52 protein-coding genes (2 of these 52 only partly in view) are annotated in these 57510 nt (G+C 53.2%); 30 read left to right on the top strand and 22 right to left on the bottom strand.

The annotated features are described in order from the left end of the window. The 3 genes from ABXG94_RS12705 to ABXG94_RS12695 all read left to right on the top strand — a co-directional run. Positions 1–1214, top strand: partial view of a GcvT family protein gene (locus tag ABXG94_RS12705; protein WP_353534692.1) — the end only. The gene continues 1231 nt to the left of window position 1, outside the view; 1214 of the gene's 2445 nt are visible here — the last part of the coding sequence; its start codon lies beyond the left edge, outside the window; the stop codon is at positions 1212–1214. Further along, positions 1211–2170 carry a GlxA family transcriptional regulator gene (locus tag ABXG94_RS12700; RefSeq protein ID WP_353534691.1) on the top strand — a complete coding sequence of 320 codons (960 nt, stop codon included), beginning with the start codon at positions 1211–1213 and terminating at the stop codon, positions 2168–2170. The genes ABXG94_RS12705 and ABXG94_RS12700 overlap by 4 nt, the downstream gene beginning before the upstream one ends. Before the next feature lie 121 nt (positions 2171–2291). Further along, positions 2292–4742 (top strand): GcvT family protein, encoded by a 2451-nt coding sequence (locus ABXG94_RS12695; RefSeq protein WP_353534690.1) that lies wholly within the window; start codon positions 2292–2294, stop codon positions 4740–4742. A 5-nt stretch (positions 4743–4747) separates the two neighbouring features. On the opposite strand, the gene ABXG94_RS12690 is transcribed toward ABXG94_RS12695, so the two are convergent. Then, the gene (locus tag ABXG94_RS12690; protein WP_353534688.1) at positions 4748–5065 is read right to left on the bottom strand and encodes a hypothetical protein; all 318 of its coding nucleotides are present in this window, start codon (positions 5063–5065) and stop codon (positions 4748–4750) included. Between the two features lie 135 nt (positions 5066–5200). Here ABXG94_RS12690 and rarD point away from each other — a divergent pair, with 135 nt between their 5' ends. From rarD to ABXG94_RS12675, 3 genes are all read left to right on the top strand, one after another. After that, on the top strand, positions 5201–6103 hold the full coding sequence (gene rarD / locus ABXG94_RS12685) for an EamA family transporter RarD (protein ID WP_353534687.1): 903 nt from the start codon (positions 5201–5203) through the stop codon (positions 6101–6103). A 36-nt stretch (positions 6104–6139) separates the two neighbouring features. Next, a complete protein-coding gene (locus tag ABXG94_RS12680; protein WP_353534685.1) occupies positions 6140–6793 on the top strand; it encodes an RluA family pseudouridine synthase in 654 nt (217 codons plus the stop codon). Between the two features lie 96 nt (positions 6794–6889). Next, positions 6890–7540 carry a peroxiredoxin gene (locus tag ABXG94_RS12675; RefSeq protein ID WP_353534684.1) on the top strand — a complete coding sequence of 217 codons (651 nt, stop codon included), beginning with the start codon at positions 6890–6892 and terminating at the stop codon, positions 7538–7540. A gap of 55 nt (positions 7541–7595) precedes the next feature. Here ABXG94_RS12675 and pnp read toward each other — a convergent pair whose 3' ends face one another. Continuing rightward, positions 7596–9737: a polyribonucleotide nucleotidyltransferase gene (pnp, locus tag ABXG94_RS12670; protein ID WP_353534682.1), complete on the bottom strand. Its 2142-nt coding sequence runs from the start codon at positions 9735–9737 to the stop codon at positions 7596–7598. A 330-nt stretch (positions 9738–10067) separates the two neighbouring features. Between pnp and ABXG94_RS12665 the strand changes: the two genes are divergently transcribed. Beyond that, a complete protein-coding gene (locus ABXG94_RS12665) occupies positions 10068–11669 on the top strand; it encodes a BCCT family transporter (protein ID WP_353534680.1) in 1602 nt (533 codons plus the stop codon). A 139-nt stretch (positions 11670–11808) separates the two neighbouring features. On the opposite strand, the gene rpsO is transcribed toward ABXG94_RS12665, so the two are convergent. From rpsO to rbfA, 7 genes are all read right to left on the bottom strand, one after another. Next, positions 11809–12078 (bottom strand): 30S ribosomal protein S15, encoded by a 270-nt coding sequence (gene rpsO / locus ABXG94_RS12660; protein ID WP_353534679.1) that lies wholly within the window; start codon positions 12076–12078, stop codon positions 11809–11811. A gap of 132 nt (positions 12079–12210) precedes the next feature. Then, complete coding sequence (locus ABXG94_RS12655) at positions 12211–13089, bottom strand: calcium-binding protein (RefSeq protein WP_353534678.1); 879 nt, start codon at positions 13087–13089, stop codon at positions 12211–12213. Positions 13090–13172: 83 nt separating this feature from the next. Next, a complete protein-coding gene (locus tag ABXG94_RS12650) occupies positions 13173–13439 on the bottom strand; it encodes a DUF5665 domain-containing protein (RefSeq protein WP_353534677.1) in 267 nt (88 codons plus the stop codon). After that, complete coding sequence (locus tag ABXG94_RS12645; protein WP_353534676.1) at positions 13436–13969, bottom strand: DUF1643 domain-containing protein; 534 nt, start codon at positions 13967–13969, stop codon at positions 13436–13438. The genes ABXG94_RS12650 and ABXG94_RS12645 overlap by 4 nt, the downstream gene beginning before the upstream one ends. A 153-nt stretch (positions 13970–14122) precedes the next feature. Then, positions 14123–15037 (bottom strand): tRNA pseudouridine(55) synthase TruB, encoded by a 915-nt coding sequence (gene truB / locus ABXG94_RS12640; RefSeq protein WP_353534675.1) that lies wholly within the window; start codon positions 15035–15037, stop codon positions 14123–14125. A 124-nt stretch (positions 15038–15161) separates the two neighbouring features. After that, complete coding sequence (locus ABXG94_RS12635) at positions 15162–15890, bottom strand: phosphodiester glycosidase family protein (protein ID WP_353534673.1); 729 nt, start codon at positions 15888–15890, stop codon at positions 15162–15164. Continuing rightward, a complete protein-coding gene (gene rbfA / locus ABXG94_RS12630; RefSeq protein ID WP_353534672.1) occupies positions 15887–16312 on the bottom strand; it encodes a 30S ribosome-binding factor RbfA in 426 nt (141 codons plus the stop codon). The genes ABXG94_RS12635 and rbfA overlap by 4 nt, the downstream gene beginning before the upstream one ends. A gap of 118 nt (positions 16313–16430) precedes the next feature. Between rbfA and dapB the strand changes: the two genes are divergently transcribed. Beyond that, positions 16431–17240, top strand: coding sequence for a 4-hydroxy-tetrahydrodipicolinate reductase (dapB, locus tag ABXG94_RS12625; RefSeq protein ID WP_353534671.1), 810 nt, complete (start codon positions 16431–16433; stop codon positions 17238–17240). Between the two features lie 82 nt (positions 17241–17322). Here the strand turns inward: dapB and ABXG94_RS12620 are convergent, their stop codons facing one another. Next, positions 17323–17715 carry a DUF983 domain-containing protein gene (locus tag ABXG94_RS12620; RefSeq protein ID WP_353534669.1) on the bottom strand — a complete coding sequence of 131 codons (393 nt, stop codon included), beginning with the start codon at positions 17713–17715 and terminating at the stop codon, positions 17323–17325. A gap of 387 nt (positions 17716–18102) precedes the next feature. Between ABXG94_RS12620 and ABXG94_RS12615 the strand changes: the two genes are divergently transcribed. The 3 genes from ABXG94_RS12615 to ABXG94_RS12605 are packed head-to-tail and all read left to right on the top strand — an operon-like array spanning position 18103 to position 22142. After that, on the top strand, positions 18103–19062 hold the full coding sequence (locus ABXG94_RS12615; protein WP_353534667.1) for an ABC transporter substrate-binding protein: 960 nt from the start codon (positions 18103–18105) through the stop codon (positions 19060–19062). A gap of 9 nt (positions 19063–19071) precedes the next feature. Beyond that, a complete protein-coding gene (locus ABXG94_RS12610; protein WP_353534666.1) occupies positions 19072–20124 on the top strand; it encodes a quaternary amine ABC transporter ATP-binding protein in 1053 nt (350 codons plus the stop codon). Further along, positions 20121–22142 (top strand): ABC transporter permease, encoded by a 2022-nt coding sequence (locus ABXG94_RS12605; protein ID WP_353534665.1) that lies wholly within the window; start codon positions 20121–20123, stop codon positions 22140–22142. Before ABXG94_RS12610 ends, ABXG94_RS12605 begins: the two co-directional genes overlap by 4 nt. Positions 22143–22214: 72 nt before the next feature. On the opposite strand, the gene ABXG94_RS12600 is transcribed toward ABXG94_RS12605, so the two are convergent. Beyond that, positions 22215–22391 carry a DUF1674 domain-containing protein gene (locus ABXG94_RS12600; RefSeq protein WP_353534663.1) on the bottom strand — a complete coding sequence of 59 codons (177 nt, stop codon included), beginning with the start codon at positions 22389–22391 and terminating at the stop codon, positions 22215–22217. Between the two features lie 77 nt (positions 22392–22468). Here ABXG94_RS12600 and ABXG94_RS12595 point away from each other — a divergent pair, with 77 nt between their 5' ends. From ABXG94_RS12595 to ABXG94_RS12560, 8 genes are all read left to right on the top strand, one after another. Beyond that, positions 22469–23737, top strand: a complete 1269-nt coding sequence (locus ABXG94_RS12595) for an RsmB/NOP family class I SAM-dependent RNA methyltransferase (protein ID WP_353534661.1) — start codon at positions 22469–22471, stop codon at positions 23735–23737. A 181-nt stretch (positions 23738–23918) separates the two neighbouring features. Beyond that, positions 23919–25679, top strand: a complete 1761-nt coding sequence (locus tag ABXG94_RS12590) for a heparinase II/III family protein (protein WP_353534660.1) — start codon at positions 23919–23921, stop codon at positions 25677–25679. Between the two features lie 19 nt (positions 25680–25698). Next, the gene (purH, locus tag ABXG94_RS12585) at positions 25699–27288 is read left to right on the top strand and encodes a bifunctional phosphoribosylaminoimidazolecarboxamide formyltransferase/IMP cyclohydrolase (protein ID WP_353534659.1); all 1590 of its coding nucleotides are present in this window, start codon (positions 25699–25701) and stop codon (positions 27286–27288) included. Positions 27289–27423: 135 nt separating this feature from the next. After that, positions 27424–27894, top strand: coding sequence for a signal peptidase II (gene lspA / locus ABXG94_RS12580; protein WP_353534658.1), 471 nt, complete (start codon positions 27424–27426; stop codon positions 27892–27894). A gap of 56 nt (positions 27895–27950) precedes the next feature. Beyond that, the gene (locus ABXG94_RS12575; RefSeq protein ID WP_353534657.1) at positions 27951–28460 is read left to right on the top strand and encodes a DUF3035 domain-containing protein; all 510 of its coding nucleotides are present in this window, start codon (positions 27951–27953) and stop codon (positions 28458–28460) included. A gap of 98 nt (positions 28461–28558) precedes the next feature. Next, the gene (locus tag ABXG94_RS12570; protein WP_353534932.1) at positions 28559–29893 is read left to right on the top strand and encodes a M16 family metallopeptidase; all 1335 of its coding nucleotides are present in this window, start codon (positions 28559–28561) and stop codon (positions 29891–29893) included. Continuing rightward, positions 29890–31194: a M16 family metallopeptidase gene (locus ABXG94_RS12565; protein WP_353534655.1), complete on the top strand. Its 1305-nt coding sequence runs from the start codon at positions 29890–29892 to the stop codon at positions 31192–31194. Before ABXG94_RS12570 ends, ABXG94_RS12565 begins: the two co-directional genes overlap by 4 nt. 72 nt (positions 31195–31266) lie before the next feature. Continuing rightward, positions 31267–31788 (top strand): GNAT family N-acetyltransferase, encoded by a 522-nt coding sequence (locus tag ABXG94_RS12560; RefSeq protein ID WP_353534653.1) that lies wholly within the window; start codon positions 31267–31269, stop codon positions 31786–31788. Between the two features lie 11 nt (positions 31789–31799). On the opposite strand, the gene ABXG94_RS12555 is transcribed toward ABXG94_RS12560, so the two are convergent. The 3 genes from ABXG94_RS12555 to deoC are packed head-to-tail and all read right to left on the bottom strand — an operon-like array spanning position 31800 to position 35837. Beyond that, positions 31800–32495, bottom strand: coding sequence for an NAD(P)H-binding protein (locus ABXG94_RS12555; protein WP_353534652.1), 696 nt, complete (start codon positions 32493–32495; stop codon positions 31800–31802). Further along, a complete protein-coding gene (locus ABXG94_RS12550; protein WP_353534651.1) occupies positions 32488–34833 on the bottom strand; it encodes an aldehyde dehydrogenase family protein in 2346 nt (781 codons plus the stop codon). Before ABXG94_RS12550 ends, ABXG94_RS12555 begins: the two co-directional genes overlap by 8 nt. An 11-nt stretch (positions 34834–34844) precedes the next feature. After that, complete coding sequence (gene deoC / locus ABXG94_RS12545; protein ID WP_353534649.1) at positions 34845–35837, bottom strand: deoxyribose-phosphate aldolase; 993 nt, start codon at positions 35835–35837, stop codon at positions 34845–34847. 183 nt (positions 35838–36020) lie between these two features. Between deoC and ABXG94_RS12540 the strand changes: the two genes are divergently transcribed. Genes ABXG94_RS12540 through ABXG94_RS12525 form a run of 4 tightly spaced genes read left to right on the top strand, consistent with a single transcriptional unit; the run spans position 36021 to position 39920 of the window. Further along, positions 36021–36974: a metal ABC transporter solute-binding protein, Zn/Mn family gene (locus tag ABXG94_RS12540; RefSeq protein ID WP_353534648.1), complete on the top strand. Its 954-nt coding sequence runs from the start codon at positions 36021–36023 to the stop codon at positions 36972–36974. A 3-nt stretch (positions 36975–36977) separates the two neighbouring features. Then, positions 36978–37790: a metal ABC transporter ATP-binding protein gene (locus ABXG94_RS12535; RefSeq protein WP_353534646.1), complete on the top strand. Its 813-nt coding sequence runs from the start codon at positions 36978–36980 to the stop codon at positions 37788–37790. A 1-nt stretch (position 37791) separates the two neighbouring features. Further along, the gene (locus ABXG94_RS12530; protein WP_353534929.1) at positions 37792–38997 is read left to right on the top strand and encodes a metal ABC transporter permease; all 1206 of its coding nucleotides are present in this window, start codon (positions 37792–37794) and stop codon (positions 38995–38997) included. Next, entirely contained in the window at positions 38994–39920 is a 927-nt protein-coding gene (locus ABXG94_RS12525; protein ID WP_353534645.1) for a metal ABC transporter permease, read from the top strand. The genes ABXG94_RS12530 and ABXG94_RS12525 overlap by 4 nt, the downstream gene beginning before the upstream one ends. Here ABXG94_RS12525 and ABXG94_RS12520 read toward each other — a convergent pair. After that, positions 39917–40384 (bottom strand): Lrp/AsnC family transcriptional regulator, encoded by a 468-nt coding sequence (locus tag ABXG94_RS12520; RefSeq protein ID WP_353534643.1) that lies wholly within the window; start codon positions 40382–40384, stop codon positions 39917–39919. The genes ABXG94_RS12525 and ABXG94_RS12520 overlap by 4 nt on opposite strands. Before the next feature lie 152 nt (positions 40385–40536). Here ABXG94_RS12520 and ABXG94_RS12515 point away from each other — a divergent pair, with 152 nt between their 5' ends. The 6 genes from ABXG94_RS12515 (at position 40537) to ABXG94_RS12490 (ending at position 47902) form a co-directional block, all read left to right on the top strand. Then, positions 40537–40971 carry a universal stress protein gene (locus ABXG94_RS12515; RefSeq protein WP_353534641.1) on the top strand — a complete coding sequence of 145 codons (435 nt, stop codon included), beginning with the start codon at positions 40537–40539 and terminating at the stop codon, positions 40969–40971. Between the two features lie 23 nt (positions 40972–40994). Continuing rightward, entirely contained in the window at positions 40995–42551 is a 1557-nt protein-coding gene (locus ABXG94_RS12510; RefSeq protein WP_353534640.1) for an alanine/glycine:cation symporter family protein, read from the top strand. Between the two features lie 112 nt (positions 42552–42663). Then, on the top strand, positions 42664–44547 hold the full coding sequence (gene mutL, locus ABXG94_RS12505) for a DNA mismatch repair endonuclease MutL (protein ID WP_353534638.1): 1884 nt from the start codon (positions 42664–42666) through the stop codon (positions 44545–44547). Further along, positions 44547–45890, top strand: a complete 1344-nt coding sequence (locus ABXG94_RS12500) for a DNA recombination protein RmuC (protein ID WP_353534637.1) — start codon at positions 44547–44549, stop codon at positions 45888–45890. Before mutL ends, ABXG94_RS12500 begins: the two co-directional genes overlap by 1 nt. Positions 45891–45974: 84 nt before the next feature. Further along, positions 45975–46301 (top strand): DUF3775 domain-containing protein, encoded by a 327-nt coding sequence (locus tag ABXG94_RS12495; protein ID WP_353534636.1) that lies wholly within the window; start codon positions 45975–45977, stop codon positions 46299–46301. Between the two features lie 137 nt (positions 46302–46438). Continuing rightward, positions 46439–47902: an NAD-dependent succinate-semialdehyde dehydrogenase gene (locus tag ABXG94_RS12490; RefSeq protein ID WP_353534634.1), complete on the top strand. Its 1464-nt coding sequence runs from the start codon at positions 46439–46441 to the stop codon at positions 47900–47902. Positions 47903–47979: 77 nt separating this feature from the next. On the opposite strand, the gene gyrB is transcribed toward ABXG94_RS12490, so the two are convergent. The 7 genes from gyrB to mutM all read right to left on the bottom strand — a co-directional run bounded on the left by gyrB (position 47980) and on the right by mutM (position 57117). Then, positions 47980–50397, bottom strand: a complete 2418-nt coding sequence (gene gyrB / locus ABXG94_RS12485; protein ID WP_353534632.1) for a DNA topoisomerase (ATP-hydrolyzing) subunit B — start codon at positions 50395–50397, stop codon at positions 47980–47982. Between the two features lie 155 nt (positions 50398–50552). Next, positions 50553–51653: a DNA replication/repair protein RecF gene (gene recF, locus ABXG94_RS12480; RefSeq protein ID WP_353534630.1), complete on the bottom strand. Its 1101-nt coding sequence runs from the start codon at positions 51651–51653 to the stop codon at positions 50553–50555. A 58-nt stretch (positions 51654–51711) separates the two neighbouring features. Continuing rightward, the gene (gene dnaN, locus ABXG94_RS12475; protein ID WP_353534628.1) at positions 51712–52830 is read right to left on the bottom strand and encodes a DNA polymerase III subunit beta; all 1119 of its coding nucleotides are present in this window, start codon (positions 52828–52830) and stop codon (positions 51712–51714) included. Between the two features lie 157 nt (positions 52831–52987). After that, the gene (dnaA, locus tag ABXG94_RS12470; RefSeq protein ID WP_353534626.1) at positions 52988–54382 is read right to left on the bottom strand and encodes a chromosomal replication initiator protein DnaA; all 1395 of its coding nucleotides are present in this window, start codon (positions 54380–54382) and stop codon (positions 52988–52990) included. A gap of 493 nt (positions 54383–54875) precedes the next feature. Continuing rightward, positions 54876–55139, bottom strand: a complete 264-nt coding sequence (rpsT, locus tag ABXG94_RS12465) for a 30S ribosomal protein S20 (RefSeq protein WP_353534625.1) — start codon at positions 55137–55139, stop codon at positions 54876–54878. A 287-nt stretch (positions 55140–55426) separates the two neighbouring features. Then, a complete protein-coding gene (gene acuK, locus ABXG94_RS12460) occupies positions 55427–56203 on the bottom strand; it encodes an acryloyl-CoA hydratase (RefSeq protein ID WP_353534624.1) in 777 nt (258 codons plus the stop codon). 62 nt (positions 56204–56265) lie between these two features. After that, a complete protein-coding gene (gene mutM / locus ABXG94_RS12455) occupies positions 56266–57117 on the bottom strand; it encodes a bifunctional DNA-formamidopyrimidine glycosylase/DNA-(apurinic or apyrimidinic site) lyase (RefSeq protein ID WP_353534623.1) in 852 nt (283 codons plus the stop codon). A gap of 147 nt (positions 57118–57264) precedes the next feature. On the opposite strand from mutM, the gene ubiE reads away from it, so the two are divergent. Next, positions 57265–57510, top strand: the beginning of a protein-coding gene (ubiE, locus tag ABXG94_RS12450) for a bifunctional demethylmenaquinone methyltransferase/2-methoxy-6-polyprenyl-1,4-benzoquinol methylase UbiE (protein ID WP_353534621.1). Its footprint extends 507 nt past the window's final position; 246 of the gene's 753 nt are visible here — the first part of the coding sequence; it begins with the start codon at positions 57265–57267; its stop codon lies off the right edge, out of view.

Genomic DNA, 57510 nt, shown 5'->3' with positions numbered 1-57510 from the left:
CCTATGGTCATGAATATGCGATGCATTTCCCACATCACGAATGGCCAGCCGCCCGTAACAAAAAACTGTCCGCAAATCATGATCGTCTAGTTGCTGATGGCGGGCAGATGGGTGCCTATAATGGCTGGGAACGTGCCAATTGGTTCGCCAAAGACGGGGATGACACTTCTGAGGCCGCCACTGAGACATGGGATCGCAATGGCCCATGGGCGGCGCGTGTTAAAGAAGAAGTAGAAGCGGTGCGTGACGGTGTCGGCGTCATCGATATGTGTGGTTTCTCGCGTTTTAGCTTAACGGGCCAGGGTGCCGCTGAATGGCTTCGCACGCAAGTTGCTGGTGCTTTGCCTAAAGTTGGCCGTATGAACCTTGTTTATTTTGCGGATTCGCGTGGGCGTATTGTCACAGAAATGTCATGCATACGGCACGAAGACGATAGGTTTACGCTGATGACCGCAGCTGTTGCGCAATGGCACGACTTTGAATTGCTATGGCGCAACCTGCCTAATGGCTTGGAATTGGTGGACTTGTCAGACAGCCACACAACCATGCTGGTGACCGGTTCGAAAGCACGCAACCTCTTTGAAAAAATTTCAGATGCGGACCTGTCTTTGGGGTGGCTAAGCCATCAGTCGGCAGAAATTTCTGGGCGGGCCTGTGCAATGGCACGTGTTTCTTTTGTCGGAGAGCTTGGTTGGGAAGTACATTGCCATGTCGACAGTGCCGCAGCGATTTATTCTGCTGTGCGCGAGGCAGGAGCAACTCCGTTTGGTATGTTTGCCCTAGATTCAATGCGCATCGAAAAAGGCTATCGTACTTGGAAAGGCGATCTGTCAAGCGACTATTCTTTGCTTGAAGGCGGCCTTGAACGTTTCGTTCGCCTTGAAAAACCACAAGATTTTCCTGGAAAATCTGCCCTTCAGGCCGAAGCAAAGGCGGGCGCAAAGAAGGGGTTTGTGACCTTGCTGGTTGATGCCGGAGACGCAGATGCGCCCTATATGTCCACCATCTGGAAAAATGGTGAAGTTGTCGGTGAGACAACGTCAGGAAATTTCGGGTACCGTGTGAATAAATCCATTGCGCTGGGCGTGGTGCGTGCAGATCTGATGGCAGCGGGCACAGAACTTGAGGTCGAGATATTCGGACAAAGGTGTCGCGCAACTGTTCAGGTCGATGCACCGCTTTGGGACCCTGCAAACGAGCGATTACGCGAATGAAAATAACGGAACCCCATCCTAACTGGCACATAGACATAATTGTTGCCGATGGCTTCGTTCTGACCGAGATGGCCGCCGTGGTCGACACGCTGCGTATTGCCAACCGGGTTAGTGCGTTGCCGCCATTTGGGTGGACTTACCGTTCAAAAGACGGAGGCGTCGTAGCGGCAAGCTGCGACGCATTTGTGCATACAGAGCCATATACAAATAGACCTGACGCGAATTATGCTTTCGTGATTGGAAACTCTAATCCCGATTGTCCGGCGTTGGCGCTTGGATCGGTTATCTCGTCCTATACATGCCGCCAGGGACAGGTTTTTTTACTTGCCGAAGCTGCCAGCCGGTACATCAAAGACAGTGGAACCGATGCCTCGGTCTTTACAACGCATTGGGAAAACGCTGAATTCTTAAAAGAGCGCTCGCGACACCTTGAACCAAACACCGCCATTGCTTCGGAGCACGGCGGCGTCATCACCTGTGCCGGCATGGAGACCACGGTTGATGTGTCATTGGCGCTGATTGGTCGGCATGTTTCGTCGGCCACCAAGTTGACCGTCGCCAACATTTTACTGCACGACAAGATCCGTGATTTCTCTACGCAGCAACCCTTCTCTGGGACCAAAGGTACCAGCACGGGTGATCGGGACCTGGATCAGTGTATTGAAATCATGCAAGCCAATTTTGAAGATCCGTTGCCCATTGGCGAGCTTGTCGGCGTGATGGGCATGTCTAACCGTTCACTTGAGCGCAAATTTAAATCTCATTTGGGGACCACACCGAATACCTTCTACCGAGAACTCCGCCTTGCAAAAGCTAATAATCTCTTGGTGAATACCAATATGACTGTGCGCGAAGTTGGCCTGGCATGCGGGTTTTCTAATGGATTTTCGGGCCTTTACAAAAGCGTGTATGGAATGACACCTCTGGCTTTGCGAAAGCGTCGCCGCGCAAGCTAGATTGTGTAACCGCTGACAGTCCAAATGGTGCAATTTCCGACATACGTGTCGAAAATCAGGCATTCTGTCCCGCTTCCCGATGTCAGTCTGTCGGTGAATAGATTCTTTTGGAGTGAGCGTAATGAGCAACATACCTACCAAAGCGCGTGTCGTTATCGTCGGGGGTGGCGTTATTGGGTGCTCTGTCGCCTATCACTTAGCAAAAAAGGGCTGGACTGACATTGTATTGCTGGAGCGTAAACAACTGACGTCAGGCACAACATGGCATGCCGCTGGCTTGATTGCGCAGCTGCGCGCAACCAAAAATATGACCAAACTCGCAAAGTACAGCCAAGAACTCTATGGCACACTAGAAGCGGAAACAGGCGTTGCAACGGGATTTAAGCGAAACGGGTCTATCACTGTTGCGTTGACCGAAGAACGCAAGGAAGAAATCTATCGTCAGGCTGCCATGGCCCGCGCCTTTGGCGTCGAGGTCAACGAGATCTCTAACGAACGCGTTTTGGAACTTTATCCGCACATAAATCTTGAAGGCATCAAGGCCGCTGTGCATCTGCCGCTGGATGGGCAGGGGGACCCTGGCAACATTGCATTGGCCTTGGCAAAAGGGGCCAAACAGCGCGGCGCATTGATCAAAGAGCGCACAAAAGTCACAGGCTTTGTCAAGGAGGGCCCTAAGGTAACGGGCGTTGAATGGCAATCGGATGACGGGGCGGAAATTGGTACTATCGAGTGTGATATGATCGTGAACTGCGGTGGCATGTGGGGCCGCGAAGTTGGTAAAATGGCGGGCACTAGCGTTCCACTTCAGGCCTGCGAGCACTTCTATATTGTCACTGAAAACATTGACGGCATGACGCAATTGCCAGTATTGCGCGTGCCGGATGAATACGCGTATTACAAAGAAGATGCGGGCAAAATTTTGCTGGGCGCTTTTGAACCAGAGGCCAAGCCTTGGGCCGTCAATGGCATTCCAGAAAACTTTGAATTTGACCAATTGCCCGAAGATTTTGATCATTTTGAACCGATTCTAGAGATGGCTGTAGACCGTGTTCCGTTGCTCGCCGAGGCCGGAATACACACTTTTTTCAACGGACCGGAATCGTTTACGCCAGATGACGCCTATCATCTGGGCCTGGCACCAGAAATGGAAAATGTCTGGGTGGCGGCTGGCTTCAATTCGATCGGTATTCAGTCTGCAGGTGGCGCTGGAATGGCGCTTGCAGAGTGGATGGACGCTGGTGAAAAGCCGTTTGATCTTGGCGATGTTGACATCAGCCGTATGCAGCCGTTCCAGAGCAACGCCCAATATTTGAAAGAGCGGTCCAAAGAAACACTCGGCTTGCTTTTCAAAGACCATTTTCCATTCAAACAGAAAGAAACTGCACGTGGCGTGCGTCGTTCGCCAGTCCATCATCATTTGCTAGAGCGTGGTGCTGTGATGGGTGAATTTTCCGGCTGGGAACGTGCAAACTGGATCGCCGAACCGGGGCAAAAAGCCGAATACCAATACAGTTGGAAGCGGCAAAATTTCTTTGCAAATGTCGCTAAGGAACACCGTGCAATCCGTGAAAACGTCGGCATGTATGACATGTCGTCATTTGGCAAAATCCGCGTGGAAGGCAAAGACGCAACTGCCTTTATGAACTATATAGGCGGTGGACAATATGACGTTCCAGTTGGCAAGATTGTCTATACGCAATTTCTAAACCAAACCGGTGGAATCGAAGCTGATGTGACCGTGACTAGGTTAAGCGAGACGGCTTATCTTGTGGTGACCCCTGCAGCGACCCGCCTTGCTGACCAAACATGGATGCGGCGCAACCAGGGGAATTTCAATGTAGTTATTACCGATGTGACCGCTGGCGAAGCTGTCTTGGCGGTGATGGGCCCCAATTCTCGCAAACTGCTTGAAATGGTAACACCCAACGATTTTTCCAACGCGGTCAACCCGTTTGGCACTGCTCAAGAAATCGAACTTGGAATGGGCTTAGCCCGCGTTCATCGCGTTACTTATGTCGGCGAGCTTGGTTGGGAGGTCTATGTGTCCTCAGACATGGCTGGCCATGCGTTTGAAACCCTATGGCAGGCCGGTGAATCCATGGATCTTAAATTGTGTGGCATGCACATGATGGACACGGCGCGTATAGAAAAAGGCTATCGTCATTTCGGACATGATATCACTTGCGAGGATCATGTGATCGACGCGGGGCTTGGATTTGCGGTTAAGACCGACAAACCTGATTTCATTGGTCGTGGTGCTGTTCTGGACCGCAAAGAAAGCGGCCCACAAAGCCGAATGCTACAGTTCAAATTAGCGGATTCGGAGCCACTGTTGTATCACAACGAACCGATTTTGCGGGATGGCGAAGTCGTCGGATACTTGACGTCTGGGGCTTATGGGCATCACCTTGGTGCTGCAATTGGGCTGGGTTATGTGCCTTGCGCCGGTGAAAAGCCAGCCGAACTGCTAGCCTCGCAATTTGAAATTGATGTGATGGGCACACGGGTCAAAGCAGAAGCATCTTTGAAGCCCTTGTATGACCCAACGTCGGCGCGCGTAAAAGCTTGATTTGCCTAAGACTTAATTGGCCCTTCTGGGCGGTATTTATCCATGACCCGGTCAAGCAATTCATTTGTTATGGCCGGGTTTTCTGTTTGGAGACAAGGCAGTAATTGGGCTTTGTTTGTGCGTTGTCTGTCACCATTTGGCTGATGGTCTGGCGCTGGCCTAACATTTTCAAAGCAACGCTTAAAGACCTGCTCTGGTACCGTTAAATCAACGGAAATCTCTTGGGTAGGGCGATGCCCGCGTTCCAGCGTAGCAGAGGTCGCCACAGAGGCCAGGCTAAGGCCGCCCATGATCATTACAGCGGCATAGGGTAACAGTTTCATCACAGCATCCATTCTTGTTGTAGCTGTTAAACGGCGCTCACAATTTTTTCCGTCGCCCATCACGAAAAATCATAGGTTGGCTGACTATTATTTGCGGCACAGCCTGTCATACAGGCGATAGTCGAGGAAACATTAATGACCAAAACATCCGCACCTTCAGTCAATCAAGACTCTCCCCAGGGGCTTGTTCTGGCGGTCATGGCTTACGTGTTGTGGGGGTTTTTACCACTCTATCTGAAAATGCTAGACCACGTTTCGCCAGCCGAAGTAGTGGCGCATCGGGTCATCTGGTCGATTCCTGTTGCGGCGGCTGTTCTGATTCTTATGCGCCGGACCGACACATTGCGTGTCGCCATTCAAAACCCACGCATGTTGGGAATGGCCTGTTTGACGGCGGTGCTGATCTCCTTGAATTGGGGCATCTACGTCTATTCAATATCTGTTGGCCGAGTCGCCGATGCTGCATTAGGGTATTACATCAATCCGTTGTTTTCGATGTTTCTGGGCGCAGTGCTTTTGGGAGAAAGACCAAATCGCCCGCAGGTAATCGCCATCGTTCTGGCGGCGATTGCTGTTTTGATTTTGTTTGTTTTGGCCGCGCGCCCCCCCTGGGTACCTCTTGGCTTGACTGTTTCTTGGGGCTTTTATGCCTATTTCAAAAAATCGCTTCCCATTGGTCCGAATCAAGGGTTCTTGCTAGAGGTTTTGATCCTATCGGTGCCCGCGGTTTTCTATATAGTCTATCTTTCGATTGTCGGCGGCGGCAACTTTGCTTCTGTGCCAACGGATACCTTACTGTTGTTGGGATGTGGTGTTGTGACGGCTGTACCGCTTTTGCTCTATGCAAATGGGGCAAAGAAAATACGGCTCTCGACCGCCGGTATTTTGCAATACATTGCGCCAAGTATGATTTTCATCTTTGCGGTCTTTGTGTTTGGTGAAGAGATCGACTTTGGGCGAAAAATTGCATTTCCGCTGATCTGGCTGGCCCTTATCATTTACTCAAGCGCGATGCTGCGAGACATGCGCAAGACCTAATCTTGTTTGCTTCGGTGCAACAGGCTATCAGCGCGCATGAGCCAAATAACCCCATATGATCCGCCTTTAGATCCGCTAGAAATTTTGCACGAAGACCGCGACATCGTAGTGGTCAACAAACCCGCTGGCCTGCTGTCTGTTCCTGGCCGCGGCGCGCATTTGGCCGATTGCCTTTTGACACGGCTGCAATCTGCATTTCCAGATGCATTGCTGGTGCACAGGCTGGATCGTGACACCTCGGGCATCATTGTTTTTGCGCTCACACCGCATGCGCAGCGTAATCTTTCCATGCAATTTGAGAAACGCAGTACAAAGAAAACCTATGTGGCGCGGCTGGAGGGTCTGTTAGCGCCTAAAACGGGTACAGTTGATCTGCCGTTGATTGTGGACTGGCCCAACCGTCCCTTGCAAAAGGTTTGCCAAGAGACGGGCAAACCTGCGCTCACAGATTGGCGTGTCCTACGTCAGGGTGACGGGGAAACACGTGTGCGCTTATCACCCAAAACTGGCCGCAGCCATCAATTGCGCGTGCATATGCTGGCTTTGGGTCACGTCATTCTTGGAGACCCGCTTTATGCAAAGGGACGCGCATTAGAGCATCCGCGCCTAATGCTGCATTCTGAAGAGTTGCGCATCAAGCATCCGGAAAACGGTAAAGGCTTGTCCTTTCGGTCAAAAGCAGACTTTTGACATAGCAATTCCGTGCTAGATCAGGCTTGACCTGACCTAAATTCGGTTCACTGTGGGCAGACTAGAATATCGTTAATCCAATTTTGGAGAATGCCCATGGGACTAAGAATTAATGACGTTGTGCCGGATTTCACGGCGGAAACCGACCAAGGAGAAATCTCGTTCCATGATTGGATCGGGGAGTCTTGGGCAATTTTATTCTCACACCCCAAGGATTTCACACCCGTCTGTACCACCGAGTTTTCGGCCGTCGCGCAGTTGGCCGATGAATGGGCGAAGCGTGGCACCAAGGTTATTGGCGTTTCCGTGGACGGTGTCCAAGAGCACAAGGGCTGGAAGAAAGATATCGAAGCCTATGGCAATGCTCCTGCAGGCTTTCCAATCATCGCAGATGGGGAACTGAAGGTTTCAAAGCTATTTGATATGTTGCCTGCCGAAGCATATTTGCCTGATGGCCGCACGCCCGCTGATAGCGCAACTGTGCGATCGGTCTTCATCATCGGCCCTGATAAGCAGCTCAAGCTATCAATGACCTATCCCATGACGGTGGGCCGCAATTTTGCTGAGATTTTACGCGCGCTAGATGGTCTGCAAATGTCCAGCAAAGGCGTGGCAACTCCTGCGAACTGGGTGCCAGGCGAAGACGTGATTATTCCGCCAACTGTCAGCAATGAGGACGCTAAGGCAAAGTTTGGCGAATTCGAAACAATCTTTCCCTACCTGCGCAAAACCAAAGCACCGAATTGAAATAAAAAAGCCCCGCACTATGCGGGGCTTTTCATTACATTAGAAAATCTGAAGTTTAGCTTTCAGTCTTTTCTTTTTTCTCAGCAACGATCTCTTCGCCAGTTTCCTGATCGACGATTTTCATCGACAGGCGTACTTTGCCACGATCGTCAAAGCCCAGCAGCTTAACTTTCACTTCTTGACCTTCTTTCAGAACGTCAGATGGGTGGTTCAAGCGGCGGTTTTCGATTTGGGACACGTGGACAAGGCCATCGCGTTTACCAAAGAAGTTCACGAATGCACCGAAGTCGACAATCTTAACAACTTTACCAGTATAAACCGCGCCTTCTTCTGGCTCTGCCACGATAGAGTGGATCATGTCATAGGCTTTCTTGATCGACTCGCCGTTTGGCGATGCAATCTTGATGACGCCTTCGTCGTTGATGTCGACCTTTGCGCCAGACACTTCGACGATTTCACGGATCACTTTACCGCCAGAACCGATAACCTCACGGATTTTGTCCGTTGGTATGTTCATCGTTTCGATGCGAGGTGCGTGCACAGAGAAGTCAGAGGTGCCAGACAGAGCTTTGTTCATCTCTTCCAAGATGTGTAAGCGACCGTCTTTCGCCTGTGCCAGTGCTTTTTCCATGATCTCAGGTGTAATACCTGCAACCTTGATATCCATTTGCAATGACGTGATGCCGTTTTCGGTACCAGCCACTTTAAAGTCCATGTCACCTAGGTGATCTTCGTCACCCAAGATGTCGGTTAGGATCGCATAGTCGCCATCGTCTTCCAGGATCAGACCCATCGCAACGCCCGCAACTGCGGATTTCAGCGGTACGCCTGCGTCCATCATGGACAAAGAGCCACCACAAACGGACGCCATCGAAGATGAACCGTTGGATTCAGTGATCTCAGAAACAACACGAACTGTGTAAGGGAAGTCGGTTGCCGCTGGCAGAACTGCCTGCAACGCGCGCCATGCCAGTTTACCGTGACCGATTTCGCGACGGCCTGGGCCACCCACACGACCAACTTCACCCACAGAGTATGGAGGGAAGTTATAGTGCAGCATAAAGTTGCTACGGAAGTTACCGTGCAATGCGTCGATGATTTGTTCGTCGTCGCCGGTACCCAGAGTGGTTACAACCAAGCCCTGTGTTTCGCCGCGTGTGAACAATGCAGACCCGTGTGTACGTGGCAAGAAGCCAGTTTCAGCAGAGATTGCCCGAACCGTGTCTGTCGCACGACCGTCGATACGTTTGCCAGTTTTGACAACGTCACCGCGCAGAATGCTTGCTTCAAGCTTTTTCAATGCAGAACCCAGGTTCGCATCGTCAAGTTGCTCTTCGCTCAATGCAGCTTTGATCACGTCACGTGCCGCGGAAACAGCTGCAGTGCGCTCTTGCTTGTCGGTCAAAGCAAAAGCCGCGCGCATTTGGGTTTCGCCTGCTGCTTTAACCGCTTCGTACAAATCAGCATAGTCAGGTGCTGCGAATTCAAACGGCTCTTTTGCAGTCTCTTCGGCCAGATCAATGATCAGGTCGATAACTGGCTGGATTGCCTCGTGCGCAAACTTAACCGCACCCAGCATTTCTGCTTCGGTCAGTTCGTAGGCCTCGGATTCAACCATCATGACGGCATCTTTGGTACCAGCCACAACCAGATCAAGACGTTGATCAGGGTTGTTGCGCAGGTCCTGCATGTCGTCAACTTGTGGGTTCAGAACGTATTCACCCGCTTCGAAACCAACACGTGCTGCTGCGATTGGACCCATGAATGGGGCACCGGAAATGGTCAGCGCAGCAGAAGCCGCGATCATCGCAACCATGTCTGGGTCATTGACTAGGTCGTGTGACAATACAGTACACATGACCAGAACTTCGTTTTTGAAGCCATCCACGAACAGCGGGCGGATCGGACGGTCGATCAGGCGGGCTGTCAGTGTTTCTTTTTCAGTTGGGCGCGCTTCGCGCTTAAAGAAACCGCCAGGTACTTTACCTGCGGCATAGTATTTCTCTTGGTAGTGCACAGTCAGAGGGAAGAAATCCTGACCAGGCTTTTGCGTCTTGGCAAACGTCACGTTGGCCATAACACGGGTTTCGCCCAAAGTGGCGATTACAGTGCCGTCTGCTTGGCGGGCCACTTTACCCGTTTCCAGTGTGAGGGTCTCTTCGCCCCACTGCATCGACTTCTTACATTCGTTGAACATCATCGTATCCTAATTGGAAGCACTCCCGGCCCTCCGGGTCTCCCGTTTACATGGCGGCCCCATTGCCGCCGACCCCTTCTATCTTTCTTTGAAGTGCCGGGGTCCCAGCACAACGTCTCAGATACCCCCGCGCATACAGGAAAACGGCCTAACTTGGAATAGCGATTTTGCAGGGGTAAACGATCAAAAAACGACCCTTTTGATGTCGCATTTGACGTTTCTGGGTGAAGTGACGTCGCATCAGAACCCTAGCTTGGAAATTCGATCCTCTACGCTTTGACCTTTGTCGCATTGGCTAAGTGCTTAATGCCGCGCCATCGGGAGGTAGAAATGACAGAAACGAACAAATCATTAGACCCTGATCCAAGGGTTCTGGATTTTGAGACAGAATTTGAGCTGGGAAGAGATAATGTTAGGCCGTTTGGGCTCGATATTCATAACCCAGTTTTCCTCATTTCAAGCATATTGATCTTTGCGTTTGTGCTGATCTCATTGGCCAATCAAGAGGCCTCCGCAAGTTTTTTTGGCTGGCTGCGCCCTTGGCTGACCAGCACCTTTGACTGGTTTTTGGTGCTTTCCGTTGATGCCATTACCCTATTTTGCCTGGCGCTGGTGGTGCTTCCTGTTGGAAAAGTTCGGATCGGCGGTAAAGACGCTAAACCCGACTACACCTATGCAGGTTGGATCGCGATGATGTTTGCCGCCGGAATTGGCATTGGCCTGTTGTTTTTTGGTGTTCTTGAGCCGGTTTATTACAATTTCGCTGAAGGCGGGAATGCCAACCCGTTGGGAATCGATAGCACGCAACCTGGAAATGAATACATCGGTGTTGTTGGGACAATCCATCATTGGGGGCTCGAAGGCTGGGCAGTTTATGCGGCCGTGGGTCTGAGCCTGGCGATTTTCTGCTATAACCTCGGATTGCCATTGACGCTGCGCTCTGCTTTTTACCCGCTTTTGGGAGAAAAAGTCTGGGGCTGGTGGGGTCACATGATCGATACCCTTGCCGTCTTTGCAACGCTATTTGGTCTGACGACGTCTTTGGGACTTGGTGCGCGGCAAGTGGCCGCTGGATTGAACGAAGTGTTTGGAATCGAACCGACCTCGACTGTGGTTGTGTTGCTGATCATTGGCATCACGCTTATTGCGCTTTGTTCAGTTTTGCTTGGCATGGATGCCGGTGTGAAACGGCTGTCTGAGATCAACATGATTATGGCCGTCGGCCTGTTCATTTTTGTGATTTTGGTCACCGGCGTTGGAAATGCTGTTTCGCGCTATTTCAATGTGATGGTTGACTACGTGTTGCTATTGCCCCAGCTTTCAAACCCATTTGGGCGAGAGGACACCAGTTATTTCCACGGTTGGACAACCTTCTATTGGGCGTGGTGGATTGCCTGGTCGCCGTTTGTTGGCATGTTTATTGCGCGCATTTCCAAGGGACGTACCGTGCGCGAATTCGTGATTTGTGCGTTGCTGGCCCCAACCGCGGTCTGTGCTTTGTGGATGTCAACATTTGGCGGTGCCGCAATCGACATGTTGAACGCCGGTGGCGCTGAAGGTGTCAAAGCAACTGTGATTGATAGCTACGCGCCAGAAGGAGCTCTTTTTGGTTTCCTGAAAGAGCTTCCGCTTTACAGCATTGTCGCGCCGGTATCCTTGGTGTTGATCATTATCTTCTTTGTGACCTCATCTGACAGTGGCAGTCTGGTGATTGATACGATCACAGCTGGCGGAAAAATGGATGCGCCGGTTGTTCAGCGGATCTTCTGGTGCACCTTGGAAGGCCTGGTTGCGATTGCTTTGCTGCTTGGCGGCGGATTAAGCGCGCTTCAAGGGGCAGCGGTTTCAACCGGAATACCGTTTACGCTTGTCGTATTGATGATGTGTTACTGCCTATGGCTTGCGCTGAAATCTGAACGCGCAAAAATGTAACGAACCGTGTTTTATGCTTATAAGGGGCGGCTTTTTCCGCCCTTTTCGTCCTTGCAACATGATCTGTTTGCAGTTGTTGAAAGCAAAAACGCCCACTCTAAAAGAACGGGCGTTTGGTACCAATAGGGTTTGGTAGGTCTTAGCGACGTAGGCCGAGGCGTTTGATCAGATCCTGATAACGCTGCTCTTCTTTGCCACGCAGATAGTCCAGCAGCTTACGGCGCTGAGCAACCATTTTCAAAAGGCCACGGCGACCGTGGTTGTCTTTTTTGTGCGTTTTGAAGTGCTCGGTCAGAGTTGCGATACGTGAGGAAAGGATGGCAACCTGAACTTCGGGTGAACCAGTGTCACCTTCTTTGGTTGCGAAGTCTTTCATGACGCGTGCTTTTTCTTCAACAGTAATCGACATCGGGTTCTCCTTGTCAAAAGGGTGACGGGCGCAAGCCGGGATGTCGTCCAGCAGGGTCCATAAAACACGGGCTGCGAATCCACAGTCCGATGCGCGCGTATAGGCAAAATTGTCCTGAAAGGGAAGGGGGTTCTAAGGAAGTGCGGTCTCTGCGGCCTCAATTGTAATATCCGCCGGTGTTAAACCGCCGCCGCCAGTCACCTTTAGGATGGTCACACCGTTCACCGCAATGATCCCGATCAAAGGGTTATTTGGGTCCTGCTCAACGGTCACTTCGGCATCGTCAATTTCGTTTTGTGGCAGCAATAACATGACGTTGTCGTCAGATGGATCGAAGTCTTGCCACACTGCCACTTGGCGTCCGTCCGCCCAGTTGCCGATGATCGTGGTGTCAGACCCGTTGCCCCCAATGATCAAATCGCCTTGCCCGGCTATGAGTGTGTCGTTGCCATCACCACCAGAAAGAGAATCGGCACCGTCGGCGTCTTGCCCATCAACCAAGACCCTACCATCCAGCAGGTCATTGCCGTCGAAGCCAGATAAGGTATCAGATCCGAGGCCACCGATTAAGTGATCTTGGCCATGCCGGCCGGCAAGCCAGTCGTTCCCGTGGCCGCCATCAATGGTGTCATCGCCGGTGCCGCCAATCATCGAATCTGTCCCGGCTCCACCTTGTAAGATGTCATCCCCGACAGCACCGAATATCAGGTCATCCCCTTGTCCACCAAAGATAAAATCGTCATCTCGGCCGCCATTCAAACTGTCATCCCCAGCACCGCCTTGCAACTCGTCATCACCCAGCCCGCCTATTAAACTATCGTCGCCGTTATGACCCAGAATTGTGTCATCCCCATCGTAGCCATTGATTTGGTCATCGCTCGATTGCCCCTGTAGCAAGTCATCGTCTGTTCCACCGCTGTTGATCTGGTCTGTCTCTTCTTCCTCGGTCTCAATGCCGACAAACGCTGCCCCCAGCGCAACAATTCCAAACAGACTTGCAAGCATCAACATGACAGACTCCGAGTGATATCATCTTGACTAAATCACTCTAAATCATTGTCTGTAAACGATAAATTGAATTGATGGTTAACAGATCATTGCGACAAATCAATTTGTTTGGCAATTTGCGATGCCCAGTCCCCGACGATTGGTAGGAATTCAAATTGGCTTACCCACCAGGCCAAAAGAGACACAAGAATTGTTGCCCCGATGACGGAACCCAAGCCAAAAGCCAAGCCGCGCAGGAACTGAAAGATCACCAACCGCCAATAAGAATTCTGAACCCGAATGAAACGATGGTCATTCAAACGCGCAACTTCGACGGTGAGATTTTCAAGTGCGTCTCTGTCTGCGATTGTCATAAGTCACCTGTTTTCAATGGGTTAATGGGCCATGGTTCTGGTTGTTGGGCATAGCGAATATACAGCGGATGTCGGGGATGCCCGTCCTTGGTAAGGCCCAGATGGTAGACTTCTTTGCCTGCTTCCAACAGTAAACTACAGGTTGCCTTACCTTGATCAAGATGTGCGCCATGTACGCCCCAAGCAGCAATAATTTTCTGCGCCCAACCGCAGGAGTCCCGTAAAACTTGTTTGTTTTCAGGTCCTTCCGGGGATTTATGTTGTCGCATCAATCGGGGTGAGGTCTCGCGTAGGGCAAAGATATTGACCGCGCGAAAGCCACCAAACCCAAGAATGCGGGCGCGACGTTCGCAACGTTCAATGGTTGGGTCGTTTTGAATTTCGGTGGCTTTTGAAGGGTTTAGCATGACAAAGGCCACACGTGGCTTCTTGTTGTCCCAAATCCGGGTCAAAGAATAGCGATAGGTTTCGCAATCTGAATACCAGGCTTCTGAGGCGGCATCCCCTTTTTGGAACTTACGCTTAATCATCTCTTAATCTTACAATTCGTACGTTTCAGCGTGTGAAACGTACGATTCGTCACCGGAATTGAACAGGTCAAAAGCTATTACCGGGCCAGATTTGCGTTTGGGGGCAGGGCGCGGTCAGCAATGTGAAGTCACCCGTGGATCGCTAGCGCGCGATTATGCGCTGGTGGGTACAAACACCCGACTTGGGTGAAGTTCGCCTGCTTTGAAAACACCAACCGCAACCGGTTCACCGTCAAAGCTCGCCCAGCATTCTTCGCCAAATTCGATGTCGTGTGCGATGACCATACCGGCATTTCCGTTGCGCAGTTTGACAAGGCTCTCAACCGTGCATTTGACCTCTGGCAAATCTGCAAGCCCTTGTGAGGTCGGGCGCAGAAATTGGTCAATTTCTGGCGCTTTGGCCAGTTCGTCGATCTGCGCCAATGTGATAGCCTCTTTGACGTCAAAGGGACCGGACCAGACCCGGCGCAATTCCCGGACGTGGCCAAGACAACCCAGAGATTCGCCAAGGTCGCGGGCAATAGAGCGCACATACCCGCCTTTGCCGCAGGTCAGTTCCAGCGTCACGTGATCTTGGTCTTCGCGATCTAACATAATCAGAGATTCGACCCACAAAGGGCGCGCAGCGATTTCAAAATCGGCATCTTCGCGCGCCAATTTATAGGCGCGTTCGCCGTCGATCTTAACGGCGGAGAATTTCGGAGGAATTTGCTGAATATCGCCAACAAACTGTCCAAGTGCCGCTTTAATTTCATCGTCACTGGGGCGTTGTTCAGATGTGGCGACAACTTCGCCTTCGGTGTCATCCGTATTGGTGGCCTGACCAAGACGCACGGTGAATTCGTATGATTTCAACGCGTCAGTGATATAGGGTACGGTTTTTGTCGCTTCGCCCAGCGCGACGGCAAGAACACCTGTGGCCTCTGGGTCAAGCGTACCGGCGTGCCCAGCTTTTTTGGCGTTAAAGGCCCAGCGCACTTTGTTGACCACAGCGGTCGAGGAAAGGCCCGCGGGTTTGTCCACGACCAACCAGCCAGAAATGTCACGTCCTTTGCGTTTGCGCCCCATGGTGCCCTCGGTCTTGCAATCTGTTTGAACTGCGCGGGTATATAAACATGGCCAACTCGTCAATTGCTAGAACGGTAAAAGTCCATGTCGTGGGTGCGTTGCATTGGTGGCAGGTAGGCGTGCTTTATTCAATCACACCGACAATTGGCCCCACCCAGAACCCCGGATCAGAGCGGTCTAGTTGTGGCGCGTGCAGGCGGCTGACTTTGCCATCAAAGAAAAGCGCCTGCGGTGTTTTTAGCGCGTCGCGAAAAAGCGTGCCGAATTCATGAAAAGTGACCGCATTTTCCGATTTGACGAAATAGGCGATCTGGCCGTTAGCACTTGTGCCCACGCCGTTGCGAATAAAGCGGGATGTGCTGTTGGCCAAAAACCGCGGGTGTAATTTGCCATCGATCACCAGCATTGGACCGGATTGCGACGCAAAGGTGCAATTGGGGGATTTGGATTTGAAGACCAACGTTTCAAAGACATCAGCGCGTGTGTCGCGGATGCAAAATACCCCGTTTGGCAGCAGACCAAAGTTGCCGGGGCTCGCCTTGGTGAACAGGCTTTGTTCCTGTTTTCCATTGGCAATATAATAGCCAACCGGGCGCCTGTCTGGGTGGTACATACCTGCGTTCATCGCAAATGGTAACGACTTGCCAGCGGGCAACGCGCGTTCTATGGCTGCGAAATGACCAAAGATTTGATTGTCTTCGTCCCGCAAAAAGAGCCGCAGGTCTTCGGTGGCGGGGCTGACAGTGCAGAGGGTGTATTGGTTGCCCAAGTATGACAGAGCACGGCAGTCTACGGCTGCCGCGAAATTCGGCCACAGCGCCAATGTGGCGAGAAGGCCGAGCAGCTTGCTCACGTCTCGGCGTCGCTGTCCGGGGTGTATGGCTTGTCGACATCACGGCGCACAGCGTCTTGGCTTAGGATGCGTCGGGTTTCATCCATCTGATCAAAAGTGCGGTCCAACTGAAAACGCAGGTCCGGTGAATGTTTCAGGCCCAGCTTTTTGTTGATGGTGCGGCGCAACTCGTATTTGTTTTTGGCGAGCAGTTTCAGCACGTCGTCTTTGCCTTTGCCACCCAGTGGCAGCACGTAGATCGTCGCGATGTGCAGGTCTGGGGACATGCGCACCTCGCCCACTGTCACGGACAGGCGGTTCAGGTCAGGGTCATGGATGTCGCCACGGGTCAGCACCTCGGACAATGTCCGGCGGATCAATTCGCCTACGCGCAATTGACGGGTCGAGGGGCCGCGGCCTTCGGAGAAACTGTTCTTTGCCATATTCGGTCACTTATGCGTTTTCTGCGCCTTTGCCAAGCGCGTCCATTTTAAGACCAATCCCTTTGCAAGGACCCGCCCAATAAGGTAAGGGCTGGGCCATACCGCAAAGGAGAGATTGATGGAAGACCTGCCGGGTATTGTGATCACTGGGGCCTCTGGTCGTATGGGCCAAATGCTGATCAAAACCGTTGTGGACAGCGACAAAGCCCGCCTTGTTGGCGCAGTGGAACGTGCGGGCCATGATTGGGTTGGCCAAGATATTGGCGTCGCCATGGGCGGGGCTGCTTTGGGCGTGACCGTTACGGATAGACCGCTAGAAGCCTTTGCCAAGGCACAGGCTGTGATTGATTTTACCTCTCCGGCAGCGACGCTTGGGTTTTCCAAACTGGCGGCGCAGGCGCGGGCGGTGCATGTCATCGGCACAACCGGCATGACCGACGACGAAATTGCCAAGCTAGAGCCGGCATCGCATCACGCGGTGATCGTGCGCGCGGGCAATATGAGTCTGGGGGTAAATCTGTTGACGCAGCTCACCAAGAAGGTGGCTGCGGCTCTGGATGAAGATTTTGATATCGAGGTGATCGAAGCGCATCATCATCACAAAGTGGATGCACCCAGTGGCACGGCTTTGATGTTGGGTGAAGCGGCAGCGCAAGGTCGCGGCGTGACCTTGGCGGATGTGCGTGACAGTGGGCGTGATGGCATCACCGGCGCACGTAAGCGTGGCGATATCGGATTCACGGCCATCCGAGGCGGGGACATCGTAGGCGAGCATGACGTGCTGTTTGCGGCGGCCGGAGAACGTATTGTGTTGCGCCACATGGCGACAGATCGCACGATCTTTGCGCGGGGCGCTTTAAAAGCCGCGCTTTGGGGCCAATCTCAAAAGCCCGGCGAATATGACATGATGGATGTGCTTGGTTTATAGGACATTTGGTCTTTGAATGCAGAAAGGCGCGTCATTGGATCTAGACGCGCCTTTGGTATATTCAAACGTACAGGGTTTTGTCTCAGCTGGCGGCTTTGGCCGCTTTCTCAAACCCGTTCATGCGTCTTGACCATTGCAAGGCGACGATCATGCTTTTGATGCGCGGCAGCATCAAAAGAGATGTGACAATAGCAATTGCGGAAATTGTCAGCGCCATGGTCAAAGGGGACGGACGCAGCGTTTCCCACATGAGTGTCAGGCACAGGCCCATAACATGACCAACCACCAAAATCGTGATGTAGGCTGGGCCATCATCTGCGCGGTGGTGGTGGAATTCTTCCTGACAGCTGGGGCAATTGTCATGCACCTTAAGGTAGCTGTGGAGGATCTTGCCTTCGCCGCAGTTCGGGCATCGGTTCCGAAACCCGTTTAATACCGCAGGCTTCCACGGGCGATCAGCAGTTGTTTGTGTCATGTTGCGCTCCAAATGATACTATGCGGACATATGCCTGTGACGGAATCTATTCAATTCAACGAGGCTGCGACCAAGCCGCACAGGGATTTGCTAGCACAAAGTGGCGAATTTTGCAGCATTACGTGTCAAGCTGATACTATTTTCCTGGTGTCTGGCCCAAGAAGCTGGTGCCAAAGTTTCCGATGGGCGTGAAAGCTAAGCGCTTGAACGCGAGAAATTTTTGCCACAACGGCAATTGGATCTAGCTAGAGGTTTTATCGCATATAGGAAGCGCCTATGGTGCGAGAGTGTTATTTTTGTTGGCCTGAGGCGTTTTGCGTGTTCTTATGTGGCCAATCAAGAAATTAAATAGCCATTTAATAAATTGGCTTAAACTGGGAGAAAATCATGAAAGCAACTTTGAAAATTGGCCTGTCGGCCATTGCATTGACCGCCGCGGGTGTTGCGCATGCTGCTGATATGGGCGCCGTAGACGAGCCGATCAAGCTGGCTTTGAACGAATGGACTGGCCAACATGTGACAACCCATGTGGCAGGCGAAATGCTGAAAGCAGCTGGCTATAAGGTTGAATTCGTGACTGCGGGCATGATGAACCAGTTCCAAGCGATTGCGGATGGCGATATTCACGCCACTTTGGAAATTTGGTCCTCTAACGTCTCTGACGAATATGCCAAGAAGATTGCCGAAGGCTCCGTTGTTGAGATTGGTGACCTGGGTCTGGATGCAAAAGAAGGCATCGCCTATCCGGCGCATGTGGCTGATCTGTGCCCTGGTTTGCCAGCCTGGGAAGCGTTGCAGGCCTGTGCCATCGCATTTGCCACAGCGGAAACCATTCCAAATGGTCGTCTGGTGGATTACCCAGCCGATTGGGGCACGCCGGGCGCTGATCGCATGACAGGCTTGGCTTTGCCGTTCAAAGCGGTTCCTGCTGGATCCGAAGGTGCGCTGATTGCTGAATTGCGCGCATCCACCGAAAAGAAATCACCACTGTTGATCACATTCTGGCAACCTCATTGGGCAATGTCGGCCTATGACGTGAAATTCGTGGAATTGCCAGCTGGCGAAGACGCGTGCTTTACGGATGCATCATGGGGACCAAACCCAAATGCCGTGAATGATTGTGACTTTGCACCGTCGCGCATCTTTAAAGCGGGCTGGAGCGGTTTGGCTGAGAAATGGCCAGCAGCGGCTGAAATCCTGACCAACTATACACTGTCAGTTGAGGCCCAACAGCCGATGATGGGTGCTGTGGATGTAGACGGTCAAAAGGTCGAAGCGGTTGTAGCCGAGTGGATGGCAGCAAACGAAGAGAGCTGGATGTCTGTTGTCAAAATGGCAACCAAATAAGCTGACTTGATGTCTGAAAACAAAAGCATCGCACCGGCGATTGCCGTCGAAGGCCTGTGGCAGGTCTTCGGCGAAGGGGCGCGTGACAGTCTGCAAAAAACTGGCACGCAGGACATGCGGGACACCGCAAAGAAGCTACAGGATCAGGGGCTGATACCCGCCGTCCGAGATGCGAACTTTGAAGTTCAATCGGGCGAGCTGTTTGTCATTATGGGGCTGTCTGGCTCTGGCAAATCTACCTTGATTCGCTGTATTTCGCGTCTGATTGAACCAACAGCCGGTGCGGTGCGCATTGACGGTGAGGATATCCTGACCGCCAGCGAAAGCCGTTTGATCGAATTGCGACGCAATAAGCTGGGCATGGTGTTCCAGCATTTTGGCCTGTTCCCGCATATGACCGTGACAGATAACGTGGCCTTTCCGCTAAAAATGCAGGGGGCTGGCCGCGCTGAACGTCAAGCGCGCGCGCTAGAGGTGATCAAGCTGGTGGGGCTAGATGGGCGCGAGAATTCCTATCCGCGAGAATTGTCTGGTGGCCAACGCCAGCGTGTGGGCATTGCGCGCTCTTTGGCGGTGAACCCCGATATCTGGTTTCTGGATGAGCCGTTTTCCGCGCTTGATCCTTTGATCCGTCGCCAGTTGCAGGATGAATTCCTGAACATTCAAGCGACCTTGAAAAAATCGATTGTCTTTATCACCCATGATATTGCCGAAGCTTTAAAGCTGGCGGATCGCATTGCGATTATGCGGGATGGCGAAGTGGTGCAAATCGGCACGCCGACGCAGATTGTTTTGAACCCCGTGGATGACTACGTGCGTGAATTTGCCCGCGATATCCCCAAAGGCCGCCATATGACACTGGGCGAAGTGATGGAACCGGTGGGCGACGCAACGCTGGCGGGTGACTGGCCGGAATTGCGCACGGGCATGTCGCTTGAGGCGGCTTTGACCCAATGTGCGGCGCAATTTGAAGCTGTGCCGGTCAAAGATGGCGACGGCAAGGTTGTGGGCCAAGTGCGCCCCGAGAACTTTGTCAAAGCCTTGGGCGGCGAAACAGCATGAGTATGACACGAGGGGCCTGGGCAGCCTTAGTGACCCTGATTGTCGGGGTCTTCTGCCTTTCGTTTGAGAGCCAATTGGCTTGGCTGATCAAATGGCCAGCGGCATGGGTATTTCCGGTGCATGACTGGATCAGCTCGGGTCTTGGGTTGGTGCTTGGCTGGTTCAAGCCGCTGGCACGCGGGTTGTCGTGGTTGTTGAGCATTCCGATGGATGGAGTTGGCTGGATATTGGGTGAAACACCCTGGCCAATCATCATTGCTGCGGTCACCGCCTTGGGCTGGCGACTAGGCGGTTGGAAAATGGCTGCGCTTGGCGCTGTGGGTTTTGGGTTTGTCCTGGTGTCTGGCTATTGGGCGCAAAGCATGCGCACTTTGGCTTTGGTCTTTGTTTCGGTGCCCTTGGCGCTGTTGATGGGCATGGCCATCGGTATTCTGGCCTATGAAAACCCAAGGCTGAAATCAGCGGTCAACGTGGTTTTAGATGTGATGCAAACGGTGCCAACCTTTGCCTATCTCACCCCCTTGCTGTTTCTGTTTGGCTTTGGCCCGGTGGTGGGTCTGGTGGCGTCCGCAATCTATGCGGCCCCGCCGATGGCGCGCAATACGCTGCTTGGCCTGGAACGGGTCGAACATGACATTCGCGAAGCCGCAATCATGTCTGGTGGCACGCGTCGGCAACAATTGTTTTTGGTAGAGATCCCTGCCGCGGCAACCCAAATCATGGTGGGAGTGAACCAAAGCCTGATGGCGGCTCTGTCGATGGTGATCATCGCAGCGGTGATTGGCGGATTTGATGACATCGGCTGGGAAGTTTTGCTCACCATGCGAAAAGCCTGGTTTGGTCAGGCGTTTTTGGCTGGCTCTGTGATTGTGGTCTTTGCAATTGTGATCGACCGCATGTCTGGCGCATTGGCGACCCAGCGCAAACAATACGACGCCAAAGTCGCTTATGGCCTGATGGCTTTGGGTGTTGTTGCAGCCTTTGTGCTGCGCGTCGATCCAGCAGATATCCACTGGATGGATGGAATTGCCGCCAGCGTTGACGCATCGGTTGGCAGCTTTACATCATCCAATGGGGCCGCCTTAGATAGCATAAAAAACAATGCGATGTTCTATGGGTTGTTGCCATTGCGCATCGGGCTTGATCAAGCTGTGTTGCCCTTTACCTGGGGTTTTATGTGGCAACCGGCCTATTCGCTCTATGTCTTTGCTGGCGCTGGCATTTTGGCAGGATTGATCGCCTTGCGCGGCAATCTGGCCGCTGGGGTGATGGTGGCAATCGCGGCGATTATACTTGAAACGGGCGTTGCAGATTTACCCTGGGCTTTTGTGCTGGTGGGGCTTGCTGCCCTAGGCTGGACCTCTGGCGGGCTGAAACTGGCGCGGCTAGTGGTAATCTTGCTGTTGGCCATCATGCTGGCGGGACTGTGGGAGCGTGCCTTATTGTCGCTTTACCTGTCAGGCGCATCGGTCTTTGCCTGCGCAGTCATCGGCGGGCTTTTGGGGCTTTGGGCCTCGGTCAGCCGCATGGCTTGGGCCATTCTGCGACCCATGTGTGACCTGCTGCAAACCATACCGCTGTTTGTGTTTCTGATCCCGGTGCTGATGTTTTTCCAAATCGGCGAATTCTCTGCATTCCTAGCGATTTGCATGTATGCGATTGTGCCCATGATCCGTTACACACGCCATGGTTTGGTTACTACGCCACCAGATATGGTCGAGGCCGCAACCGCGTCTGGGGCGACAACCTGGCAAATGCTGCGCGAAGTGCGTGCGCCCTACGCGGCGCCTTCCATCCTATTGGGGCTAAACCAAACGATCTTATATGCCTTTTCGATGCTGGTGATCGCCGCGCTGATTGGCACAACCGGATTGGGTCAGTCGATCTATTTGGCACTTGGTCAAGCAGATATCGGACTGGGCATTTCCGCCGGGGCAGCCATGGCCATGCTTGCATTGATCGCTGATCGTCTGGTGCAGGGCTTTGCTGAAAAACGACGGGCCGCTTTGGGGCTTTAAAACATCTAAGATTTGTTCTTGATCTAAATACCCAAATTGGGGGGCGTTAGCCCCCCTCTTTTTTGAGGCGGCTCAAAAGTCGACAGCGATGCCCTTTTTCTCCCAGTCGCCAAACCGCACTGGTTCCGGCCCATCTCGACCCCCAAGCTCTGGTGCAAGCTTCAGCGCGTCTGCTTTGGCGCGCCGTTCCTCGGCCTCTGCCAAAGCGCGTTGTGCCGCGGGGGGTAGGTCTTTTTTAATTTCGCTCATGGTGCGGGGTTCCTTTCGCAACGCCCCCTTGATATACGCGCGCATCCTCAAAGGACAAGTGAATCAGGAGTTTCCCCATGTCGCAAACCGGCGTACAAGCGCGGCGCAGTGCTGTTTATCTGCTGGATCAAGTGTTGGGCGAAGGCCGGCTGATGTCCGAATTGATTGGCGCAGGTGCGCTGGACAAGTTGCAACCGGCAGATCGTGCCACTGCACAACGTTTGGCCACTGAAACCTTGCGCGGGATCGAGCGCGCAGATCGGTTGCTGCAAAAGCATTTGCAAAAATACCCACCTTTGACCGTGCATAATGCCCTGCGTATTGCCACGGTAGAACTATGCCAGGGCGGGGCCGCACATGGGATCGTGAACAGCGCCGTGGAAATAGTTGGGGCGAACAAGCGTACGGCGTCGATGAAGGGGTTGGTGAATGCGGTATTGCGCAAGATCGCCGCTACCGGGGTCGAGCTTTGGCCAACTTTGCGCACGCCGCGCATGCCAAAATGGATCCGCGACCCTTTGGTTGCGGCCTATGGCAATGATGTGGTCGCCAAGATGGAAGTTGCGCATTTTGCTGGTGCGCCTTTGGACCTGATGGCCAAGGGCGATCACGGCGCTTTGCAACGCTCGCTTGGTGGCGAATTGCTGGAGAATAACACTGTGCGTCTGACAGATGCAGGCCAGGTCTCGATGTTGCCGGGCTTTAAAAGGGGCAGCTGGTGGGTGCAGGATGCGGCGGCTTCGATCCCGGTTCAGGTTCTGGACCCCAAAGAGGGAGAATCTGTGCTCGAGCTTTGCGCGGCTCCTGGTGGCAAAACCATGCAGATTGCTGCTACGGGAGCCCAGGTGCGCGCCGTTGACAGCAGCAAAAACCGCATGGTGCGGGTGCGCGAAAATTTGAAACGCACGCGTTTCAAGGCCGAATTGGTTGTGGGCGACGCGCTGGAAGAAACGGGTTCCTGGGATGTGATCTTGTTGGATGCGCCCTGTTCGGCCACAGGCACGATGCGCCGGCATCCGGATTTGCCCTTTGCCAAGGATGGCAGCGAATTTGGGGAATTGATCGATTTGCAGAGCCAGATGCTGGATCATGCCATTGGTTTGCTAAAACCAGGTGGACGTTTGGTGTTTTGCACCTGTTCGTTGCTGCCCGACGAAGGCGAATGTCAGGTTGAGGATGCTTTGGCACGTCACAGCGACATATCCACCGATGTCGCTGCATTGAAAGTGCCGGGGGTTGATCCTGCGTGGATCACCGAAGAAGGCGGCTTGCGTCTGCGACCAGACTATTGGGCTGACAAGGGCGGTATGGATGGTTTCTACATTGCGTGTTTGCGCAAAAGCTAAGACGTTTATGTGTCTAAGCTGTGGGTTTGAACTGGTCTGATTCGTAAATTTTTATCCATTGTAAAAAGGCGCTGTTCGGCGATTTTTTGCAGGGATCAGGCTTGTTGATTGAATCGGTGACATTGTTTTGATTGCCGCGTACACTTTGCCCAAACGCCACAAGAGCGTAGAGGCAGATTTGATGATTAAGCCAAAGGGCCATTCCAATCGTTTGGGCGCGCGATACACGCGTTTCATGAATCGTGTGCATGCCCGTTTGAGCACACTTGCGCAGCCTGCGACGCTATTTACGTCTATGCCAGAACCTCGGGCGATTGGTGTTTTTGCCAAGGGGCGCCAGCTGTTGGCAGGAAATTTCCTTTTTGCTGGCTATTTGATCGTGCGGCCCAATACCTCCATTTGGTATTTGCAAGCTCCAGACGAAGAATTTTCAAAAGAAATTCAGGGATTTACCTGGTTGGACGATCTGGCCGCCGTTGGCGATAGCGCGTCACGAGCAAAGGCTCAGGCTTGGATTTGGGAATGGATAGACCTGTTTGGTGACGGCAAGGGCACTGGGTGGACACCAGAATTAACCGGGCGGCGATTGATACGTTGGATCAACCACGCCATTTTTTTGATGCGGGGGCTCGATAAAGAACGCTCGGATGCCTTTTACCAGTCGCTAGGCCAACAAACGATTTTTCTGGCGCGCCGATGGCAAAGTTCTGCGCATGGAATCAGCCGTTTCGAAGCACTTGCTGGGTTGATTTATGCTGGCTTGGCTTTGGAGGGCATGTCCAAACACGTCGGACCTGCCCTGAAAGCGCTGTCCAAAGAATGCAAAGAGCAGATTGATTCTGAAGGCGGGTTACGCACCCGTAATCCGGAAGAGCTGTTAGAGGTTTTCACTTTATTGACCTGGGTCAGCGCGGCGCTGCACGAGGCGGGCAGAGAGCCAAGCGAGATACACCAAAAAGCGATAGAACAGATCGCACCGACTTTGCGCACATTGCGTCATTCAGACGGAGGATTGGCGCGGTTCCATGGCGGTGGACGTGGCTTAGAAGGCCGTTTGGATTCAGCGCTTGCGGCGAGCGCAACAAAAGAACGCAACGCCGATGGGTTGTCGATGGGATATGCGCGGCTGTCCTCTGGGCGTACCAGCGTGATTATTGATGCAAGTTCGCCCCCTTCTGATGATTTCTCGTTGAATGCTCATGCGTCGACCTTGGCATTTGAGTTAACAAGCGGCCGTCGGCCGGTGATTGTGAATTGTGGTTCTGGGGCTAGTTTTGGCGAAGACTGGCGGCGGGCAGGGCGCGCGACACCCAGCCATTCGACATTAACTTTGGATGGGTTTTCTTCGGCGCGGCTTGGCGAGTCCGGTCGTGGCAAGGGCTGGCGCGACGAGCGCTTGGTCGATGTGCCAAAAGAAGTTCCCATTCAGATGAGTCAAGCCAGCGATGGCTTGCGGTTTGAGGGCGGTCACGATGGTTATCTGGCGACCCATGGGCTGACGCATGCGCGCACACTCGAGCTGACCTTTGATGGGCGTGGCATGGTGGGCGAGGATCTTTTGCTGTCGATGTCCGACCCGTCAAAACGACAATTTGACCGGGTCATGGACGCGAAATCCTTGCAGGGAATCCCCTATCAGTTGCGATTCCATTTGCATCCGGATGTGGATGCAACCTTGGATATGGGCGGTGCGGCGGTGTCGATTGCGCTTAAGAGCAGCGAGATTTGGGTGTTTCGACACAATTCTGGCGGGTATTTACAGTTGGAACCTTCGGTTTATTTAGAAAAAGGGCGATTAAAGCCCCGTGCGGCCAAACAGATTGTTCTATCTGGTGTCGCAATGGAGTATGCGACGCGCATCCGGTGGTCTTTGGCAAAGGCACAAGATTCTGCAATTGCCATTCGAGATCTGAACCGGGACGAGCTGGACCTGACACACTGACCTTGGAAACACTGATCTGATGACCGACATGACCCCCATCCGCCGCGCCTTGATTTCTGTATCTGACAAAACCGGACTTATTGAGCTTGGCCAAGCTCTGAGTGCGCGTGGCGTAGAGCTGCTGTCGACCGGGGGGTCTGCTAAAACGCTGCGCGACGCAGGTCTTGTTGTGAAAGATGTTGCGGATGTGACCGGCTTTCCAGAAATGATGGACGGGCGCGTGAAAACTTTGCATCCAAAGGTGCATGGTGGTTTGCTGGCGCTGCGGTCAAACGATGCCCATGTGGCGGCGATGCAGGAACATGACATCGCGCCGATCGATCTACTGGTCGTGAACCTGTATCCATTTGAAGCGACTGTTGCGGCAGGTGCCGATTATGACACCTGTATCGAAAATATCGACATTGGTGGACCAGCAATGATTCGGGCGGCTGCAAAAAACCATGGCGATGTGACCGTGGTTGTTGACGTGGCTGACTATGACAAGCTTTTGGGTGATATGGATCAACACAATGGCGCGACCTGCCCCAAATTTCGCAAGAAACTGGCGCAAGTCGCCTATGCGCGCACCGGCGCGTATGATGCGGCTGTGTCGACCTGGATGGCAGGCGCAATTGGTGTAGAAGCGCCACGTCGCCGGGCTGTGGCTGGCACTTTGGCACAGACACTGCGCTACGGTGAAAACCCGCACCAGAAGGCGGCTTTCTATGTCGATGGAACTGGTCGTCCCGGCGTGGCTACAGCACAACAGCATCAAGGTAAGGAACTGTCCTACAATAACATCAATGACACCGATGCGGCCTTTGAATTGGTATCTGAGTTTGATCCGGCCGACAGCGCAGCTTGTGCAATCATCAAGCACGCCAACCCGTCTGGTGTGGCCAAGGGTGCCACGTTGCTGCAGGCCTATAAGTCAGCTTTTGATTGTGACCGCACATCAGCCTTTGGCGGCATTGTGGCGCTAAACCAGCCGCTGGACGCTGAAACCGCCACGGCTATAACTGAGATATTCACCGAAGTGGTGATTGCGCCGGGGGCCAGCGAAGAGGCAAAGGCTATTTTTGCCAAGAAAAAGAACCTGCGCTTACTGACCACAGAAGGCCTAGCGAACCCTCTGGAAGCAGCCAATACCATCCGTCAGGTGTCCGGCGGTTACTTGATGCAAGATAAAGATAACGGTTTTGTTGGCTTGGATGATTTGAAGGTTGTGACCAAAGTGGCACCAACCGACGATCAGTTGCGCGACCTTTTGTTTGCCTGGAAAGTGGCAAAACACGTAAAATCCAACGCAATTGTTTACGTGAAAGACGCGGCGACTGTTGGCGTTGGTGCAGGCCAGATGAGCCGTTTGGATTCGGCTTTGATTGCAGCGACCAAAGCAGAGCGCATGGCCCAGGCAATGGGCTTGGATGAATCGCTGGCCAAAGGGGCTGCGGTTGCGTCTGATGCGTTTTTCCCGTTTGCCGATGGCTTGCTGGAAGCAGCAGCGGCAGGCGCGTCATGCGTCATTCAGCCGGGTGGTTCGATGCGCGATGAAGAGGTGATTGCCGCGGCAGATGAAGCGGGTTTAGCGATGGTCTTCACCGGCATGCGCCACTTCCGTCATTAAAGAATTGGCCTGTCAGCGTCGGGCTGACAGGCCCAAATTAGGTGCCCAGCAAGAGGTCTGTTAAAAGGCCCAGTCAGGGACTGTGGGAATAAACCACAAAACAGCGCATAACGCGCGAGGACAGAGGAACGAGCGATGCGACTCGTATTTTGGGCAGGGTTTTGGGCGTTTATCGTGGACCAAGCAAGCAAGTACCTTGTGGTGCATGCCTTGGATTTGCAAGACGTGCAGCGCATCGAAGTGCTGCCTCCTTTTTTGAATTTTCATATGGCTTGGAACCAAGGTATTAATTTTGGTCTATTTGCTGATGACAGTGGTGTGGCGCGTTGGATTTTGATCATCATCGCGTTTGCGATCAGTGCGTTTGTTTACTATTGGGTTCAAAAGGACCGTCCCGGAAAACTGGGTATGGTCGCCGCGGGCTTATTAATTGGCGGGGCATTGGGGAATGTTGTTGACCGGTTGCTTTATGGAGCAGTGGCGGATTTTCTGAATATGTCCTGCTGCGGAATCAACAATCCATATGCGTTTAATGTTGCCGATATTTCAATTTTTGCGGGCGCGCTTGGTCTCGCGTTTTGGGGCGGAGCGAAAAAGCAGGCGTGACGCGCGTGCAGCGATGCGTTAAAGCTGACGGAAATGGCAGGAGTATGGCGATGCGCATGACGCGGGCAGTATTATTCGGATTGGCGTTGTTGGTATCAGCTTGTGCCAATGAAAGAGGTATCCGCGTGCTGTCGTCTGATGATGACGGCCCAGATGAATTTGCGATCATTCCGACCAAGCCACTGGTTGCGCCGGAGAACTATACAACATTGCCTGCGCCCACCCCCGGGGGCAATAACGTGACCGATCAGCAACCGCTCAATGATGCGGCGGCCGCATTGGGTGGCGTCAAGACCACAGCTTCAAGCGGGCAGGCCTATCCAAGCGCCGATGGATCTTTGGTAAGCTATGCTGCGCGGCGCGGGGCCGGAGCGGAAGTGCGCGCCCAGTTGGCCCAAGATGATGAAGTTATCCGTGGCCGCTTTGCCCGCTTTACCGGTTGGCGTTTGGCCAAGCCTGATCGCTATAACGAGGTCTATCGCGGCTATCATTTGAACGCCTATCGCGAGTTGGCGGTTTGGCGCGCCCGAGGTGTGAAAACACCAACAGCCCCTTCCGCCCCGTAACAACCAAATTCTCACAAACGCGTTGAAAGGGTTGAAGCCCTGCGTGCAGAGCGTAACTATCCCTCATAAATAAATTTGAGGAGAGTGTTTTGCGGCGCATGATAATGCTGGCGGGAATTACCGTTTTAGCGGCTTTGCCTTTACGAGCCCAGGAGATGGTGACCGATTTCGTTTTGGACAACGGAATGCAAGTGGTTGTTGTCGAGGATCACCGGGCACCGGTGGTGATGCACATGGTTTGGTACAAAGCCGGATCTGCAGATGAAAAGCCGGGTGTCTCGGGTGTGGCGCATTTCTTGGAGCACTTGTTGTTCAAGGGCACCGAAAAACTGGAGCCTGGGGAATTTTCTAAAGTGGTGTCTGCGAATGGTGGACGCGACAATGCGTTTACCAGCTATGATTATACCGCTTATCACCAACGCGTCGCCGCCGATCGTCTGGAATTAATGATGCGGATGGAGAGCGACCGCATGGTGAATATTCGCCTGTCAGAGGATGAAATTCTGACCGAACGGGACGTGATCATCGAGGAACGCAATCAACGCACTGAAAACAGCGCCGGTGCGTTGTTTCGAGAGCAGCGCAACGCTGCGCAATATTTAAACCACCGTTATGGCGTGCCTATTATTGGTTGGCGTCATGAAATGGAGCAGCTCTCCCTTGAGGATGCGTTGGAGTACTACCAGACCTATTATGCGCCAAATAACGCTGTGCTTGTTGTTGCAGGAGATGTGTATCCGGACGAGGTGAAGGCCTTGGCGGAAACATATTATGGGGTGATTCCGGCGAATCCTGATCTGCCAGAGCGGGCTCGGCCGCAGGATCCGCCACAGACGTCAGCTCGTCGCATGAAATTTCACGATCCACGCGTGGCTCAGGAATATGTCACGCGGTCTTATTTGGCCCCAGAACGCGATTCTGGTGCGCAACAAGAGGCGGCGGCTTTGACATTACTGGCACAGGTCTTAGGGCAGGGGCCAAATTCTGTCTTGGCCAAAGAATTGCAGTTTGGCAGCAAACAAGCTGTTTATGTGTCGTCGTTTTATAGCGGCGTGTCCTTGGATGACACGACATTCAATCTGGTGATTGTGCCTGCACAGGGGGTGTCGCTGCAAGAAGCAGAGACGGCACTTGATGCGACAGTGGTGAAGTTCTTGGAAGAGGGTGTTGATACGGATCAACTTGAGCGGATCAAAATGCAAATGCGCGCCAGTCAGATTTATGCGCGCGATGCAGCTGACTCTGTTGGCAACCGATATGGACGTGCTTTGACAAGCGGTTTGAAAATCGAAGATGTGCGCGCTTGGCCCGAACTTTTGCAAGAGGTGACAGAAGCCGACATTCTTGCTGCCGCCAAGCAGGTTTTTGACATTGATCGCTCGGTCACTGGATGGTTGATGCGCCCCCAAACAATGACAGAGGTGAGCCAATGAAGCGGATTATTATTGCGGCTTTCGCCTTGATGGCGGCACTGCCCGCGCGCGCAGAAATCGCGATTCAAGAGGTTGTGAGCCCCGGGGGCGTCACAGCTTGGTTGGTCGAGGAGCATTCGATCCCATTTGTGGCGCTTGAGTTGCGCTTTAAAGGCGGGGCCACGTTGGATTTACCCGGTAAACGCGGGGCGACCAATTTGATGATTGGCTTGTTGGAAGAAGGCACAGGCGAGATGGACGCGCAGGAATTTGCGCGTGCTACCGAGGAGCTCGCGGCGAATTTTGACTATGATGTTTACGATGACGCCGTGATGATTTCGGCGCGGTTTTTGACAGAAAACAGAGACGCTGCGGTGGATTTGCTGCGAAAATCGGTTGTGATGCCACGCTTTGATCAGGTGTCGATTGATCGGGTCCGCGAGCAGGTTGCTAGTATTATTCGGTCGGATGCCAAGGACCCGGATCGTATCGCTGGCAATACTTTTGATGCTTTGGCGTTTGGGGATCATCCCTATGCGACTTCTTTGAATGGTACATTGGACAGTCTGGCAGCGCTGCAGCGTGACGACATTGTGACGGCCCATAAAAACGCGCTGGCGTTGGATCGGGTTTATGTTTCTGCAGTTGGGGACATCACCGCCGATGAGCTCGGCACGCTAATTGATCAGCTTTTGCAAGGCCTGCCAGCAACCGGGACAGCGTTGCCCGTGCAAGCAACCTATCAATTGAACGGTGGCGAAACACTGGTGGATTTCGAAACTCCTCAATCTGTTGCTATTTTTGGTCACGAGGGCATCAAACGCGATGATCCTGATTTCTTTGCAGCCTATATTCTGAACGTTATTTTAGGAGGGGGGAGCTTTGATAGCCGCTTGATGACCGAAGTGCGTGAGAAACGCGGCCTGACCTATGGGGTGAATACCTTTTTGGTCGCCAAAGATCTGGCGCAGGTTTATTTGGGCAGTGTTGCATCCGCCAATGATCGGATAACACAAGCAGTGGATGTTATTCGCAGTGAATGGGCACGTATGGCATCAGTCGGACCAACGCCGGAAGAGCTGGAGAAGGCCAAAACCTTTTTGACCGGTGCTTACCCATTGCGATTTGACGGCAATGGGCCAATTGCCAATATCCTGGTTGGGATGCAGATGGATGAGCTGCCGATAGACTATGCGGCCACCCGCAATGACAAGGTGAATGCGGTGACCTTGCCTGAAATTCAACGGGTTGCGAAACGTCTGTTGCGGCCTGAAGACCTGCATTTTGTGATTGTCGGACAGCCCGTTAAGCAGGGGGATTAATCCGCGGGACGTTAAAAAAATGAAGGGGCGCGGTAAGTGACATCACTGCGCCACTGATCAAAGCGAGGTGCTATGATAACAGCTTTTGAAACCACTCGTTTAAAGGTTCATAACTGGAATGTCGCAGTCGATAACGGTGTTGCTTCAGAGTGGCTTGAGGCTGGATTGACAACCTTGCTGACACCCGCGGTGTTGCGCCATCTGCCACCGCCATTGCAGTTGTCTGGACAGCCAAATCAAATTGCTGAATGGGTGGCTCAGCAGGCGCAAGAAGGCGAGACTTTTCTGGTCACAGACCGAAATTCAGGCGACGTTATCGGGTTGCTGATTATTGCGGAATTTGACCAATCAACTGGGGTAAAGCAAATGCACATTGGCTATTTGCTTGCCCAAACCGTTTGGGGGCAAGGGATCGCATCAGAACTCCTACAAGGGTTGGTGTCGTCAATTCCAACCGGACAAAACTTGCAAATTTTGGGTGGTGTGGTGGCTGAAAATGCGGGATCTGCGCGTGTGCTGCAAAAGTCGGGCTTTCAGGTCAACAAGTCGATGTCGACGCCGGAAACAGATATGTATGAGTTGATCATCGCTTGATTCTACCGGTTCTAGGTCTGCGCGAGTTGATGGAAATCATCCCATTCCAAGACAGAAATCATCGGGCCTGCACCGGGTACAGACGCGGTGGTATTCTTAGCAATAGCGCTGCCCAAAATACCCACTTTTATGCCGCGCAGATGGCGCAGCGGACCGATCAAAACAAAGTTCAGATGCGGCCATATCGCCAGTACGGCGGCTTGACCCAGACCATAGCGGTTTTCAGGTGTCAGAATATTGCTGGGGTGAAACAAACTTAGTCGAGCAAATTCCAGTCCCCGGAGAGCATTTTCCAATTCGCCTTTACTGCGCAAATAAAACACGCGCGATGTTGGGCTCACTCCCACAGACGACAACAGTTGGAAGTGTTTGATGCCGTGGGTTTTGCAGGTTTGGCCAAATGCGATGACCGCATCGCGGTCAACCCGTAGAAATTCTTCTTTGCTTACCGAGGAAGCCGCCCCAACGCCTAATGTGCAGATTGCCGTGTCGTGCCCAGCCACAAGGTTTGCATAGGTCTTGGGATCAAGCGGATCAACAATGTGTTCCACGATTTTTGCATCATCGACAGCGCTAAGTGGGCGACGTGTCAAAACGGTGATCCGCGCCACCGTTGGCATGGCGATCAATGTGCGCAGCACTTCAGTGCCCACCGCACCCGTGGCACCAAGAAGCGCCACATGGTGCGGTTGGTTCTGTTCATTCACCGTAAGGGACCCAAATATTTTTGATATCTGTTGCGGCGGCCAAGAAGTTTTGGCCTTCGCCCTCGCTGCCCAACCAGTCGCGCGATTGGGCGTTGTTCACCCATGTGCGTTTTAAATTGCCCGCGCTGCGTGCTTCGATGTCAGCCGAAATATCAGACGAACTGAAACTCCATACACTATCAACATTCAGGTGATCAGCTAGTGTTTGTGAAAGCTCTGTGTGATTGCCAGAAACAATATTCACCACACCTGCCGGCACGTCTGATGTTTCGAGTACCTGGTAGAAATCAAGCGCAGCCAAGGGGAAGGCTTCGGAGGCGGTCAAGACAATGCGATTTCCCATCGCAATGGCAGGGGCCATAAGCGAGACAAGGCCCAACAGGGGCGCGTCGTCTGGGCAAATCGCGCCAATAACACCCAATGGCTCTTTCATGGCCAGCGCAACACCCCGGATTGGAACACCATGCACCTGCCCGTCGTATTTGTCGGCCCATGCAGCATAAGTGAACAGTCGCGAAATAGCGGTTTCGACTTCGGTTTGACCACCGCGTTTGCCAGTCAGAGCGTTGATGCGTTTTGCAAATTCATCTGCGCGCGCGGAGAGGTTTTCAGCGATGTAATACAGAATTTGCGCCCGCAGGTGGCCCGTGGTTTTGGACCAAGCTTTTGCACCTGCCGCCGCTTCGACGGCGTTGCGAATGTCTTTGCGATTGGCGATCGGGGCCTGCCCCAAAAGCTTGCCCTTGGGGGAATAGATATTCTGGGAATAGCCCCCATCCGGACGGGCTTGTTTACCTCCAATATACAGTTTGGATGTGCGATCCAGTGGATCTGTTGGACCGTCATCTCCAGAAAAGGCGTCGATTTTGGACAGTTTTTTGGTTTTGCGAGTGGGTTTTGTATAGGCTTGCAAGCCCTCCCAGCCGCCTTCACGGCCAAAGCCGCTTTCACGGACGCCGCCAAATCCTGCGGCCGCATCAAATAGGTTTGTTGCGTTGATCCAAACCACACCCGCCACCAGTTTTGGTGCAACGTCTAGGGCGAGATTGACGTTCTCGGTCCAAAGCGTTGCGGCAAGGCCATAACGTGTGTTGTTGGCGATTTCGACGGCTTCAGCGGGGGTGCGAAAGGTCATTGAGCACAGTACAGGGCCAAAGATTTCCTCTTGCATCAATGTCGAAGCGGTTGACAGTCCGGTGACTAAAGTCGGCGCATAGAAACAGCCTTCGGAAGGCAGAGGGGCCGCTGATTTATAGGTTTCGCCATCTGCGTTACCGTCGACCATGTCGCTTATGGCCTGCAACTGTATTGGGTCGACGATGGCACCAACATCAATGCATTTGTCCAATGGGTTGCCAATCCGCAGCCCATCCATGCGGGTGCGCAGTTTTTGGTAAAACCGTTCTGCGATGCCTTCTTGCACCAAGAGGCGTGAACCCGCGCAACAAACTTGGCCTTGGTTGAACCAAATGGCATCAACCAGCCCTTCAATGGCAGAATCGATGTCAGCGTCTTCAAAGACGATGTAGGGCGACTTTCCACCCAGTTCGAGTGTCAGTGCTTTTCCAGATCCAGCGGTGGCTTGGCGAATTTTGCGACCTACAGATGTCGACCCAGTAAAGGCAATTTTGTTGATGTCAGGGTGATTGACGATCAGCTCGCCCACCGCGCCATCGCCGGTCACAATATTTATGACGCCATTGGGCAGCCCGGCCTGTCGGCAGATATCTGCAAACAAAAGCGCAGTTAGTGACGTGTACTCTGCAGGCTTTAGAACCACCGTGTTGCCCATGGCGATGGCTGGTGCAACTTTCCAGGCCAGCATGAGCAGAGGGAAATTCCACGGCACGATTTGACCACAGACGCCAAGCGCCTCGCGGTCAGGCAATTCGCTGTCCATCAGCTGTGCCAGGCCCGCGTGATAGTAAAAGTGGCGTTGTACCAGTGGAATATCGATGTCGCGGCTTTCGCGGATCGGTTTTCCGTTGTCTAGGCTTTCCAAAACCGCAAACAGACGGCTATGCTTTTGAATAAGTCGCGCTATGGCATAGAGAAACCGCGCTCGGTTGTGGCCGGGTAGGGCGGCCCATTTGCCTTGTGCGGTGCGCGCGGCTTTTACCGCGGCGTCCACATCAGATTGGGTGGCTTGCGACAAGGTGGCCAAAACTTCGCCATTTGCCGGGTTTTTGCTTTCGAAACTGTCCGTCGCCTGGGTGAACTGACCGTTTATAAAATGGCCAAACGCTGCTCCCTGATCAACCAACCACGCCAAAGCTTCCGCGGCAGATTCCGGGGCCAAGCCATAGTCCATCGTGTCAAATATCTCTTTTACAGTCATTGTGCTTGTTCCTATCCGATGGCGTGGCGGTAGCCAGCGGAATATGTGCCGGTAACGTGGTGTTCAAGTTGGCGTTCGATGTCGCCCAGCAAGGATGAGGCGCCAAAGCGAAAGAGATCGGGCTGCAGCCAGCGATCGCCCAGTTCGTCTTTGATCAGGGCCAAATAAACCAGCGCGTCCTTCGCTTTCGAAATCCCACCCGCAGGTTTGTAGCCGACGCGGTATCCGGTGCGTTCGTAATAGTCCCTGATTGCGCGGATCATCACCAAGGACACAGGCAATGTCGCATTCACGCTTTCCTTGCCGGTTGATGTTTTGATGAAATCAGCCCCGGCCATCATGCAAATAAGCGACGCGCGGGCAACATTTCTAAGCGTGCCCAATTCGCCAGTCGCCAAAATGGCCTTGACGTGGGCAACACCGCAGGCTTCGCGGAAGCTGCGCATTTCGTCATATAGGGCCTGCCAATTGCCTTGCAGCACATGGCGTCTTGTAATGACAATGTCGATTTCCTTGGCTCCGGCTGTCACCGATTGGCGAATTTCTTCAACGCGCAGATGAAAGGGGGATAGCCCGGCGGGAAAACCCGTGGAAACTGCCGCTACAGGAATACTGGTGCCCGCCAATGCGGTCACCGCCGTGTCGATCATATCGTGATAAACACAGATCGCACCGGTTGTCAGATCTGGCACACCAAGCTTTTCAAGCAACTCTTGGCGCACCGGCTGCTTTGCTTTGGCGCAAAGGCGCTTTACGCGACCTTCTGTGTCGTCCCCGGACAGAGTTGTGAGATCGATAAGTGAAATCGCTTTGAGCAACCAAGCAGCTTGATGGTCTTTTTTAACAGACCGGCGACCAGAAATGGTTTTCGCGCGACGTTCAATGGCCGAGGTATTGGCTTGCACGGATTGAACCCAGTCAAGGTCCAGGGCCATGCCGGGATTACGCGGCTCAACGGCCTGGGGCAGTTGGTGCGTATCTGTGTGTTGGGTGGTTTTTTGCATGTTCGCTCTTGATCAGGTCGCCTTTACGCTGTCACGCATTTCCCTCATTTTCAAGCGGATCTGTCCATAATCACTTTCATTTTTGTCCAGAAGGTCAAGTTTACTTTGCGAATAATTCTCAATTGCGTTGACTTTTTTGCGAATAATTCTCATAAACAACTGAACAGATCAAGGACGTGCGAAATGCGATTCTCTAGACGACTCTTTATGGCGGCGGCAGCTGCGTTGCTGGCAGCACCGGTTTATGCCGCAGAAAAGCTGTCGATTGTGGCGACCACAGGGATGATTGCTGATGCTGCGCGTCAGATCGGTGGCGAACTGGTTGATGTGCGGGGGCTGATGGGCCCCGGCGTTGACCCGCATGCTTATCGTCAGACCCGCACAGATATTGTTGCGATGACCCGCGCTGATCTTGTTTTGTGGCACGGACTATTTTTGGAAGCTCAAATGGAAGATTTCTTTCATGATCTGGGCGAAAGACGCAATGTGGTTGCCGTGGCAGAGGGCCTGGCCAAAGACGCGTTGCGCGGCCATGACGACTATGCCGATAAATACGATCCGCATGTTTGGATGAACCCGGCCTTGTGGCGCGATGTTGTTGCAGAAGTACGAGATGCTTTGATTGCAACGCAGCCAGAAAATTCCGCGATGTTTGAAGCCAATGCTGACGCCCATATGGCAGAGCTGGACCGTTTGGTGACCTATTCTAAAACAGCGCTGGCCACTGTGCCGTCAGAAGCGCGTGTTTTAGTTACAGCTCATGATGCCTTTGGGTATTTTGGCGCGGCTTATGATTTTGATGTGCTGGGTATTCAGGGAATTTCCACCCAATCCGAGGCCGGCTTGAACCGCATTGGAGCCTTGGTTGACCTGCTGGTCGAGCGCCAGATAAGCGCAGTGTTTGTCGAGAGTTCGGTGTCTGATCGCAGCATGCGCGCCTTGATCGAAGGGGCGGCCGCGAAAGGTCACAAAGTTTCTGTCGGCGGGGAACTTTTCAGCGACGCAATGGGCAGCGAAGGTACATACGAGGGCACCTATATTGGAATGCTTGACCACAATGTCACCGTGATAGCCGGGGCACTTGGGGGCGACGTGCCAGCGCGTGGCATGGATAACAAACTTAGCGCAGGATTTTAGAGCATGAGCCCGACACTGACATTGGCTGCAAAACATGGGGTATCCGCGCTGCCCGAAACGCTTGACGCTAGCCCCTTGGCGGTGCGCGGTATGACAGTGTCCTATGGTCAAAAACCCGCAGTTTTCTCTGTGGATATGACCATTCAAGAAGGGGCGATGACGGCGATTATCGGCCCAAATGGGGCAGGTAAGTCCACTTTGCTTAAAGCCGCACTGGGTGTGATCAAACCCTTGGCTGGTCAAGCAACGGTCTTTGGCAAATCGCTTAAGTCACAGCGCGCGCGCATTGCTTATGTGCCACAGCGCGCCAGCGTCGATTGGGATTTCCCGACTCGCGTGATTGATGTGGTAATGATGGGTCTGTTTCGCGAACTTGGCCTTTTGCGCCGCGTACGCGCCAAACATATCGCAAAAGCCACTGAATGTTTGGATCGTGTCGGGATGACAGACTTTGCAGATCGGCAAATTGGTCAATTGTCGGGCGGCCAGCAACAAAGGGTCTTTTTGGCGCGGGCTTTGGCGCAGGGCGCAGATCTGTATTTGCTGGATGAGCCATTTGCGGGTGTTGATGCTGCCACAGAAAAAGCCATTATTTCGGTTCTGAAGTCCCTGAAAGACGAAGGCAAAACTGTTGTTGCGGTGCACCATGATTTGGCCACTGTGGCCGAATATTTTGACCAAGTTTTCTTGATCAATACACGAAAAGTCGCGGAAGGCCCTGTGGCTACGACTTTTAACGCCGAAAACCTAAATGTCGCCTATGGCGGTCGTTTGGCGACGGCGCAGATTGACCAGCTCGAACTTTCGGCTGGCTGATATGTGGATTGACGCCCTGACGTTGCAGCTTGGCTATAACGCCACGCTGGTCGCGCTTGGAGCCATGTTTTTGGGCATTGCGGCGGGTGTGACCGGAACCTTTTTATTTCTACGCAAACGCGCGCTTGTTAGCGATGCTATCAGCCATGCAACGCTGCCCGGTGTTGGCCTGGCCTTTATGGTTATGGTGGCTTTTGGCGGCGATGGGCGCAGTCTGCTTGGCTTGTTGTTTGGGTCGGCGCTTTCAGCTGGGTTTGGTTTGCTGTGTATAGGGTGGCTGACACAACGCACCCGTTTGGCCGAAGACGCAGCGATCGGCGCGGTGCTGTCTGTATTTTTTGGTTTTGGTATTGTCCTGTTGACCATTATTCAAACCATGAGTGCTGGCCGCCAAGCTGGTCTGGAAGGGTTTTTGCTGGGGTCAACAGCTGGAATGCTGTGGAATGATGCGTTGATCATCGCGGTTGGCGGTGCGCTGACATTGGGTCTGGTTCTGGCGTTACGTCGCCCTATGACTTTGGTGGCATTTGATCCGGAATTTGCAGGGGCAAGTGGATTGAACGTAGCCCGCATTGATCTGGCGATCATGGGGCTTGCGATGGCTGTTACGGTGGTGGGCCTCAAGATCGTTGGTCTGATTTTGATTGTGGCCATGTTGATCATTCCGCCGGTCACCGCCCGGTTTTGGACCGATCGCACCGACAGGGTTACCCTATTGTCTGGCTGTGTCGGTGGGGTGTCTGCCTATGTGGGGGCCGGACTGTCGGCCATTGCGCCGGCCTTGCCAACCGGTCCGATTATCGTGCTTGTCAGCTTTGCGTTATTTGTGTTCTCGATCCTGTTTGCACCATCGCGTGGCGTATTGGCGGCGGTATTGCGTCACCTCAGGTTTCAACGTCGCGTGCATATGCGTCAGGGATTGTTAGCCTTGGCGCAGGGGCAGCCGATTTACGAAAGTTTCACATTGCGGCTATTGCGTCGTGCCGGGCTGGTCGAGGCGGACGGGGTGGCCACCGATACTGGGCGCGCGCGTGCCGCAAAAGCACTGCTGGACGAAAAGCGCTGGGCTTTGGTGCGCGCCGATCACGCATTGGAAGGCGCGGCCGCGCTTTACGATGGCTTGCGTGCGCTTGAAACCGTGCTGACAGAGGATCAGATTTCGGAAATTGATCGCAAAATTGGTGGACCACAGGGAGTCAGCGCATGAGCGGTGAAGAATTTGTTCCCCTGAGTTTGACGCCATTGCTTATCGGTGTTTTTGCGGCAATTGCCTGCGCTTTGCCGGGAAACTTTTTGTTGCTGCGTCGCCAAGCGCTGATTGGGGATGCCATAAGTCATGTTGTGTTGCCCGGCATTGTTGTGGCCTTTCTGCTCACAGGTGTTGTCGCGGCTTGGCCGATGATGCTGGGGGCTGCCGGGGCGTCCTTGTTGGCGGTTGGTATGATCGAGGCCATTCGCCGGCTTGGCAAGATTGAACCGGGTGCTGCCATGGGCGTGACTTTCACGTCTATGTTTGCCGGTGGTGTACTGTTGCTTGAACAAACGGACACGTCGTCAGTGCACCTGGATGTGGAGCACGCCCTATATGGCAATTTGGAAAGTTTGATTTGGCTAGACGCCACAGGATGGGGCAGCCTGATGGACCCGGTTGCGCTGGCAGGGTTGCCGGAAGAGCTGATTCGGATTGTTTTGACGCTGTTTGCAGTGCTGCTGTTTATCGCTTTGATGTGGCGACCTCTAAAAATCTCAACCTTTGATCAGGGGTTCGCACAGGCTGTTGGTGTGCCAACGGGCCTGGTTGGATTGGCTTTGGTTATTGTCGCAGCGGTTGCCGCCGTCGCGGCTTTTGACGCGGTTGGGTCAATCATCGTGATTGCGATGTTCATTTGCCCACCAGCGGCAGCCCGTTTAATGACCAACCGGCTGGAAATTCAAATCGCCTGGAGTGTGGTGTTTGCAGTCTTATCTGCGAGCCTAGGCTATGTGCTGGCCGGATATGGGCCACTTTGGCTGGGCTTGGATCACGCTGTCAGCGCGGCAGGTATGATCGCGACCATTTCAGGGCTGGTACTGGCAGCCTGTGCCATTGCTGCCCCATGCCGTGCGCGATCGGGTGCGCCAGCAACTTAAGAACTTGCGTTTTCAAGGTTGTAGCCTCGAAATTCCTTTGCCGTTCTCAGGCTAAGCAGGGTCTTCATTTGTTGCACAGCGGGAATATCTGCCAGTCGATCCCGATAAAGGCTCTCATAATCGCGCGCGTTCCCTGCGGCAACGCGAATGAGAAAGTCAAATTCGCCTGAAATCAAATGGCACTCTAAAACATCGTCCATACGCAAAATCGCTTCTTCAAAAGCTTCTAGGTCGGCGCGCTTGTGTGAGGTGAGCTTGATTTCGATAAAAACCTGGATCTCCAATCCAACCGCAGCCCGATTTATCTGCGCAGCGTAATGGGAAATTCTCCCATCTGTTTCCATCAATTTTACGCGTCTATGACAGGCGGAAAGTGACAATCCGACCTGCTCAGACAGGTTTGCCATCGAAATTTGACTATTTTTTTGTAGAATGGAAAGAATTCGAGTGTCTATTCTGTCCATGGGAAAATTTCCTAATTTCTGAGATAATTTCGCGCTACTTTCCAATATTTTCCGAAAAAGGCGCGAAGTTCAAGATTTATTGCATGCCTTGACAAGATAGGTTGTGGTCGCGTCAGTTTGGCGCACAACAATAAAAATCGGGAGTGACACTAATGTCCGAGAAATACGTCGTTGGGTTCGACGGCAGCGAAGCCGCCAAGCGCGCGCTGGAATTCGCAGTCGGCCGTGCAAAGTCAAATGGGGGATCCGTTGTGGTTGCCCATGTTCTGGAATGGTCGCCATATTCTTTCCTTACGCCAACCGAGTTGGAAGAACGCCACAAGCGGCGGACAGAAGAAATGGACCGCGCTGAAACGGCTTTGATGAAGCCAGTTCTGGCAGGTTTGGCGAATTCAGGTGTAACCGTAGAAAGCTCTATCAAATACGGAAATATCGCAGAACAGCTGGGAGTCATCGCCAAAGATGCGGGCGCCAGCCAAATTGTGATTGGTCGTAATGGCCACAGCGGCATCGGAAGCCGTGTGTTCGGTTCAGTTGCTGGGTCTTTGGTGCAAATCGCACCTGTCGCCACAACTGTCGTTCCATAAGATATCCAGACAGGGACAGAAAAATGAAATCCAATTTTACGCGCGCAGCACTGGCTGCGACCGTGCCTATGTTGGCGGCAATGCCAGCAAATGCACAGACAATCGGCGAAACGATTAATGCGACCTTTGCCAAATACACAGGCCCGTTTGTAGGTCTGGTCTTTAGCCCATTCCCGGGCACAAGCTTTCCATGGATTGTTGCGTGGCTGGTCATTGCTGCGACAATCTTTACCTTTTACTTTGCTTTCATTCAGCTTCGTGGCTTCAAACACGCGATCTCACTGGTGAAAGGTGACTATTCTGATCCAAACGACGCGGGTGAGGTTAGCCACTTTCAAGCACTGGCCACCGCACTGTCTGGGACCGTTGGTCTGGGCAACATCGCAGGTGTTGCTGTTGCGGTTGGCATTGGTGGTCCAGGTGCAACATTCTGGATGATCCTTGCAGGTCTGATGGGCATGGCATCCAAGTTCACCGAATGTACGCTAGGTGTTAAATATCGGAACGAATACCCTGATGGCACCGTTTCCGGTGGCCCGATGTACTATATTACCAAAGGCTTCGCAGAGCGCGGTTTGCCACTGGGTAAGCCATTGGCGATTCTATTCGCAATCTTCTGTATTCTTGGTGCGTTCGGCGGAGGCAATATGTTCCAAGCCAACCAAGCACACGCGCAGATCACCAACGTTGTGGGTGACTACCCGGGCATCATCACTGGTGTCGTCTTTGCCGCGATCGTGTTTGCTGTGATCGTGGGTGGCCTGCAGTCCATTGCAAAAGTAACCGAAAAAATTGTTCCAATTATGGGCGTTATGTATGTTGCGACGGCTGTTGTGATCCTGCTGATCAACTTTGATCAAATCGGTTGGGCGTTTGGCCAAATCTTTAACGGCGCATTCACCGGCCTTGGTGTTGCTGGCGGCATGGTTGGTGCGTTGATCCAAGGTTTCAAACGTGCGGCGTTCTCAAACGAAGCGGGCGTTGGGTCTGCGGCGATTGCGCACTCTGCGGTGAAAACCAAAGAACCAATCACCGAAGGCTATGTGTCTTTGCTTGAACCGTTCATCGATACCGTTGTGATCTGTACAATGACTGCTTTGGTGATCATCATCACAGGTCAGTTGATGATTGATCCTGCAACAGGCAACTACCTGTTGAATGAAGCGGGTTCAGCGATTGCGACTGTTGATGGTAACTCTGGCGTTGCGCTGACATCTGCAGCGTTCTCTTCTGCTTTTGGTGGCTTCAAGTACATCCTGGCGATTGCAGTGATCCTGTTTGCGTTCTCAACCATGATCTCTTGGTCTTACTACGGGTTGAAAGCTTGGACATTCTTGTTTGGTGAAAGCAATGGCTCTCAGCTGTTCTTCAAAGTGCTGTTCTGCATCTTTGTTGTGATTGGTGCCTCTGCTTCGCTTGGCCCAGTCATCGACTTCTCTGACGCGGCGATCTTCTCCATGGCGGTTGTGAACATCACTGCGCTGTACTTCCTGATGCCAATCGTGAAGCGTGAGCTTCAAGGCTATTTGGGTCGTATCAAGTCTGGTGAGATCAAAAAATTCAGCACACCTGCTGAATAATTTCAGCCGTATTGAATGACTAAAAGGCCGGGTTTTGCCCGGCCTTTTTTCTTGTTTTGTTCTTTTGCTTTGCAGTGGCAGAATCGGCGTATGTTGTGCTAGATTTGGCGGTATGGCACAGATTGACCCCCAAATAAGCGAAAAACACCCTATTATCCGGCAATTGGACGAAGGGGCGATCAACCGCATTGCGGCGGGTGAAGTTGTGGAACGCCCAGCCAGTGCCGTGAAAGAATTGGTCGAGAACGCGATCGATGCGGGTGCGACCAGAATAGAAGTCGCAATTGCCGACGGTGGTAAGACGCTTATTCGGGTAACAGACGACGGTTGTGGCATGTCCGCAGATCAGTTGCCGCTGGCCCTGTCGCGGCATGCGACCTCAAAGATTGATGGGTCGGACCTGCTGGATATTCATACATTTGGATTTCGCGGCGAGGCGTTGCCGTCCTTGGGGGCTGTGGGCCGTTTGACCATTACATCGCGGGTCAAAGGCGGCGAGGCGGCTTCGATCTCTGTCAAAGGCGGGCAAATGTCTGCAGTGAAACCGGCAGCACTTGGCGGCGGGACCATCGTAGAGTTGCGTGATCTTTTTTATGCGACGCCCGCGCGTTTGAAATTCATGCGGTCTGACCGCGCCGAGAGTCAGGCGATTAATGATGTGATCAAGCGATTGGCCATGGCAGAACCCTATATTGGTTTCACTTTACGCGATGTAACCTCTGGCGGCGAAGGCCGTGTGACCTTTCGCGCTGACCGGGAAAGCGGTGATCTGTTTGACGCGCTGCATGGTCGATTAGCGCGCATATTGGGGGCTGAATTTGCCGAAAATGCCCTGCGCATTGATGCGGAACGCGAAGGTTTGCGGCTGATTGGTTATGCGGCTTTGCCGACTTATTCGCGTGGATCATCCTTGGCGCAATACCTGTTTGTGAATGGGCGCCCGGTGAAAGACAAATTGTTGGTAGGTGCCTTGCGCGGAGCTTATTTTGATTTTCTGAGCCGTGATCGGCACCCTGCCGCCGCATTGTTCATTGATTGTGATCCGCAACTGGTGGACGTGAATGTGCACCCCGCCAAATCCGAAGTGCGATTCCGTGACCCGGGCATGGCCCGCGGATTGATTGTATCGGCCCTGCGCCATGCTTTGGCCGAAGCAGGACACCGCGCCTCGACCACCGTGGCCGTGGCCACATTGGACGCGATGCGACCTGAACCCCTTGGGCCTGCGCGGGTCTATCAAATGGATCGGCCTTCGATGGGCGCAAGACAGGCTGCTTATCAGTTTCAGGTCCCCGTGCCAGATGCGCCAGGTCTTGCCGAGCACCCGACTGTTTGGGACAGTGGGCCCAGCGCTGGGTTGATGGAGATGCCCGTTTCAGGGCGCGTTGTAGAAGTGCCAGAAACCGAGCCTGACGATCACCCTCTGGGGGCAGCACGTGGACAGGTACATGAAAATTACATCATCGCCCAGACCGCAACAGGCATGGTAATTGTGGATCAACACGCCGCACATGAACGTTTGGTCTATGAGCGGCTTAAGACACAGATGGCGGAAAATGGCGTTGCGGCGCAGGCCTTGCTGATCCCAGAAATTGTAGAATTGTCGGAAGGCGACTGCGCACGGGTTTTGGCGGTGGCTGACGCGCTGACAAAACTGGGTCTGACCATTGAAGCCTTTGGCGGTGGTGCCATTGCGGTACGAGAGACGCCCGCGATTCTGGGGGAGGTAAACGCCAAAGCCATGATCTTAGACATTCTGGACGAGCTGGATGATCAGGGTGAAACCATGTTGGTGCAGGCCAAGATCGAGGCGATCCTAAGCCGTGTGGCCTGTCATGGGTCAATCCGATCAGGCCGCCGCATGCGCGCTGATGAAATGAATGCACTGTTGCGCGAAATGGAGGCCACGCCACATTCCGGTCAATGCAACCACGGGCGCCCCACCTATGTAGAACTCAAACTGGCCGATATCGAGCGGCTGTTCGGACGGACGTGATGGATTTTTCTGATCCACAAATACAGCTTTTTCTTTTGATCGGGGCAGCAGTTCTTGTGGCGCTGATCCTGTTGATGTTGCGCGCAGTGTTGCGTCAATCAGCCCAGTCGGCTTACCAAATGACTGTGTTGGGGCAGCGTGTTGATCAATTGTCTTCGGGCCAAGATCAGCTTGGTGGCAGCCTGAGCAACGTCGCACAAACCCAGGCCCATGCGCAGCATCAGATTACCAATTTGATGGAGCAACGTTTGGGGGAAGTGCAACTGAATTTGCATGAAAACCTAGCGAAGGTGCAGCGCAGCACCGGTGAAAACCTGGCAACGATGCAGCAAAGCATGACCGATACCTTGGCCTCACAGCAATTGAAACTGTCAGAGGTTCTGGGGCAGTCGCAGGTGCGTATGCAAGAAAATCTTGCAGACCTTCAGATGAAAACCAATCGTTCGCTGACCGATTTGCAGACCAAAATGAGCGAAAGCTTGATGGGCAATGCGAAGAACACGGCGACGTCTTTGACCGCCTTGCAAGAGCGACTTTCCACCATCGACAAAGCCCAAGAAAACATCACCAAGCTTTCTGGGGATGTCCTGAGTTTGCAAGATATTTTATCAAACAAACAAACCCGCGGGGCCTTTGGAGAGATTCAGTTAAACGACATTGTGGGCAAAGCTTTGCCGCATGATAGTTTTTCACTGCAACACACTCTGTCTAACGGCAAGCGGGCAGATTGTTTGATCCATCTGCCTAACCCTCCAGGCCCTATTGTGATTGATAGTAAGTTTCCGTTGGAAGCCTATGAAGCGATGCTGAATGCAAAAACAGAAGCCGAGCTAAAGGCTGCGACCACCCTGTTTAAAGCGTCCGTGCAAAAACACATCAAAGATATTTCAGAGAAATACATCATCGAAGGAGAAACCGCAGACGGTGCTTTGATGTTTCTCCCATCCGAAGCGATCTATGCTGAACTGCATTCCAAGCATTCCGAATTGGTGCGAAAGGGATTTGAAGCCCGTGTTTGGATTGTGTCGCCAACCACTTGCATGGCGACGCTGAACACCATGCGCGCGATTTTAAAAGACGCGCGTATGCGTGAACAGGCTGGAGAAATCCGCAAGGCGCTGAAACACCTGCACCGTGATGTCGAAATCGTTGGTGAGCGAGCGGGCAAACTGGAAACGCACTTGCGGCAAGCCAACGAAGACGTCAGCGGTATTTTAACGGCAGCCTCAAGAGCGGGCAAACGCGCGCATCGCCTCGATAATTTTGACTTCGAAGAACTGGCTCCGGACCAGCAACAAGACCTTCCAAACATCGTGCCGTTGACAAAACAGACTGGCGAATAGGGCTTCAGCTTTCAGAGACTTGAGCAGGATCAAAGCGGTCTTGTGTTATACTCGACAGAGTGGCACGAGGAAAGGAGCCGCGACATGTTGAAAATTACACCTTGGAAAGTGGCGCAAGTTGTTCTGATGGGGCGCGAACTGTCGCGTGCAGAGGGTGAATTGCGGGGCTTTTTCGAACGCCTTAACGAAGAAGAAATGATCAGCTTGGTGGCGATCATGTGGATCGGCCGTGAGAGCTTTGAGCCTGAAGAATTGGCCGAAGCCTTGCGGACTGCAAAAGATGAACGCACCATTCCATCCGCTGATTACCTTCTTGGGTCTCCACATTTGTCTGATCATTTGGAAAACGGCATGGACGCTTTGGGCATTTCATTGGTCCAAGCTGAAGATGACCTGATAAACCGCAACTAAGCGACAATGTTTTTGCAACGTGGGCTGGGTCTATCGCTTGCTGTGATTGGCTATTTGTATCCGCCTTTCATTTAGAGGAAGGTGGGCCAGAGCATTCTCGGTCTTGCCGGGAAACATGATTCTTTGCGAGGCCCAAGATGTTGAATTTGAACGACCCCACCTTATTTCGCCAATCCGTTCCCATTGGCTCCCGTTGGGTTGAGGCAACGCCGGAAAGCGGCGAGGCAGTGATTAACCCTTCGACGAATGAATTGATTGGGCATGTGCCAAACCTTGGCGCAGAAGAAACCCGAGAGGCGATTTCGGTTGCCGAGGAGGTGCGGCACGCCTGGGCTGCCCGTAGTGCCAAAGAGCGCGGGTCGGTGCTGCGCCGCTGGTTTGATTTGCTGATCGAAAACCGCGACGATCTGGCCACTATTCTTACGGCTGAACAAGGTAAGCCATACGAAGAAGCCAAGGGCGAAATCAACTATGGGGCTGGCTTTCTGGAGTGGTTTTCTGAAGAAGCGCGTCGCGCTTATGGTGAAACTATTCCAGCACCCTCCGGTGACCGGCGTTTCGTGGTTATTAAACAACCCATCGGCGTTGTTGCGGCGATCACACCATGGAATTTTCCAAATGCGATGATCACCCGCAAGGCTGGCCCTGCCTTGGCCGCTGGCTGTGCCATGGTTTTGAAACCGGCACCACAAACACCATTTTCTGCAATTGCATTGGCTGTTTTGGCGGAACGTGCCGGGCTGCCGACGGGCCTTTTATCGATTATCACCGGCGATGCTGCTGAGATTGGCGGTATTATGACTTCCAGCCCGATTGTGAAAAAGATGACTTTTACAGGATCAACTTTTGTGGGTTCGTTGCTGTACGCACAATGCGCGCCAACCGTTAAGAAACTAGGTCTGGAGCTTGGGGGCAATGCGCCATTTATTGTGTTTGACGATGCTGATCTTGATGCAGCTGCCGAAGGCGCTTTGTGGTCAAAGTTCCGCAACAACGGCCAAACCTGTGTTTGTGCCAACCGAATCTATGTGCAAGCTGGCGTTTATGATGCCTTTGCAGAGAAGTTTGCAGAAAAGGTTAAAACCCTGCGGATTGGCGATGGATTCGATCCAGACTCACAAATGGGCCCTTTGATCGACGATGGCGCAGTCGCAAAAGTAGAGCGCCATATCCAAGATGCACTTGGCAAAGGCGCTTCTTTGGTTCTGGGTGGCCAACGCCACGCTGCTGGTGGTCAGTTCTTTGAGCCGACCATTTTGCGTGACGCAACGGTAGATATGAGTTTTGCCAAAGAAGAGACATTTGGCCCTGTTGCACCGCTTTTCAAATTTGAAACCGAGGCCGAGGTGATTAAAGCGGCCAATGATACCGAGTTTGGTTTGGCGGCATACTTCTATACCAAAGACATGGCGCGCAGTTGGCGTGTTGGCGAAGCGTTGGAATATGGCATGGTCGGCGTGAACGCTGGTGTTATTTCAGCGGTCGAAGCGCCCTTTGGCGGCGTGAAATCCTCTGGTCTTGGGCGCGAAGGGGCGCATCAGGGACTTAGTGAGTTCATGGAAGAAAAGTATATTTGCATGGCCGGTATTACGCCAGCTTAACGACTTTGGCTGTACACAGTAAAAAGGCCCGCCAATCGAGCGGGCCTTTTTTTGTATCGGTTTGAAAAACCTTTTGACTAAAAGTCTAGGTTCTCAACACTCAGGGCGTTTTTCTGGATGAATTCCCGACGAGGTTCAACCACATCGCCCATCAGCTTGGTGAACAGATCATCTGCCCCCGCCATGTCTTCGACCTTGACCTGCAGCAACGTGCGGGCATCTGGGTCAAGCGTCGTTTCCCACAGTTGGCCTGGGTTCATTTCTCCCAGTCCTTTATAGCGTTGAAGCGACAGGCCACGTTCCCCTTCGGACAAAACCGCATGCAACAGATCAAGCGGACCATGAATTATCTGCGATCTCTCTTTGCGGTTCAGCGTCGATGATTGGCCGAATGATTCTTGTAAACTTTTGGTAAAGCTGCCAGTTTTCCTGGCTTCGCCTGACCGCAGCATTGGGCCGTCCAAAGTGCGGACTTCCTCGACACCGCGCAAAATACGAGCAAGTTTGATGCCATGATCCTGCGTGATCCGGCCTTGCCAACCTTTCTCATATTCCAGTGCGATTTGATCAAGCCGTATCGCAACCTTGTCGGCCACACCTTGCAAATCGGCCTCGATAGCTCCCGGAGCAAAGGCACCGGCGATGGCGGCCTGTTCTAGAATATGGCGCGGATAGTGGGTTGGGAAGGCGTCCAAAACCCGCTTGAGCTGACGTGCTTCATTCACCACGCGCGCAAGGTCTGCACCAATAAGTTCTTCACCGGACCCAAGACGCAAAACGGCACCATCAATGCCTTGCTCAACCAGATAATCATCCAAAGCCGCTTGGTCCTTCAGATAGACCTCGGACTTGCCGCGGGCAACTTTGTAAAGCGGCGGTTGCGCGATATAAAGATGGCCGTGTTCGATCAATTCAGGCATTTGGCGATAAAAGAAGGTCAGCAAAAGCGTTCGAATATGGGCACCATCGACGTCCGCATCAGTCATGATTACCACTTTGTGGTAGCGCAGTTTGCTGATGTTAAATTCATCCCTGCCGATGCCGGTTCCAAGCGCCATAACCAGATTGCCAATTTCCTGGCTGGACAGCATTCGGTCAAACCGCGCCCGCTCAACGTTTAGAATTTTACCACGCAAGGGCAGAACAGCCTGGGTACCTCGGTCACGACCTGTCTGCGCAGATCCGCCAGCGGAATCACCCTCCACCAAGAAGACTTCGGTTTTGGAGGGGTCTTTCTCAGAGCAATCTTTCAACTTCCCAGCAAGATAATTCACATCCATCGCGGTTTTCCGCCGCGTCAGCTCGCGGGCTTTGCGCGCGGCTTCCCGCGCCATCGCCGCCTCGTTGATTTTGCCAACGATCATCTTGGCTTCGTTGGGGTTTTCCTCAAACCATTCCGTCAGCTTTTCCCCCATCAGGCTTTCGACTGCAGGGCGCACTTCGGATGAAACCAATTTGTCTTTTGTCTGGGAAGAGAATTTTGGATCGGGCACTTTGATCGACAAAACGCACGTCAGACCTTCTCGCGCATCATCGCCCGTAAAGGTGATTTTCTCGCGTTTTGCGATGCCACTTTCCTGGGCGTATTTTGTCAGCGTACGTGTCAGCGCACCTCTGAAACCTGCCAAATGCGTGCCGCCGTCGCGCTGCGGAATGTTGTTGGTAAACGGCAACACGGTCTCATGGTAACTGTCGTTCCACCACATCGCGACTTCGACGCCAATGTCGTCTTTTTCACCAATCACATAGATTGGGTCAGCCAGCATGGGGGTTTTGTGGCGATCGACATATTTGACGAATTCTTTTACACCACCGTCGTAATAAAGCTCTGATTTCAGCGGCTCGGCAGGACGTTCGTCCTCGAGGATAATGCGCACCCCTGAATTCAAAAACGCCAATTCACGCAGGCGCTTTTCGAGGGTGTCAAAAGAATAGTTAAGATTGGAAAACGTATCTGTTGATGCCAGAAAACGCACCTCGGTCCCCGTATGGTCCCCGGCTTCACCTGTGATCTTCAGATGCTCGGTGGTAAACCCGCCCTCAAAGCGCGCGAAATGTTCTTTGCCATTGCGCCACACGCGCAATTCCAGCCAATCCGACAGAGCGTTCACAACCGAAACGCCAACGCCATGCAGGCCGCCTGACACCTTATAGGAATTGCTGTCAAACTTACCACCAGCATGTAGCTGCGTCATAATAACTTCGGCCGCCGAAACGCCTTCTTCGGCGTGGATATCCACGGGAATCCCACGGCCGTTATCCGCCACCGACACAGAACTATCAGCGTGTATTTTTACGGTCACATAGTCAGCGTGCTTGGCCAAAGCTTCGTCGATGCCATTGTCCACGACCTCGTACACCATGTGGTGCAGGCCAGAGCCGTCATCCGTGTCTCCGATATACATGCCGGGGCGTTTTCGGACCGCCTCTAAGCCTTTGAGAACTTTAATGGAATCCGCGCCATATTGCTCGGGTGTTTGCGCGTTGTCGCTCATGTGTGGACGTCCTCTAATCTTTCAAGATTTTATACGCCTGTGGCGCGGCAATGTCACGCGAATGACGTGAATTAGTGAACCGCTCTGGGTGGGAAATTGCGAGGTTTCACAAGTGGCGAAATCCGGGAATTTGAGTATTTGTGGAAAAGTGAAGCTTAGGTGGAGTTGAAATGCGAAATACCCGCGTTTTCAGCGACGTGCAGGTATTGCGCGCGTGCACCCAGAGTTTCAAAAAGACTGACCTCTGTGCCGGTCATCCAGGCCTGGGCTTTCAGCGCGCAAATCTCATCATAGAGGGCGGCGCGGCGAGCGGCATCCAAATGCGCTGCGACTTCGTCCAGCAAGAGGATCGGCGGGGTGCCAAGTGTTTCAAAAAGCGCCCGTGCATTCGCCAGTATCAAGGAGATCAGCAAGGCTTTTTGTTCACCCGTCGAGCATTCCGCCGCAGCGATGCCTTTGGCTTTGAACGCCGCGTAGATATCAGATCGGTGGGTGCCTACAAGCGTGCGTCCTGCTGCAATATCGCGACTGCGGCTTTCTGCAAAGGCCTCTCGAAAATCAACTTCTGTGTTTGGCAGCGAGCCTTCTGTTTGCTGCAAATCGAGCTCTGCCACAGGGAAGGCGGTGGTCGCCTTGTCCTGCGCGCGCATAAGGTGGGCGAGTGTCGCCAGACGGTTGGCGTGAATACGCGTGGCGGCTTTGGCCATATGGTCTTCGAGCGCGCGATACCAATGGGCGTCGCGCACCTGTTCCTTGAGCAAGCGGTTGCGTTCGCGCATGGATTTTTCGTAGACCAGCGAGGCTTCGGCGTGATCGGGGAAAAACGATAGGGCAGTGCGGTCTAGAAAGCGTCGACGGCCCTCTGCGCCCTCGATCCACAGCCGGTCCATCGCGGGGATTAGCCAGATGATGCGACACAACGCGCCGAGGCGGGTTTGTGGTTGGGCCTTGTCGTTTATTTTGACCTGGCGCGCCGCACCTTTGTCTGACCAGGTTTCGATCTCTTGCACACCCTGAGGGGTGGTCAGTTGGCCAGAAAGCTTCCAACCCAATGCTTCCGGGCGGCGAGTCATATCCTGGGCGCTGGCGCGACGTATTCCCCGGCCTGGGGAAAACAGGGAAACCGCCTCTAGGATGTTGGTTTTGCCCGCGCCGTTTGGACCAAAGAGTGCAATCGGGCGCGCATCGCAGTCAATTGTGCTGCGCTTGTGGCTGCGAAAATGCGAGAGCGTTAGTTTTGTAAGGGCAAGAGTCATAAGGCCTCCGGCAATGGTGCGGAGGCCTTAAGGTCAAGGGATATGAGGGCGGTTGCGCTCACACTCGCATTGGCATGACAACATACACCGCAGTGGTGTCGTTGCCTTCGCGCATCAATGTGGGATCGCCCGCTGAATTGAACATGAACACAGCGTTTTCGCGATCGACTTGGCTGGCGATTTCCAGCAAGTATTTGGCGTTAAAACCGATTTCAAGCCGTTCGTCGCCATAGGCCACAGCCAGTTCTTCTTCGGCGGCACCCGAGTCAGGGGCATTCACGGAAAGAATCAGCCGGTCTTCGTCCAGGGCCAGCTTCACTGCGCGCGACCGCTCTGACGATACAGTTGCCACGCGATCCACGGCCTGGGCAAACTCCGCAGCGTCCACCTCAAGCCTGCGGGTGTTGCCTGTCGGAATAACGCGGGTGTAATCTGGAAATGTGCCATCGATGACTTTTGACGTAAGGGTGATATTTGGCGTGGCAAACCGCACTTTGGTTTCTGAAACGGAAACGGCTATGTCCATATCGTCATCGTCCAAGAGTTTACGCAGCTCACCCACGGTTTTGCGCGGAACGATAACACCGGGCATATCAGCGGCGCCTTCTGGCAGATCAGAATCGATGCGCGCCAATCTGTGGCCATCTGTGGCAACACAACGCAACACGCGACCACCTTCGGCGTCAGAAATGTGCATGTAGACGCCGTTCAAGTAGTACCGGGTTTCCTCGGTAGAAATTGCAAATTTCGACTTGTCAAAAAGCCGGCGCAACTTGGCGGCATTGGCCGTGAAATTGCAGGCATATTCAGACGATGCCATCACCGGGAAGTCTTCTTTTGGCAAGGTGGCCAACGAGAAATTTGAACGCCCGGCTTCGACTGTTAGGCGACCTGCCGTACCATCGTCTGCCAGGGTGACCAGGGCACCGTCAGGCAATTTGCGGACGATTTCATGCAGCGTGTTGGCAGCGACCGTTGTAGAGCCCGCGCGTTCCACCATGGCGTCGGCTTTGTCGACCACTTCGATATCCAAGTCAGTGGCGCGGAACTGCACCGTGTTGCCTTCTGCTTCGATCAGAACATTCGCGAGGATCGGAATGGTGTTGCGGCGTTCAACAACTGACTGCGCCTGAGACACCGCTTTAAGCAACGTGCCGCGTTCGATGCTGATTTTCATCCCTATATCCTCCGCATTGCCGGGGAGCTCACAGTAGCTGTTTCCCCCTCTGGCTCAAGACTTTTTTCGTTTGTCGGCTGTATTTAAAGGAGCGTCAACCGCCCAAAGAAAAAGCGGGCCGAATTGGGCCCGCTAATTTGCGTTTTTTAGTCTTTTGTCACGCTTCGAGCGCACGACGTAGCATTTCGAGGTCTTCGGCGATTTGCCCATCGCTGCTGCGCAGCTCTTCGATGCGTTTGACCCCATGCATCACGGTGGTGTGGTCACGTCCGCCAAACCTGCGGCCGATTTCTGGTAGCGAGCGGCTGGTCAGCTGTTTGCACAGGAACATCGCAACTTGGCGGGGGCGGGCAAAATTACGCACGCGCTTAGGGCCAATCATGTCAGAAAGCCGAATGTTGTAATGCTCAGCGACCCGACGCTGAATTTCTTCGACGCTGATTTTGCGTTCGCTTGCGCGCAGCACATCAGACAGACAATCCTGGGTCAAATCCATCGTGATCTCGCGGCCAACCAACGAGGCAAAGGCGAAGAGACGCGTCAGGGCCCCTTCTAGCACGCGCACGTTGGTAGAAATGCGATGGGCCAGAAATTCCAGCACGCCATTTGCCAATTCAAGATCCGGATATTGGGCGCGGTATTGATCCACTTTGGACTGCAGAATGCCAAGGCGCAGTTCATAGTCGGTTGGGTGTAGATCAACCACCAAACCACATTGCAGACGTGAGCGAATACGATCCTCGAGATCTTTGATTTCACCGGGTGCGCGGTCTGCTGAAATGATGATCTGTTTGTTTTGGTCCACCAAGGCATTGAAGGTGTGAAAGAACTCTTCTTGGGTGGAATCTTTGCCCGCGATGAATTGCACATCGTCGACCATCAAAACATCGACGGACCGAAACAGCTCTTTAAAGTCCATCATCTTGCGATCACGCAGCGCTTGAACAAATCGGTACATGAACTGTTCGGCAGACAGGTAAAGCACGTTCAGGTCAGGGCGTTGCGTTTGAAGCTCCCATGCAATGGCGTGCATCAGGTGTGTTTTACCAAGGCCAACACCACCATACAGAAAAAGCGGGTTGAACGTGACCGGGCCGCCCTCTGCTACGCGCCGCGCGGCGGCGTTGGCCAATTCGTTTGGCTTGCCAACAACAAAGCTGTCAAATGTGAAACGCGCATCAAGCGGGGCACCAGGCAGCGTGTCGCGTGACGTTTCTTGGGCGTTGTTTGCCGACTGCTTTGCAATGTGGGTCTTTGCAGACGCTGCGGCTTGAATAGCAGGTGCTGTGACACCACCGTTTGCCGCGTTTCGGTTGGCCACGCGAAAGTGGACTCGCTGAACGGCCTCGCCAGCTTGGGTCAGCTGGTGAATGATCAAATCGCCGAAATTCTGAGACACATAGTTGCCGATAAAGTTGGTTGGCACGGTAAAGGTGGCCACACCATTTTCCAAATCGGCAAACTTCAGCGGTTCAATCCACGCCTTATAGTTATTCTGCCCTACTGTATTTAAAAGGTCTTTTTGAAGCGACCCCCAATGCTCCTGTCTCATCTGTCCCCGATTCCGCGTCTTGCCATTAGGAGGGCCCATGCCCCAAGTCGTTTGCCTTACCCCGATTCGCATCGACTCTCTAAGGTCCGTACTGGAATTTGCTGTGCCAATGGCACTCTACAGACAAATCTACTCTGTTTCGACAAAGTCCCCACTTTGCCGATTGTTCTGTCTTTAGCGCACATATGTGCGAGCAAATAGGCTTTGCGCTGTGCTCGGTTCCCTAGACGGTCGGCCTTTGGTATTGGCCAATGCTCCCGTCGGTTGAACTATCAAGCAGCGTTTCAGTTTAAGCTGATTAGCGCCGGCCCCCCGAAAGTGACGATGTGAATCGCACTTACGAAACTAGCAATTTCGGCTGTGTACGAGCAATAGATCTTCGATCTTGACTCTGCAAAAGCTGAAAAAGAATCTCTTGGGGGTTTTCTAAAGCGCAATAAAAAAAGGCGCCCTCGTATAGAGGACGCCTTAAATCTGTAAGTCTCAGAGTGACTTAGCCCAGTGCTTTTACACGAGCTGCCAAGCGAGAGATTTTGCGAGATGCTGTGTTTTTGTGGAAAACACCTTTAGTAACGCCGCGCATTACTTCTGGTTGAGCAGCTTTCAAAGCCGCTGTTGCTGCCGCTTGGTCGCCAGAAGCAATGGCTTCTTCGGTGATGCGCAGGAATGTGCGGATGCGAGAGCGACGTGCTTTGTTTACAGCAAAACGTGCTTCATTCTGACGGGCGCGTTTTTTAGCTTGTGGTGAGTTTGCCATGAATCTCAGACCTTTATTTCAGTGTTCGTTGCGATGCGGTTGCGTGCACACTCCTAAAACGAGTCCGCCCGATCTCTCGGGACGATTCTTGCCTAGGCGGGCATCACGCGCATGTATGACGGCGCTCTATAATGCGTTTTTTGTATAAAGGGAATAGCAAAATGCAGGATGTTCCACGTCGTGTTGTTTGGATCAATCCAACCGAATCGCGACGCATTTTTGCAACAACCCAATGCGCAGGAAAAAGGCCGCCGAAAAACGGCGGCCTTAGAAAATTGTCATGGGCTTTACTTGTCGCGAAATTGCGCTTCGCGTTTTTCCTGAAAAGCAGCCATGCCTTCTTTCTGGTCTTCTGTCGCAAACAACGAATGAAACAAGCGGCGTTCAAACAGAATACCCTCACTCATGGTTGTCTCATAAGCCCGGTTCACGGCTTCTTTGGCTGCCAAGCTTGCAATGATCGACTTTTCCGCAATCTTTTGTGCGGCACCCATCGCCTCGTCCATCAGCTTTTTGGCTGGAACAACACGAGACACCAAACCAGAGCGCTCAGCCTCTGCGGCATCCATAAAGCGGCCTGTCAGGTGCATATCCATTGATTTGGATTTGCCAACAAACCGCGTCAGGCGCTGGGTGCCACCGATACCGGCAATTACACCCAAGTTGATTTCTGGCTGGCCAAACTTTGCAGTCTCGGACGCAATGAGAAAATCACACATCATCGCCAGTTCGCAGCCGCCGCCAAGAGCATAGCCTGAAACGGCGCCAATGATCGGTTTGCGGGTGTTTGCAACCGCGTCGCCTTCGCGCGCAAAGAAATTGGACAGATACATATCAACGAATGTTTTTTCAGACATTTCCTTGATGTCTGCGCCAGCGGCAAATGCCTTTTCTGACCCTGTCAGAACGATGCAGCGCACTTTGTCGTTTGCATCAGCCTCTTCCAAGGCCGTTGCCAGTTCCCCAAGCAACTGAGAGTTCAACGCATTCAATGCGTCTGGGCGGTTAAGCTTGATCAGTGCTACGTGATCTTCCACTTCGACGATGATCGTCTCAAAGGCCATGGATTTGCTTTCTGTTGTTCCGGTCAGAACGATTCCTTACCACTTGCACATGGTTGATCAAGTTATCTTTGGCATTGCGCACAATAGAAAGTGGAACGACCCGACTGGGTGATTCGTGTAATTTGCCCATCACAATCATCGGTGTGACAGGGGGCACCCTCACGGCCATAGACATCAAAGGAGTGTTGAAAATATCCAAGTTCTCCATGCGTTTGGCGGAAATCCTTGAGCGAGGAACCCCCCGCAGAAATCGCATCTTCGAGCACCGTTCGGATGATTGGAATCAGCGATGAAATCTCGGTATTTGAGAGATTGTTGACGTGGCGTTTGGGCGCGATTTTTGCGCGGTAAAGTGCCTCGCACACATAGATATTGCCCAAACCCGCAACAATCTTCTGATCTAAGAGCGCTGATTTGACCGGTGTTTTGCGTCCACTAAGCCGGGCAATCAGGTAGTCCTCGTGGAAATCATTGCCCAAAGGTTCCGGCCCAATACTGGCCAGTAAAGGGTGTTCAGGTGCCGAAGCCGTGTCCAGCAAATCCATTGCACCGAAGCGGCGCGGGTCGTTAAACGTGATGCGCGCGCCGTTTCCCATATGCAAAACCACATGATCGTGTTTCTCGGGGGCCGGATGGTCATGCGCAAATTGCCCAAGTGGGTCGCCAGACACCAGCATCCGGCCCGACATGCCCAAATGGATCAGTAAGGTTTCCCCGGTCGAGAGGTCCGCGAGAATATACTTTGAGCGGCGTCGCAGTTGCTTAACTGTCGCGCCCGTTAGCCTTTGTGCCATGCGTTCCGGAAAGGGCCAACGCAGATCGGGCCGGTTTATGTCGGCCTGTTTGATCGTCGCATTTTCCATAGCAGGCACCAGACCGCGTCGTACGGTTTCGACCTCTGGTAATTCGGGCATGGCGCGCCTTTCTTGTTGTGCGAGACTGGGTCTGGATAGCCTGTTTTTAAGGCCAAAGGTAGGGGGTGGGCCCTGCGGTCTAATCAGCGCATTGTGCGGCTTTGAAACGCTCTATATGTAGGGCACGACATTACGAGTGGCAGTGACATGACCCAACAAGACCAAAACACCACACATTTCGGATTTGAAACCGTTCCAGAGTCCGAAAAGGCCGGGCGCGTGCAGGGGGTGTTTAACTCTGTTGCCAGCAAATATGACGTGATGAACGACGTCATGAGCATGGGCATTCACCGGGTTTGGAAAGAAGCCATGATGGATTGGCTGGCACCACGTAAGGGACAGAAGCTGCTGGATGTTGCGGGCGGCACGGGGGACGTGTCGTTCAAGTTCTTG

Origin of the sequence: Cognatishimia sp. WU-CL00825 (assembly GCF_040364665.1) — a bacterium.
Lineage (GTDB): Bacteria > Pseudomonadota > Alphaproteobacteria > Rhodobacterales > Rhodobacteraceae > Cognatishimia.
Note: the sequence above shows the minus strand (reverse complement) of the source record. Positions and strands in the feature narration are given on the sequence as shown.

Coding starts and splice junctions, on each gene's coding strand:
- ABXG94_RS12700 (WP_353534691.1), top strand. CDS start 1,211: ATGAAAATAACGGAACCCCATCCTAACTGGCACATAGACATAATTGTT.
- ABXG94_RS12695 (WP_353534690.1), top strand. CDS start 2,292: ATGAGCAACATACCTACCAAAGCGCGTGTCGTTATCGTCGGGGGTGGC.
- ABXG94_RS12690 (WP_353534688.1), bottom strand. CDS start 5,065: ATGAAACTGTTACCCTATGCCGCTGTAATGATCATGGGCGGCCTTAGC.
- rarD (WP_353534687.1), top strand. CDS start 5,201: ATGACCAAAACATCCGCACCTTCAGTCAATCAAGACTCTCCCCAGGGG.
- ABXG94_RS12680 (WP_353534685.1), top strand. CDS start 6,140: ATGAGCCAAATAACCCCATATGATCCGCCTTTAGATCCGCTAGAAATT.
- ABXG94_RS12675 (WP_353534684.1), top strand. CDS start 6,890: ATGGGACTAAGAATTAATGACGTTGTGCCGGATTTCACGGCGGAAACC.
- pnp (WP_353534682.1), bottom strand. CDS start 9,737: ATGTTCAACGAATGTAAGAAGTCGATGCAGTGGGGCGAAGAGACCCTC.
- ABXG94_RS12665 (WP_353534680.1), top strand. CDS start 10,068: ATGACAGAAACGAACAAATCATTAGACCCTGATCCAAGGGTTCTGGAT.
- rpsO (WP_353534679.1), bottom strand. CDS start 12,078: ATGTCGATTACTGTTGAAGAAAAAGCACGCGTCATGAAAGACTTCGCA.
- ABXG94_RS12655 (WP_353534678.1), bottom strand. CDS start 13,089: ATGTTGATGCTTGCAAGTCTGTTTGGAATTGTTGCGCTGGGGGCAGCG.
- ABXG94_RS12650 (WP_353534677.1), bottom strand. CDS start 13,439: ATGACAATCGCAGACAGAGACGCACTTGAAAATCTCACCGTCGAAGTT.
- ABXG94_RS12645 (WP_353534676.1), bottom strand. CDS start 13,969: ATGATTAAGCGTAAGTTCCAAAAAGGGGATGCCGCCTCAGAAGCCTGG.
- truB (WP_353534675.1), bottom strand. CDS start 15,037: ATGGGGCGCAAACGCAAAGGACGTGACATTTCTGGCTGGTTGGTCGTG.
- rbfA (WP_353534672.1), bottom strand. CDS start 16,312: ATGGCAAAGAACAGTTTCTCCGAAGGCCGCGGCCCCTCGACCCGTCAA.
- dapB (WP_353534671.1), top strand. CDS start 16,431: ATGGAAGACCTGCCGGGTATTGTGATCACTGGGGCCTCTGGTCGTATG.
- ABXG94_RS12620 (WP_353534669.1), bottom strand. CDS start 17,715: ATGACACAAACAACTGCTGATCGCCCGTGGAAGCCTGCGGTATTAAAC.
- ABXG94_RS12615 (WP_353534667.1), top strand. CDS start 18,103: ATGAAAGCAACTTTGAAAATTGGCCTGTCGGCCATTGCATTGACCGCC.
- ABXG94_RS12610 (WP_353534666.1), top strand. CDS start 19,072: ATGTCTGAAAACAAAAGCATCGCACCGGCGATTGCCGTCGAAGGCCTG.
- ABXG94_RS12605 (WP_353534665.1), top strand. CDS start 20,121: ATGAGTATGACACGAGGGGCCTGGGCAGCCTTAGTGACCCTGATTGTC.
- ABXG94_RS12600 (WP_353534663.1), bottom strand. CDS start 22,391: ATGAGCGAAATTAAAAAAGACCTACCCCCCGCGGCACAACGCGCTTTG.
- ABXG94_RS12595 (WP_353534661.1), top strand. CDS start 22,469: ATGTCGCAAACCGGCGTACAAGCGCGGCGCAGTGCTGTTTATCTGCTG.
- ABXG94_RS12590 (WP_353534660.1), top strand. CDS start 23,919: ATGATTAAGCCAAAGGGCCATTCCAATCGTTTGGGCGCGCGATACACG.
- purH (WP_353534659.1), top strand. CDS start 25,699: ATGACCGACATGACCCCCATCCGCCGCGCCTTGATTTCTGTATCTGAC.
- lspA (WP_353534658.1), top strand. CDS start 27,424: ATGCGACTCGTATTTTGGGCAGGGTTTTGGGCGTTTATCGTGGACCAA.
- ABXG94_RS12575 (WP_353534657.1), top strand. CDS start 27,951: ATGACGCGGGCAGTATTATTCGGATTGGCGTTGTTGGTATCAGCTTGT.
- ABXG94_RS12570 (WP_353534932.1), top strand. CDS start 28,559: ATGATAATGCTGGCGGGAATTACCGTTTTAGCGGCTTTGCCTTTACGA.
- ABXG94_RS12565 (WP_353534655.1), top strand. CDS start 29,890: ATGAAGCGGATTATTATTGCGGCTTTCGCCTTGATGGCGGCACTGCCC.
- ABXG94_RS12560 (WP_353534653.1), top strand. CDS start 31,267: ATGATAACAGCTTTTGAAACCACTCGTTTAAAGGTTCATAACTGGAAT.
- ABXG94_RS12550 (WP_353534651.1), bottom strand. CDS start 34,833: ATGACTGTAAAAGAGATATTTGACACGATGGACTATGGCTTGGCCCCG.
- deoC (WP_353534649.1), bottom strand. CDS start 35,837: ATGCAAAAAACCACCCAACACACAGATACGCACCAACTGCCCCAGGCC.
- ABXG94_RS12540 (WP_353534648.1), top strand. CDS start 36,021: ATGCGATTCTCTAGACGACTCTTTATGGCGGCGGCAGCTGCGTTGCTG.
- ABXG94_RS12535 (WP_353534646.1), top strand. CDS start 36,978: ATGAGCCCGACACTGACATTGGCTGCAAAACATGGGGTATCCGCGCTG.
- ABXG94_RS12530 (WP_353534929.1), top strand. CDS start 37,792: ATGTGGATTGACGCCCTGACGTTGCAGCTTGGCTATAACGCCACGCTG.
- ABXG94_RS12525 (WP_353534645.1), top strand. CDS start 38,994: ATGAGCGGTGAAGAATTTGTTCCCCTGAGTTTGACGCCATTGCTTATC.
- ABXG94_RS12520 (WP_353534643.1), bottom strand. CDS start 40,384: ATGGACAGAATAGACACTCGAATTCTTTCCATTCTACAAAAAAATAGT.
- ABXG94_RS12515 (WP_353534641.1), top strand. CDS start 40,537: ATGTCCGAGAAATACGTCGTTGGGTTCGACGGCAGCGAAGCCGCCAAG.
- ABXG94_RS12510 (WP_353534640.1), top strand. CDS start 40,995: ATGAAATCCAATTTTACGCGCGCAGCACTGGCTGCGACCGTGCCTATG.
- mutL (WP_353534638.1), top strand. CDS start 42,664: ATGGCACAGATTGACCCCCAAATAAGCGAAAAACACCCTATTATCCGG.
- ABXG94_RS12500 (WP_353534637.1), top strand. CDS start 44,547: ATGGATTTTTCTGATCCACAAATACAGCTTTTTCTTTTGATCGGGGCA.
- ABXG94_RS12495 (WP_353534636.1), top strand. CDS start 45,975: ATGTTGAAAATTACACCTTGGAAAGTGGCGCAAGTTGTTCTGATGGGG.
- ABXG94_RS12490 (WP_353534634.1), top strand. CDS start 46,439: ATGTTGAATTTGAACGACCCCACCTTATTTCGCCAATCCGTTCCCATT.
- gyrB (WP_353534632.1), bottom strand. CDS start 50,397: ATGAGCGACAACGCGCAAACACCCGAGCAATATGGCGCGGATTCCATT.
- recF (WP_353534630.1), bottom strand. CDS start 51,653: ATGACTCTTGCCCTTACAAAACTAACGCTCTCGCATTTTCGCAGCCAC.
- dnaN (WP_353534628.1), bottom strand. CDS start 52,830: ATGAAAATCAGCATCGAACGCGGCACGTTGCTTAAAGCGGTGTCTCAG.
- dnaA (WP_353534626.1), bottom strand. CDS start 54,382: ATGAGACAGGAGCATTGGGGGTCGCTTCAAAAAGACCTTTTAAATACA.
- rpsT (WP_353534625.1), bottom strand. CDS start 55,139: ATGGCAAACTCACCACAAGCTAAAAAACGCGCCCGTCAGAATGAAGCA.
- acuK (WP_353534624.1), bottom strand. CDS start 56,203: ATGGCCTTTGAGACGATCATCGTCGAAGTGGAAGATCACGTAGCACTG.
- mutM (WP_353534623.1), bottom strand. CDS start 57,117: ATGCCCGAATTACCAGAGGTCGAAACCGTACGACGCGGTCTGGTGCCT.